We start from the raw sequence: 57671 nt of genomic DNA, 5'->3' as shown, positions 1-57671 counted from the left end.
TTGCAGAGGCTGCGGATGCGGCGTGGTCTTTAATCGGTGCAGCGTCTAATCCGTTCCAGCTTTCTGATAACTACGCCGGAATTTTCTTTGGTAGTCAAATGAATAACAAAGAGATCATGTTTTCCGTCCAGTTTAAAGCACCCGATGATTATCACTCGCTGGATCAGATTATTGGGGGGCGTATGTCTGTGTTTCCGACCGTTGAGCTAAAAAACGCCTATGAGCCGAATGACCCGCGCCGGAAATTGACCATTTTTGAAGCGGGAGATCCCTGGGCTTACAATCCGGCGGGCTTCAAACAAACCGGAAGCTTAGCCGAAGGACAAATCCCCTATACAGCCATGGTTTTTAAAAAATGGGTAAATACGGCCGTAAATAACGCCTCCGGCTCCACATTAAGTGAGCAGCATATGGTCAAAATTCGTTATGCGGACCTGCTGTTGATGTATGCTGAGGCTATGTTTGAAAATGGTTTGGGGGATGATCCCCGCGCGTTGAAAGCCCTGAATGATGTAAGAGCGAGGCAGGGTGTAGGTATGCCTCCGAAATCTGCACTAACGCGCGAAATTATCAGGAATGAACGAAGGGTTGAGCTGGCTTTTGAGGGGTTACGTTACAATGACCTGATCAGGTGGAAAATAGCAGACCAGATCATTCCCCAGGTAGCTTTTGATGCAAAAGGCACCAAAAGGAAATTCAAATCGTACCTTTTCCCTATCCCACTGGGGCAGATGGATATTATGAAGGGCATCTGGACACAAAACCTAAACTTTTAAGGATCAGTCATTATGTTCAATACAAAATTTTTAATTTCGCTGATGCTTCTGCTATCTGCGAGGGTATTCGCTATGGATCAAACCGTCGTTCAGAGCCCCGATAAAAAGATCTCTTTCGATATTTTTGTTAAAGACAAAAGCTTATTCTATACTGTATCTTATCAGGACAGGCCCATTATTGAAGCTTCGCCCATACGAATGTCCGTGGATGCAAAGGTTATTACTGACGGGATTAAGATTGGCAAGGCCGATTTATACCAGTTCGATGAAAAATACCCATGGAATGGTGTTCACTCGATCGTCAGGAATCACTATAACGGAGCGAAAATTAGCATTACTCATGGTGCCAGGCGTTACACTTTGGAGGTTCGGCTCTTTAATGAAGGCGCAGCTTTCAGGCTGATTGTACCGGGCAAACCCACTGAAAAGCGAATTGCCGACGAGTCGACCGTGTTCACCTTACCGGCGGGCAGCACCGCATGGTATCATGATTTGAACATGCACTATGAAGGGTTGTATGCCAGGAAAAATATGGATACGGTAAAGGCAGGCGAATGGGCTGCGCCCGCTGTTACATTTCAATTACCCGACAGGCAGCTTTATTTGTCTGTGACCGAAGCGGATCTTAAAAACTATGGAGGAATGGCCCTGCAGACCAATGGCAATAAGGGAATGGTGTTGCGACTGCCTCAAAACCAGCCGACTTCTTATCCGTATAAATTACGTTACAGCCCTGAGGATACGCTGAGACTTTCCAAACCGGCCACAATTAGCGGGACGATCACCACGCCATGGCGGGTCATTATTATAGCCGATGGTTTGAATGCGCTGGTCAATAACGATGTGGTACACAATCTTTGCCCGCCGCCGGATAAGAAGATATTTCCTCAGGGAATAAAAACAGATTGGATTAAACCGGGTTCCGCAGTCTGGAAATACCTCGATGATGGCGGCGAAGGTACATTGGAAACCATGAAGGAATATTCCAGACTGGCCTCAACCCTTGGGTTTAAACACAACATTCTGGAAGGGTTTTGGAAGAAATGGAGTGATGCCGACATTAAATCGTTGGTTGACTACTCCAGGGAAAAAGGTGTTGATATCTGGCTATGGGAACATTCAAAGAATTTAAGGGAGACCACTGCAAGGCAGACGTTCTTTAAACATTGTCATGAGCTGGGCATTGGCGGTTTGAAAATTGATTTTTTTGATCATGAGGCGAAAGAGGAAGTTGATTTGTATCAGTCGATACTTAAGGAGACAGCCGGGCTTCAAATAATGGTTGATTTTCACGGAGCCAATAAGCCTACCGGACAGGAACGTACCTGGCCCAATGAATTAACCCGGGAAGCTGTTAAGGGCATGGAAGCCAGTAAACTCGCCGACCGGGCCGGGCACAATGTCACATTGCCCTTTACCCGTTTTATAACGGGGCACGCCGAGTACACGCCGGTTCATTTTGGAGAGCGTCGTAAAAATACAACCTGGACACATCAGATTGCCAGCGCAGCAATTCTATCGGCTCCCTTGCTTATGTATTCGGCGAGTCCGCAGCACCTGCTGGCCAATCCCGCGGTTGAGATAATAAAAAGCATTCCATCCGTATGGGATGAAACCATCGTCCTGCCAGGATCTGCCATTGGAGAGGCCGCTGTGTATGCACGTAGAAAGGGAAGCACCTGGTTTTTGGCCGTGATGAATGGCGCAGGGCCCAAAACATTCGATATCTCATTGTCATTTCTTGGTCGGGGATCCTGCAAAACTCTGGAAGTCAGTGATGTGCAGGGGGATTCGGCCGCGTTAAAAGTGGTCGAAGGCAGCCATGGTGAAAATGACAGCATCCGGTTGAATCTTGCAGAAGGTGGGGGATACATTGCAAAATTTACGAAGTGATATGTTTTAAGCGGGTGTTTTTGTAAACGATTGCCTGTCATCGACTGATTTGAGGCAATCTAATATTTGCCTTGTCATTTAACACAAAATAATAATAAGAGGCTGTCCAGTGGTATGCGCTGCGCGTCATAATCAGGCGCGCAGCGACCAAATAGTAATTTACTGATAAATGAAATTGTCTGAATGAAAGATTTTAAAATGTATTTCCTGGTATTGTCAATCGTTTTTTGTTTTGCAAATAAAAACAAAGCGCAGTCGCTGTATGCCGGACGTTATAAAGCTGTTTTTACGACGGTGCCCAAAAAAGTTCCCACTGCAAAAACACCTGACGGGCCATTGGCCGGCAATGGAGATATTGGCCTGACGCTCGGTGGGAGTCCGGATAAGTTGGTGTTTTATTTGGGTAAAAATGATTTCTGGCGCGCGTACCCGGTTTATCCCGGAGGAGGTATCGTTTTGCCGGGACGACTCGAAGTGAGTATTGCCGCGCTTAAGGGAGCCAAATACTACGCGGAGCAGTTATTGGATAAAGCCATCATTGAAGCGAATTTTACAAAAGATAGTCTTGCTGTTGGGGTAAATAGCTGGGTATCTGCTACGGCAAACACGGTGGTTTCGGAGTTTACAGCCAACAAATCCTGTGTAATGAAACTTGCTCTGGCGGCCACGGAGGGAAATACATCCATAACCACGAAAGGTACCACCGGAGCGGTAATCTGGGTGACGCGTTCATTTGAAAATACGCCGCTACTCGCATATCCAACCCATGTGGCGATGGCTTTAAAAGTGCTGGGAGGAAAGCTTCAAAAAGATGGGACAATTAATTTAGAACCTAACCAGAAGCTCACGATAACGGTTACAATGTATACCAATCACGACGATAAAGATTGGAAACAAAAGACCATCAAGGTGGCGCAATCCACGACGCAGGGTACGGTAGCCAAACTGATAAAAGAACATGCAGGTTGGTGGAAGGAGTTTTGGGGCCAGTCAAACGTTCGCATGGGCGATCCTTTTATCGAAAAATATTACTACGCGTCGCAGTACCTTTTTGCATTGAGTTCAAGGGGTGGAAAATTTGCCCCGGGCATCTGGGGGCCGTTTATAACCCGCGACTCCTCGGCATGGGGTGGTGATTATCATTTAAACTATAACTATCAGGCACCATATTGGGCAGCCTATTCGTCCAACTACATTAATCAGACAGATAATTTTGATCAGCCCGTTCTGGATTATATGGAAAAGGGCAAACAACATGCCAAAGACCTGCTGGACATGAACGGGATTTATTACCCGGTGGGAATAGGTCCCAGGGGGCTGGTGACCACGCGCTGGCCGCTCACTGCGGATGAGATGGAAAAACGGTATGCAACAAGGGAAAATATGATCGATGGAGGGTATAAATTCTTAGGGCAAAAGATCAATGCCGTGTTTAGTGTGGGCAATATGCTGATGCGCTTTTACAGCACTTATGACAGGGCATATGCCCGCAGAATATATCCTTACATGCTGGAATGTGCCAACTTTTGGGAAGACTATTTGAAGTTTGAAAACGGGCGCTATGTGATTTACATGGATCATTACGGCGAAGTCATGCCAAACCTTAAAAATAAGGGGCAGTGGCGTGACCAACTGGGTGATTTTAATTCTACGCTTTCCATAGGTTTGGTTAAAATGCTGTTTAAAGGAATCATTGATGTCAGCAGCTTTTTGAAAGTTGATCAGGCGAGGGTCGAAAAATGGCGGCATATCGTCAAGCACATGAGCGATTTTACTGTTGGCGAAGTAGATGGAAAACTGAGTTTGAAGGGTGTCGAAACCAGTCCTTCCGCCTGGCATAGCGAGATTGCCGGGCTGGCCAGGGTTTCTATTCACGGATTAATATTGCCAGGCGGGGTATGCGGCCCCAAAACAGACTCGGCCTTTAACCAAATTCTGCTGAGTGATGTAAGCCGTTGGAAACAAAAGATGAAAGCACCGGGAGAATGGGCAAATACCCTGGGGAATGGAATTGAAACCTGTTTTCCGGCTGCGGTGAGGGTAGGATATGATTCTGATGAAATCCTTGTACAACTTAAAGATCGTATTAACCGCCAGTCGCTTCCTAACCTGTGGATCACAGCCGATGGCGGAGGGATAGAAACCCTTGCGGCAGTTCCCTTAACCGTTAATGAAATGATGATGCAGAGTTATGAGCAAATCATCAGGATATTCCCAAACTGGAATAAAGCCAAAGATGCAAGTTTTGAAAAGTTGCGGGCCTATGGCGCCTTTCTGGTAAGCAGTGATTTGAAAAATGGTGAAATCCGGTACGTTACATTGCTGAGTGAAGCGGGGAGAAAATGCATGATGGATAATCCCTGGCCGGGGAAAAACATTCAGCTAACCAGAAATGGACTGGCGGCTGAGACACTTTCCGGCAATTCACTGGTTTTCGATACCCGGATTGGTGAGCAGCTGGAAATCAAAGTGAAATAAATTTTATCAGATATAAATTTCCTGCACATGAAATTACTGCTAACGACCATTTTGTTAGGGATTACCTTTATGACCGGTTTTGCGCAAAAGAAGCCGCATATTCTAATCGTTACAGGCGGACATGGATTTAAACAAGTCCCATTTTATAACATGCTGGATTCGCTGGGTGATATCAGTTATGAGAAAATCGAGCAGCCAAGCGGTAATGCGTTAATTGCATCGCCCGCTGTTGAAAAGTTTGATGCGCTTGTTTTCTATGATATGTATGATTCCATTACGCCATCCCAAAAGCAGGCTTATGTACAATTGCTCCAAAAGGGAAAAGCAATGATATTTTTACATCATGCGCTTGTGTCTTATCAGGGGTGGGACGAATTTCAGCGTATCATCGGAGGCAAATATTATGAGAAGGCAACGTTGGTAAAAGGCGATACGGTAAAATCCAGCTATCAGCATGATGTGATTATTCCGGTGAAGATCGAGAATCACGAGCATCCGGTGACCAAAGGGCTGAGGGATTTTCAGATCTATGACGAAGTTTATGGAAATTTCGGCACGCAGTCAACCATCAAACCGCTGCTTAACACCACGCATCCGGGTAGCTCCCGCTACATTGCATGGATCAACCCTTATGGTCACAGCGATGTGTTGTTTATACAGCTGGGCCATGGACCGGAAGCCTTTGCGGATTCTAATTACAGAAAGTTACTGTTTCAGGGGATTCAATGGTCGGTATCACGGCATAGACAAAATGAATAAAATCACCCGATCTGTTTTTTAGCTGTTCAATTTTTTTATTCATTTGGCCGTATCACGAATTTTTTGGCAATGCTATCGCCGACCACTAAAAACCGATAGCAGCATTGTCTTATAATATTATTCGTGGTAGGGCTATTTTTAGGCTCTTGGAAATCTCCGGGCTTAACCCGCCGTTTAATCATAGGAATTTTATTCCCTCACCCCTTGGCCGTCCATCTGCCATTTTTTGTTGCATAGCGCATCCCGGATGCCTGTGCAACAACACGACCCACTGCATCATCTTGGTTTTGAAATGGACGCAACGCCAAAAGGAGGAATGGGCTATGCGTTAAAAACATCGATTTCGTTCACATGATTTTTTAATGTTTGGCGTCATGCAGAAGGCTATCCTGCGAAATGAGGTAAAAATCGGTATTAAATGCAGAAATAATCAATATGTAGACCAAATATAATTAAGTTTGTTTTTTGTTACCGAAAAGGCCAGTTTAAAGTTTCTTAATAATTGATGTTTATATGAAAAAACTAGTTATTGCCGCTTTGGCGCTATTTTCTTTAACCGCGCAGGCGCAGCAAAACGTCCTTTTGGAGCAGTCTTTCTGGAAATCGCCTCAGGATGTGAATGCTGTAAAAGCGGAAATTGAAAAAGGAAATAACCCTGCCCAGCTTAACAGCAATAGTTTTGACCCGGTTGTGCTGGCGATCAATGCCAAAGCGCCTGTGGAAACGATCAAATTTCTTCTCGCTCAGCCAGGAAATGGTATCGAAAAATTAACGCATGATTCGCGTACTTATTTGCATTGGGCAGCGAATGCGGGTAATATTGAAATCATGGAGCATCTTGTTGCCAAGGGCGCGAAAGCCAATGTGATTGACAGTCACGGAGCTACGGCGCTGAACTTTGCCGCTGGCAGCGGGCAGCAGAATACAAAGGTTTATGAAATCTGTCTGGCGCATGGCGCTGATATTAAAAAGGATCTGAATCATGATGGTGCCAACGCTTTGCTGATTGCGATTGCCAGCGATAAGGATCTGATCCTGACCAATTATTTTATTTCAAAAGGACTGGACCTGAAAAGTAAGGATGCAGCGGGCAACAATGCATTTAGCTATGCAGCCAGGGGTGGTAACATGGATATGTTAAAAACCCTTTTGCAGAAAGGCGTGCCGGCGCAGGATAATGCCATGCTAATGGCCGCTCAGGGATCACGTCGTGGCAGTAACGGCCTGGAAGTTTACCAATACCTGGAAAGTCTGAACATCAAGCCTGGTGTGATTGGCAAAAATGGCGAAAACGTTTTGCACGCGCTTGTACGCAAACCCAAGCAGGAGGAAATTATTACGTATTTTCTTTCAAAAGGTGTGGACGTTAATAAGGCGGACGAGGATGGAAATACACCTTTTATGAATGCGTCGGCTTTCAACCGCGACACGGAATTGCTGGGCTTGTTGGCTTCCCGTGTAAAAAACATTGATCAGGGTAACAAAAAAGGTATTACCGCATTGGCGATGGCTGTACGTGGCAATTCGCCGGAAGTTGTGAGTTATTTGATCGGTAAGGGAGCATCGTTAAACGTAACTGATGCCAATGGCGATAATCTTGCCAGTTATCTTGTTCAGTCGTACAGCAGCCAAAGAGCCGCTGAGTTTGAAGCGAAACTGAAAGTGCTTCAGGACAAAGGTTTTAAAATTTCGCAGCCACAGAAAAACGGCAATACTTTATACCATTTGGCCGTGGCTAAAAATGATCTTTCGCTGGTGAAGCGTCTGGAATCGTATCAGATTGATGTAAATGCTAAAAACAGTGAAGGCATTACGGCACTTCATCGGGCTGCGATGATTTCAAAGGATGATGTTTTGCTGAAATATCTGATCTCCATTGGGGCGAAAAAGGACATTGTGACCAATTTCCAGGAAACTGCATTTGATCTGGCTGGTGAAAATGAATCCCTTACTAAAAATAATATAACCGTTAACTTTTTGAAGTAATATTGATGTCTAACTTACTGAAAACAGCACTGTTTTTTATGGTGCTTACATTTGCCAGCCCGGTGGGCGCATCTGCGCAAAGTACGGGTACAAGCAAATATAAATGCATGATCCAGATGACCAACTACATGGGTGAAGGTGCCTATGTAGTGATTTCCCTCATTAACAGTAAAGGTGCGTACGACAAAACCTTGTACGTGCTCGGATCGGACAAAAAATGGTACAACAGTCTGAAAGAGTGGCATAAGTTTTACGCCAAAAAACCATCCGGCATCAGTGCAATTACCGGAGCGTCTGTAACGGGAGGCGACAGGAGCGTGAATGTTTTTGAAATTGAGACTGCAAAAATTAATGCCGGCTACAAACTACGGTTTGAAAGTGCGGTGGAAGACAAAAATTATAACGTAAAAGACCTGGAAATACCCCTGACAACAGAAACGCTTTCGGGAAAAAGCGAGGGTACAGGATATATCCGATATGTCCGGTTTAGCCCAAACTAGTGTCTTTTTATCCTGTTTTGAGTACTTATGACCATTTCGATATGGAGATACAGCCATTTAGCCCTGGCTGTATCTTCTTTTCTTTTGTTGACGCTGGCATCCCTCACCGGCGTTGTACTGTCTTTTCAGCCTTTATCCGAAAAGCTTTATTCTTATCGTGCAGACAAGTTTGACGAAATCACACTGGCGCAGTCGCTGCCTGTTTTAAAACAGACCTATCCGGAGATCAATGCGCTTTCGGTGGATGCCAACCAGTTTGTGCAGATCAAAGGCACAGACGCCAACGGGGAAAAATTAGTGGCCTACATTGACCCGGTAACCGGTAAAATTCTGGGTCATCCGGAAAAAAAGAGCGAATTTTTTGAATGGGTTACTGCCTTGCACCGCTCTCTTTTTTTACATGAAGCCGGTCGGTTTTTTGTTGGTCTGACGGCTTTTCTGCTGCTGCTGATCAGTATCTCAGGTACGATATTGATTGTTCAGCGTCAACGCGGCTGGAAACGGTTTTTTACCAGAATAGTCAGGGATAATTTTGCGCAGTATTACCATGTGGTCCTCGGGCGGCTTTCGCTGATTCCGATCTGTATACTGGCATTGACCGGCACTTATCTATCCTTAAACCGTTTCGGGCTGACTGAAACACCCCAGATTTCTGCCAAAATCGACTTTGATGCGATTCAGTCAAAACCTGAGAGGAAAACAGCAGATTTCGATATCTTTAAGGGAATAAAACTCTCGCAGGTACAAACCATTGAATTCCCTTTTTCGGAGGATGTTGAAGATTATTATACACTGAAACTGCGGGACAGGGAAGTAACTGTCAATCAAATAACCGGCGAGGTTCTCAGTGAAGTAAAATATCCAGCAACTGCTTTACTGACTGAATTCAGCCTGGACCTGCATACGGGCAGAGCAAGTGCATTGTGGGCGATTGTGTTGGCAGTGGCGTCTGGAAATATCCTTTTCTTTATCTACTCCGGTTTTATCATCATGTTCCGGCGCAGGCGGAACCGGGCTAAAAATAAATACACGGCACAGGAAAGTGAGTTTATCATTTTGGTGGGCTCGGAAAACGGCAGCACTTTTGGTTTTGCCAATGCCGTTTATCAGCAATTGATTACGGGTGGGAAGACAGCTTACATGACCGAGCTGAACGACTACGCGGTTTTTCCCAAGGCATCCCATATCATCATTATGACGGCCACCTATGGACTCGGCGATGCGCCAACCAATGCGGGGCGTTTTGCTTTATTGCTCGCTAAATATCCCCAGGAGCAATCCGTTCAGTTTTCAGTAATTGGTTTTGGATCACACAGTTATCCCGATTTTTGTAAGTTTGCTTTTGAGATAGACAATTTGCTTTCAAAGGAAAAATGGGCAGTTCCGATGCTCGAAATCCATACGGTTCATGATAAATCCCCTCATGAATTTGGGGAGTGGATTACTACGTGGTCGCAGCATGCGGATATTCCCCTGGTCGTTTCTTCGGAACTATTACCGGCGAGACAGGAAAAGGCACAGTCCCTGACGGTCATCGATAAGACAGCGGTTTTTCAGCCGGGAGAAGATTTTCTGATCCGTCTGCGGCCCAAAAACCGTGTGAAATTTACTTCGGGCGATTTACTGGCTATTTATCCGGCAAACGACCACCGGGAGCGGCTTTATTCGATTGGTAAGGTTGGAAAAGATATTCAGTTGAGCGTTAAGTTACATGATAAAGGCCTGGGTTCGGATTATCTGTACCGTCAGGATTCGGGAACCATTATCACCAATGCCCGAATTGTGGTCAATGCACATTTTCATTTCCCGGCGCAGACGGCCCCGGTGATTATGATTTCCAATGGAACCGGTATTGCGCCATTTTTGGGGATGATCGATCAGCGGCGTCCCGGGACGGATTGTTATTTATACTGTGGTTTCCGGGATCAGAAATCCTTTTCCGTTTATCGGCAGGCACTTGACAACAATCTGGAAGAAAATAAATTAGGCGGTTTGCAAGTCGCTTACTCACGCGAAGGCGAAAAGCAATATGTAAAAGACTTGCTTTTTCGGGATGAAGCTTTTGTCGCAGATGTGCTGGCAAAGGAAGGCGTGGTCATGCTTTGCGGATCGCTGTCTATGCAGAAGGACGTGGTCAATTTATTGGAAAATATTTGTCAAAATCATCTGAAAAGGAGTGTCAGTTACTATCAGTCGCGGAGCCAGGTGGTTATGGATTGTTATTGATCGGAGCGGAAAGCAATTTTTTAGGCGGATTCATTACAACTGCCCGGTTTTGTATTTGGAAATATCCATATTCCGGGAAGAAAATATTTTGCCATCGTCCGTTATCATAATGCAGCTATAATCGGGAAAAAGGTTGATTAATTTCAAACCGGCCTGTTTTCCAAGTACCATCAGAGCGGTGCTGAACCCGTTGGCTTTTTCCGCGCTGGGGCCAAAAACAGTCACGCTCGTAAGTCCCGTCGCCGGATATCCTGTGGCAGGATTAATGATATGCGCATAGCGTTTCCCATTGAAAATGACGAATTTCTCATAACTGCCCGAAGTAACGGCAGCTCCCTCGCGAAGTGGAATTACAGCAAAGACTTCGTCCTTTCGGGCAGGGTTTGTAATGCCAATTATCCAGTCGGAACCATCGGGTTGTTTACCCCAAACACGCATATCGCCTGACCCATTGACGATACCGGCCTTAATGCCTTTTCTGAGCATCAATTCGCGACATTGATCGGCGGCATAACCTTCGCCCAGGGCACCGAATCCGATTTTCATTCCTTTCATTTTCAGGAAAATCGTGGAATTGACTTTGTCCAGAAGAATGTTTTGATATCCCACCTTTGCAACGGATTTCTTAATCGCGGCGGGTGTGGGCATGGCGGTCATAGACCCGTCAAATTTCCAGATCCGGTCCATGGCGGCGAAACTGATATCGAAAGCACCGTTAGTCAATTTTGATAATTCCAGTGCTCTTTCTGTCATGGCAAAAACCTCCCGGTCAACCTGAACGGGACGAATTCCTGCATTCGAGTTAACCTGCGAAATCTGTGAAGCCGGCTTCCAGTCGGAGATCAGGTTTTCGATCCGGGTAATCTCCTGAATAACGGTATCAATGTTCATTTCCGCCGTCAGCGAATCCTGCGCCACAATCGTGATATCGAACCGCCCACCCATGAGCAGGGTTGTTCTTTTCCGGAGAACCTGCGCATGAGACATCAGACTGGACAAGACAAGGACAATGGTCAGAAATACTTTCATTGGTATTATTTTATTTCAGGTAGTTGCGATTTAGCGCGCAATTTAATCATATCCTTGCAAGATCACCCGGCAGGATTTGCACAAGGGGTGAAATGTAAATAACCGCTGCCGGAACAAACAGTCTTTGAGACTGATCCGACAGCGGTTATTATCTACGTTAAACAAGATCTGAATTACTTATCCCACCAGACTTTGTTGGTTGTTATTTCATCGGCGCCCTGTTTGTTTGCTTCCTCATTATTCGTCTGTCTTTCGGACTCAGGATACATGAAACGGTGCGGGAATGTCGTTCTGGTAGGTGCGTCCAGCGAGTTTGGGAGCGCCGGAATTCCCAATCTTCTGAAATCACTCCATGCTTCCAGACTGCTGATGCTGTTAAGCGACAGCCATTTTTGTTCAATAATCCTTTCAATTTTATCCGTCGCCTGATCGAAATTTACGATCGGTTGTGCGTTATAGGTAGTGAAAGTGCTCGCAGCGACTTCCATGTATTTGAAAGATTCCTGAATGGCCTGTTCATAAAATCCTTTGGCAGAACCGGTAATCCAGCCTCGTTGGGCAGCTTCCGCCTGCAAAAACAAGCTCTCAAAGGATCCCATCATGACGGACGGCTGTGTTGCACTTTTAAACAATGCCGCCGGTTTGTTCCCGTTTTCCGCGGGCCCTTTAAAAGCCGATGTATTGGCTCTTTCATATTCAGTTTCTGCATTTGGATTTCCAAATAAAACACCCTTGTAATCAGTGCCCACAGAAACAAACAAATTGGCGAGACGAGGGTCATTCCGTTCTTTGTATTTGTTGATTAAAAAAACGGTTGGGCGAATATCCTGGTGGTTGGCCGTGCTTACACCCTGGACCGTTTTGTAGTTGCTTTCCCAAAAAGGGTTCAGTTTTCCGGCGGTGCTCAGATAACCCGGTTGAATAAAGGCATTATCGCCAACACCCAGATAACCCGTTCCTTCACTTTGTATTTTTTGTATTTCGGACGTTATATATGCTTGGTTGCCGGCTTCGCTCTGGCGGATCAGTGCGCGCAGTTTGACCGTATTGCCAAACTTCACCCATAACGTTTTATCACCCTTAAACATGATGTCGTCAGCGCCCGCCGTTGTACCGGCCGGTGCATTTTTGATCTCATTGATCCCTTCGGTGATCATGTTAACGGATTTTTCATAAACTGTTTTTCCGTCTTCATAACGTGGCGTGGGGTGAACGGTTCCCTGCAACGCGTCATCAAAAGGCAAATTGTTGTAAACATCAACGAGGCGCATGAAATGCCAGCCCTGCATAATTTTAGCGACGCCGGAATAGAATAAAACACCTTCTGTGGTGGCCTGCTCCCTGATCAACTGATAGTAAAGCAAATTGGTATAACCATTTTCCCAAACAGGAATTCCATCTCGCTGATGGCGAATAGCCGGTCCATTGTAGGTTTTCAGGTCAACAAAGTTGTTAATCCCTTCGCTGGTCGTTCCCCAGTAGCCACCCCAAAAAGCGCCAATCTGGTTTAGCTGCCCTGTTTCCTGATTTACACTGCTGACCAAAGCTGCCGATAACTTGGCCGAAAGCGGTAGATTTTCGGAAATCGGCGCATTGGGATTGTTATTTACATCAAGGAAATCACTGCATGCCGTGAAGGTGAAAATTCCCAGCAGGCAAAAAGCCATTTTTATTAATTTTTTCATCTTTTAGATCATCAAAAGTCAAAGATTCCGGAAACGGGAAATGGATTTATTCCGTATTATGAAACCTGAATATTTTTAAAAACTTACGTTCACATTAAACCCATACGTACGGTAGGGAGGTACCTGGCGGAAACTCAGATAGCCGTCGGTGCTGTTGTAAAGCATTTCCGGGTCTCCGTATTTATTATCCTTGTGACGGATGATGAAGAGGTTGGTCCCAACGAGTCCGATGCTTGCGTCACGGATAAATTTCTGCTTTCTTAAAAGAGAGGAGGGTAACGAATAAGTGATGTTTAATTCCCGTAATTTGAAGAAATTGGATTTCGCCGCCGTATTGATCTGCACTTCTCCCTGCTTACTCCAGAATGCCTTTCCACCGCTTGACGTTTTCAGTTCTGTATTTTCTTCATAAACGCCCGGCGTTATTATTTTTCCTTCGGCATTTTTGATTGGCGCCGTTATTTCGACGACTGAATTTGGATAAACAAATGCTTCCCGGCCGAATTCAGCGGTGCGTGGTTCCGTGCCAGCGGTATACATGCGTGGGACAATTTCAGAGTATAACCAGCCTCCCATGCGCCAGTCGAACTGGGCGCCCAGGGTTAATCCTTTGTAGCGTACGGAGGTATTGATGCCCATCTGATAAGGCGGTACCATTGTACCCAGGTGTGTCGGCTCAGAAGCCACGCGGGGGTCACCATTTGCGTCAACGACAATCCGGCCCTGCGGATCCCTGTAATAGTCACTCACGAGCAGACTTGGATAGGCCTGTCCCTGATTGGCATAAGACTGACGGAAAACGTTAAAGGATTTCAGTCCTGCGTATAATTCCTTAACCTGATTATTGATATGCGTAAAGTTAAAACCGATATTCCATTTCAAATCGCTTGTTCTGATCACATCGCCGTTGATACCCAGTTCGATGATGCTGTTTGTCAGGCGGCCGGCATTTACCACCGCGCTGCTGTAACCGGTAGCCCGGGAAGTTGTCGCATTAAAAATCTGCCCTTTTGAATCTGAGTAAATGTAACTTCCTTCAAAATTCAGCCTGTTATTGAAAAAACTTAACTGTGTACCGATTTCATAAGAAGTAACAAATTCAGGCTCAATGTTGGGATTTGGATATTTCAGACCAGGGGAGAAACCGACCATATTCCCAAACGGAAATCCGTTCAGCTGTGCGTATGGATTGTTAAGGGAGTAGGGGTCAAGGGTAACGTTTCCGGTTTTGTTCCACGACGCAAACAGCTTACCGAACGAAAGGAAGCTATTGTCTTTCAGCGCCGGAATGGCTTCATTGAAAACATAAGAAGCACTCAGGCCCGGGTAGAAATAGGAGCGGTTTGCTTTGCTCAAAACAGAAACCCATTCGTTACGGCCGGTGAAAGTCAGGAAGAGATAATTGTTGTATCCCGCCGTGAATTCTCCGTAACCTGCCATGGAGCGGTATGCTGTAATGGTCGAACTTCCCGCCAGTTCTCCGATTCTTGTGCCCGGATTGAAAAGGTCCGGCAGCAGTAAATTGCTGGTGCTTATACTGGTTGCTTTCGTGTTGTCCGAACGGAAGTTTTGTCCTAGCAACAAACGTGTGGTAAACTTTCCAAAGTCCTTATGGAAATTCAGGATGAAGTCGCCATTTAACCTACGGAAATTGTTTGTTCCGTCGGCTACGCTGCCGTTGACATTGCGACGACCAGCGGCTTCAAATTTTCCTGTCGTGCTGCGGGTATCGACTACGTTGTTGTAAAGCCCTAAACGATACATCGCATTCAGCCAGGGTGTAACCTCGTAGTCCAGCTCAATTTTTCCATTCAAAGTCTGCTGCTGACTTTCATCACGAATGTTACCGATTTGCTGATAAGGGTTTTTCTGGGCGTCGGTAAAGAAATAATTAGGATTCGCGTTGGAGGTTGGATTTTTATAATCCTTCATGGCATTGAAATCAAAATTTGCCGGGAGTGAATATGCTGTAATCCAGGGGCCGTCTGGCGTGGTATTCTTTTTGAAATATACGTAATTGATGTTGTATGAGGTATTCAGCTTGCCAAATTTTCTTGAGCCGTTGAAACGTGCACCTGTTCTGCGGCTCTTGTCATCGGGGATAATTCCTTTGATAGAAGCATCCTGTACGGAAAAGAAGTAGGTCGTTTTTTGATCTCCACCCGAAAATGAAAGATCATTCTGCATGTTGACACCGGTAGTGAAAAGATCAAGACGATTGTCGTTTCCTGGTGCGGCATACCGTAGCTGCGGCTGCGTGCCGTCAGGAAGTTTTGGTCCGAAATCTTTCATCGTTCCATCAAATGCCGGTCCCCAGGATTCAGCCTGGCTGGCGTTGTAGACGCCATTAACACCTTGCCCGAACTGATTTTGCGCCGGAGGCAGCATAAAAACATTTGAAAAAGTGGTCGTATGTCCAAAAGTGACTTTTCCTTTATCACGTGCACCGTTTTTTGTCGTGATCATAAGGGCGCCATTGACGCCTTCCGAACCGTATAAGGCGGCAGCGTTTGCCCCTTTAAGCACCGTTACACTTTCAATATCATTGGGATTTATCCGGCTGATATCCGGCAATGGTACCCCGTCCACAACATAAATGGGCGCGTTCTTACTTCGGTTCAGCGAGCGGGTACCACGCATGGTTATCTGCATCTGCGGGTCCACTTTACTGTCGTACATATTGATACGTAAGCCGGAAACTTTACTGGTCAAACCACCAAGCGGGTTAATCGTCTTTCCCTGATTGAGATTTTCGGAGTCTACAACCTGTGCGCCGCCGCCGATTTCACGCGCGGCACGTTTGATGCCGAGTGCACCGGTCACCATTACTTCCGAAAGCTGATTTACATCCTCTTTCATGGAAATGGTGATTTCTGAAACATTTTTTTCGATAACAATTTCCTGGGATTCAAATCCTATGAACGAAATAACAAGGATGTCTTTTGCGTTGGCCTGCAATTTAAAACCGCCTTTTTCATTGGTAATGGTAGCATCGGAAGTTCCTTTGATAACAATGTTTGCACCGGGAAGGGCATTGCCGGAAGTTTGTTCTATTACCCGGCCACTGATTTCGGCCCGCTGTGCGTAGGATGCTGCTGCAATGATAAGCATCAACAGGGTCAGGCAGCATTTTTTGTACATGATCATCTCAAATGATGTTAGGGATTATGCTTTAAGAATTATCACAACGCCACTTTTTGCTTGAATCGGACACAAAAAAACAGGGCTCCGGCATGGAAAATTTTGCGCGGAGTCTCTTGTTTCTATGGCTTTATCAAAGTTTTTTCGTAGAATTGTTTGGATACAGTCTAAATACAGACTGTTTCGCAAAGGTATATTTGGAACAATTTAACGTGGTGACGGTAAAAGGAGAAAAGATGACGAATGAGGGAGAAATGCTTTTTAACGTAGCGGAATCAAAGCCTGAAGCAAAACAAAGCTGGCAATATCCTGATTTTGCTTCGCTGAAAAAGGATGAAGTGATCGAAAATTATATCGTGTATGACGACGACTATATCAAAGGAAAAGGGCAGGAGATCATGCTGGATGGTGTTTATTTCTGGTATGGAAATTTCAGGATAAGCTCCCGGCAGCCGATGCTGATCCACACTTCGGCATCGCATGTTCAGATGAATTTTTGTCTGCAAAACGTTACGACTTATTTCTGCGAATCGTTTGTGAAACCATTTGTGAGGTTCAAGCCGTATCAGCATAATCTGTTACTATTGCCGCAAAGAAAAATGGTTGTGCAGTGGCAGCCCGGTTTAGAAACAGAAGTCTTCTCAATTAATATTTCTCCTGAATTTTTCTTTCATAACCTGCCGGAAACACACCCGCTCTGCAAACATTTCAAGGAAGGGATTGCCGAAGTATTACCCGCATTTTTGAGTTTGAGAAATCTGCCGCTGACTTCAAAAATGATTTCGATCTTATTTGAAATATTACATTGTCAATATTCAGGATATCATAAAAATCTGTTTGTTAAAGCTAAGGTGATTGAGTTGCTGGCGTTGCAGTTTGCGCAGTACGAAGAACTGCCTCTGCCTGATATTACCTCTCCCTTAAAGCAGGAGGATATTACGAAAATGCATCTGGCAAGAGAAATACTGATTGAAAATATCGAATCACCGTTGTCGATAAAGGATCTTGCCCATCAGGTTGGTACCAATGAATTTAATCTTAAAAAGTATTTTAAGGAAGTTTTCGGTACGACGGTTTTTGGTTATCTGCACGATTTCAGAATGGAAAAATCTAAAGAACAGCTAAGCGTGGATGGTAGCAAGATTTCCGAAATCGCGCAGAGAATGGGCTATAAACATGCCACACACTTTACGGCGGCATTTAAAAAATATTTTGGGTTTTTACCCAATAAAATGCGGATTGGCATGCTGCATTTATTTCACTTTTCGGAGTATGTGGCTGAGCTGGTTACTGAATTTGGGTTGGCTGGTTCCGCTTTTGAATCGATTTAAATGGTTATTTGAAATGTTCCAGCTCTGATTCATTCTCCTGCGCTTCGGCTTCTTCCGCCGGTGTGTACAGCATGGCCGTGCAGAAGCAATTTTTTGTACCCTTTTCAAGCAGGGCATGGTAGTTGACACAGCTTTTACAGCCTTCCCAAAACTTCTTTTCCTGAGTAATTTCGGCGTAGGTGACCGGAGTAAATCCCAGTCGGGTATTCATTTTCATGACGGCAAATCTGGTGGAGCCGTCTAAAATTTGGCGAGGTCAAAATAGAATGTGCTGCCCATGCCGATCTCACTGTTCACGCCGATATGGCCACCCTGTGCTTCGATGAATTCCTTGCTGATCGCGAGTCCCAAACCCGTTCCGCTTTTAGCGCTTCCGGGCACCTGAAAGTAACGGTTGAAAATTTTGCTTCGGTAACGGCTGTCAATACCTTTGCCTTCGTCTTTGACCGAAAAGTGGACCAGATTGTCCAGGCGCTTGATCTGGACATGAATCTGGCCGGCCTGATTCGAGTAACGTATGGCGTTGGTTAAGAAATTGATCATCACCCAGGCCGTTTTTTCCGTATCCGCCTTGATGGTTGGCAGGTTTTCTTCCGTGTCAACAATAAGCTCAACCTGCTTTTGTTCGGCCTGCACCTTAACGGCCTCAAGGGCGTATTCCAGAATCCGGGCAGGGGTTGATTCCTGGATGCTCAGCTGGATATTGCCGGTTTCAACCTGAGACATATTCAGCAGCTCCCCCGTAATTTTCAAAAGCCGGTCGCTGTCTTCCTTGATGCTGTCAATGAGCTGCTGCTGCTCGGTATTGACAGTACCGGTCTGGGCATTTTCCAGGAGCTGAAGGCTCATCTTAATCGAAGAAATCGGTGTTTTCAGTTCGTGGGAAACCGTTGCAATAAAATTGGTTTTGGCAAAATCCAGCTCCTTGAAAGGGGTAATGTTTTTAAGGACGATTACCTGCCCAATAAGTTTTTTCTCTTTTTCACCGGTGGGCAGGATCGTGATATTGACCACTTCTTTCTCGAAGTAGCTTTCCTTATCATCCGCATAGATTTTTATCGATTCATTTTGCTGATTGCTGCCATCACCCTGCTCGGAAAGGTCGTAGATCAGGGACCGGACCAGATCATTGGATGCGGCAACTTCCTGGGCGGTTTTACCGACCACATCCTCGGACCTGAGTCCTGAAATTTTCAGGGCTTCGTTGTTGATGAATAAAATACTTTTGTTTTCATCCAGGCCGATCACGGGCTCATGCATATTGTTGATCAGCGTTTCAATCCGTTTTTTTTCAATCAGTAATTTGGAAAGATTGCTGTTGTTGTACTCTTCCAGTTTTTCAGCCATCGTATTGAATGAATCGGCCAGTTCGCCAAATTCATTTTTACTTTTGTAATAAACCCTCTGCGAATAGTTCTTGGCCGCAATTTCCCTGATGCTGTTGGTGAGCTCCTTTACGGGGTTGGCAATATTGCTGGGAAGGTTGACCAAAAGGGTCATGCCCAGTAAAAAACAAATGGTGCTGGAAACGACGATCCATAGATTTGCCGTGCGGGCGGTTTCTTTGGCAATGTCACTTTTGCGCTGAATGGCGATCATGTTCAGCCGCATGATCTCGGAAATGTCTTTTCTGATCAGCAGGTGCAGCGTTGCATCATGGGGATTTGCTTTCAGCAGCTGTAAATGATGTTCGATGTGACCGGTTGCCTTGCCTTCTCCCTGCTCGGTGACGTTTTGCTTCTGTTTGTCCAGATTTTTTTGAAAATCTTCAAATCCGCCAGCCTTAAGCTGTATTTCGTCCAACGCCAGCAACATATTTCTGGCATATTCAAGGGTATTGTAGTTGGCGATCAGGATGTTTTCAGAATCATTCTTTAAGGCGTTGATATTTCTGATCCCGACAGACGACAATAGTAAAATCATAAAAAACAGCAGGCCAATGCCCAGTGTCAGTTTTGCTTTAATTTTCATGATAGAATAACCAGATCAATTTCAGAAACAGATAACTTTTTCAATAGCTGATTAAAGATATTGGTGGCCAATATCACTTTAAACAGACTCATATGCGGCTTGCCGATGCAAATGGTTGTGATCTGCCTTTGCTCGGCGACCTCCATGATGGTTCTGGATACGTGCGCACTTTCAATCCGGATGATTTCGCCGCCCAGCTCGGTTGCCAGCTTAAAATTATTGATCAGATGCCTTTGCTTGTCAAGGGCAATTTTATCCATGCTTTCCTTGGGCGTCTGCACGTACAGCAGCACCCAGGGACTATTGTAATAACTGGCCAGCCGGGCCGTTTTGCGGATGACCGTTTTGGACGTCTGGGCGTTGCTGCTGATGCAGGCCATAAATTTATTGGGCTTCAAAGAGGTTGTCCCCCGCGAAGTAATTTCGGTTTCCACTTTTCGAACGACCTGGCTGGCCACTTCTTTCAGCGCCAGTTCGCGGAGCTGTAAAATGTTGTCCGAGGTGAAAAAGTTGCTGAGTGCCGTCGGGACTTTTTCAGCCGCATAAATCTTACCTTCCTTCAAACGGATGATGAGCTCATCGGCCGTCAAATCAATGTTGACCACTTCATCGGCCTGCTGCAAGACACTATCCGGAATTCTTTCTTTTACTTCCACCCGGGTGATCTGCTTAATTTCTTCGTTCAGGCTTTCGATATGCTGAATGTTGACGGCACTGATCACATTGATACCGGCATCCAGTATTTCCATAACATCCTGCCAGCGTTTATCGTTTTTACTGCCTTCGATATTGGTATGGGCCAGCTCATCGACAATCACGATTTCAGGACGCAAACTGATGACGGCCTGCAAATCAAACTCTTCCAGTTCTTTTCCCTTGTAAAACAGTTTGCGCCGGGGAATAATCGGGAGTCCTTCGAGCAGATCGTGGGTCTCTTTGCGGTTATGGGTTTCTATATAACCAATTTTCACATCAATGCCGTTACGCATCAATGTGTGGGCCTCTTGCAGCATCCGGAAGGTTTTACCTACACCGGCACTCATGCCGATGTAGATTTTGAACTTCCCTCTTCTGGATTTTTTGATCAGGTCCAGAAAATGTTTTACGTTGGTTTCTTTTTCAGTCATTAAAATGATAGTGCCACTGATGTTGTCACAAAGAAATTCTGGCTGTCGGCCTTTTCATGCTTTGTAAATATACCGTCTTTGCTCTTAAAAGTTCTCGCTTCCAGGCGGAACATGACGTTTTGGGCTGGCAGGTAGTCAAAGTTTGCCGAATACCCGAAAGTTTTGAACCCGTTTGGCGTTCCCGTGCTGATGATGACCCCGTTTTTGTCGGCATAATACTCGCCGCGTGCGGCAAGACGAATTTTATCATTGGGGGAATACCGGGTAATCAAAATGGGCGTATACCAGGTATTGTAGCGGCTGCTTCCCTTGCTTTTTTGCTGGGTACCAATATCGAAGCCCGCCGTCAGCCCAAAGCGGTCTGTGAATTGAAACACCCCGTAAACATTATTGAAATATCTCCATTGTCTGGTGCTGTCGGGCTGCTCGTTGCCCAGGTACGTACTCCAGTTCAGGGTCACTTTGGCCGATGGCTTAATGGTCAGCTGGGTTCCGAATGCCGGCGTTTGATTGCCGGGCACTTTCTGGATGCGCTGCCAGCCATTCAGATACATGACGGCTGCATATATTTTTTCGTTTTTAGTGGTATAACCAATCTTAACACCTGCCTCATAATAAGGTGAATTTTCGGCCAGTAAACTTCTGGTCAAGGTCCAGTTGTCCTTGCCAATCGCGCCTTCAAAGCCAATATGCGAAGGCATAACGCCGGCGTCAATCCATAAATTATTGTTTTTTGAAATTTTTACACCCACGTTGGCTTCATAAATATTTTTAAGCAATCCCTGCTCTGCTGCCAGATTGTATTGTGCATAGGTCCCGGCCATCACAGCCAGGTTGGCCCGTACATTTTCCGTATTGTAATTGACCTTAAATAGCCCCAGGTTTAAATTTACCTCGTTGTGTTTGTTGAAATTGTATAAAAAGCCGGGTCTTTCGTGACTGGCCGGTTTGTTAAAATCGTAACTGTAAAAGGCTTCGATGTAGCCAGAGAACGTCAAAGGATTTGCTTTTGGTTTTTCGGCCACAATACTATCCTGGGCAATAGCCTGAAATGAAATCATTCCGGCGGCAATCAATAATAATTTATTCATTTTCATACTGGTAAGTGTACTGGATTTTTGAAGTGATTAACCCGACGGGCATCTAACGTAATTTCAAATTATTGATATTTCTAACTGGTGAAAAATATTAACGCAGAGTAAAGGGAGTTGAGCGCTGAGTTTGGAGAGGTGTTTTAATTTCGGGAAAGGACTCATTAACAAGGTAGGTATTTAAGGTGATTTTAAATTGTTGATATTGGATACTTTAAGTCAATTTAAGGATCTCATGAAGTACTGCCGGGTTAATGATAAAAGGAGTTAAGCATCAGTTCTGGTTAAATAAACAATCACGAAACTCAGCGCTCAACTCCCTTTACTCTGCGTTTAAATACACATATTAATACAATTGAAAGATGCCATAAAGTGCCGTCGGGTTAATATTGTGTTGGTGCCTTCTCTTATAGTGGCGGGCACCGTATTATAAAAAACGTTGAGTAAATGACTTGGACTTATTTAGCCTGATCAAGGGCTATGTTCAATTTTAAAACATTGACTTTGGCGGGGCCTAAAAGTCCGAGCAAAGGTGCTTCCGTGTTTGCTTCGATCAGCGCCTGCACATTTTTTTCGGAAATATTTCGAGTTCTGGCAATCCTTTTCAACTGGACCAAAGCGGCTTTGGGAGAAATATCCGGATCCAGACCGCTACCGCTGGCCGTGACCAGTTCGACGGGAATGTCCGATTTTTTAACCTCCGGATTGTGCAGCAGAAAAGTATCGATGCGCGCCTGAACGGTTTGCAGGTATTCGGGGTTTGACGGGCCTTTGTTGCTGCCACCGCTCCCGGCCGCATTGTAATCGACGGCTGACGACCGTGAATTAAAGTATTTGTCTTCGGTAAAAGTCTGGCCCAGATTGGTGTAGTATTTTTTGCCATGCTGCACCACGACCTCGCCATTGCCATGGTTAGGGGCCAATTGGGCAACGGCCCAGATGATGGCTGTGTATACGCCCGAGAAGAAAATCAGGGTAACAACCGTTAGTTTTATTGCCGGAAATAAGTTCGTTTTCATTGCTTTATTTTTAGGCTGGCGGCGGCTTACCACCAGCCAGGTTTTGTATTTAATGGTTACTCTTTTTAGTCTGCTAAATCCAGATACTGACGACAAGGTCAATGATTTTTATACCGATAAAAGGGACAATGATCCCGCCCAGACCGTAGATAAACAGGTTTCTGCGCAGCAGCGCGCTTGCGCCGATGGGTTTATAGGCTACGCCTTTCAGTGCCAAAGGAATCAGGAACGGAATGATGATGGCGTTGAAAATCACGGCGGAGAGAATTGCGCTTTCCGGGCTATGCAGGTCCATGATGTTCAGGCCTTTCAGGGCTGGGATCGAGGCAATAAACAAGGCCGGGATGATGGCGAAATATTTGGCGACGTCATTGGCAATGGAGAAAGTCGTCAGCGTCCCGCGGGTCATCAGCAGTTGCTTCCCAATCTCGACAATTTCAATCAGTTTGGTCGGGTCATTGTCCAGATCCACCATGTTGCCTGCCTCCTTGGCCGCCTGTGTACCGCTGTTCATGGCCACCCCAACATCAGCCTGGGCCAGGGCTGGCGCATCGTTGGTACCGTCGCCCATCATGGCAACCAGTTTACCACTTTCCTGTTCCCTTTTGATGTAGTTCATTTTATCTTCCGGCTTGGCTTCGGCGATAAAATCATCGACACCCGCTTTTTCGGCAATAAATTTCGCAGTCAACGGGTTATCGCCGGTCACCATCACCGTTTTTACACCCATCTTGCGCAGACGCTCGAACCGCTCGCTGATGCCCGGTTTGATGATATCCTGTAATTCGATCACGCCAAGCACCTTTTCATTTTCGGAAACCACCAGCGGTGTGCCTCCATTGCTGGATATTACTCTTGTCCTATCCTCAATTTCGGTTGGGAATTTGTTGCCCGCTTTGGTGGTCAGATTTCTGATCGAGTCAAAAGCACCTTTGCGGATCCTGGTTTCGTCAAAGTCAATACCGGAGCTTCTGGTCTCGGCGGTGAATTTGATATAGGTTGGATTGGCCAGATGGTTGTAAGACGATGGATTCAAATTCGCCAGTTCCAGGATGGATTTTCCTTCCGGCGTTTCATCGGCGATCGAGCTCAGGACCGCGCATTTGATAAAATGGTTATCCGTCACGCCTTTGGCGGCATAGAAATTCGTCGCCTTTCTGTTTCCGATCGTGATCGTTCCGGTTTTGTCCAAAAGCAGCACGTCAATATCACCGGCTGTTTCAACGGCTTTCCCTGATTTGGTGATCACATTGGCACGAAGCGCACGGTCCATACCGGCAATACCGATGGCCGAAAGCAGCCCGCCGATCGTTGTCGGGATCAGACAGACGAAAAGGGAAATGAAGGCGGCAATGGTGATGGGCGTATTGGCCTGGTCGGCAAAAGGCTTCAGCGTCACGCAGACAATGATGAAGACCAGGGTAAATCCGGCCAGCAGAATCGTCAGGGCAATTTCATTGGGTGTTTTCTGGCGGCTGGCCCCTTCGACCAGCGCGATCATTTTGTCAAGAAAACTCTCGCCGGGTTCGGTCGTTACCATGACTTTGATCTTGTCGGACAAAACCTTGGTACCCCCTGTTACACTGCTTTTATCACCACCGGCCTCCCGGATAACGGGCGCACTTTCCCCGGTGATCGCGCTTTCATCGATCGTGGCGAGGCCTTCGATAATCTCGCCGTCGGTGGCAATGTTGTCACCGGCCTCGCAGATAAAAACATCCCCCTTTTTCATGGAAGCAGACATGACCTGTCTGGTCGAGACCGAGAATCCGGCCTTGTTTTCGATGACCAGTCTGGCTGGCGTTTCCTCCCTTGTTTTACGTAAACTATCGGCCTGGGCCTTGCCTCTTGCTTCGGCGATGCCTTCGGCAAAGTTGGCAAAGAGCAGGGTTAACAGTAAGACTAAAAACACCGTGAAGTTATAGGCAAAGCTGCCTTGGGATTTTTCTCCCATCAAAGTCCATATACTGACCACCAGCATAATGGCCGTTCCGATTTCCACGGTGAACATCACAGGGTTGCGGAACAGGATGCTGGGGTTTAATTTGACAAATGCCTGTTTGAGGGCTTCATTGACCAGGTCCTTTTGAAACAAGGACGTATCTTTATTTTTCATTTCCTGATGGCGTTTGGCCGTTATTGATTAAGTATGCGCTGCTTGCTGATTGCCGGATATTGGTTACAATCCGTTTTTGCAGCTTTTATTTAAATGAATCCCGTGTCTACCGTAACGTGAAATATTCGGCGATCGGGCCCAGGGTCAGCGCCGGGAAAAAGGATAATGCTGTGATGATCACGATCACGGCCAGCACCATCACACCAAAGGTGGCCGAGTCTGTTTTTAAGGTACCGGCGCTTTCAGGGATGTATTTTTTACTGGCCAGAAGGCCTGCAATAGCGACCGGGCCAATGATGGGGAGGTAGCGGGAAAGGATCAGAACAAAACCGGTTGTAATATTCCACCAGGGATTGTTATCGCCCAGCCCCTCGAAACCACTGCCGTTGTTGGCGGCCGACGAGGTGTATTCATAGAGCATTTCACTGAATCCGTGAAAGCCCGGGTTGGCCAGTGTGGCAGCGGTGATGGATGGAAAGGCTGCTGCGAGTGCCGTGCCCACCAAAATCAGGAAGGGATGCAGTAAGGCCACGATCATGGCGATTTTCATTTCCCTGGCTTCGATTTTTTTGCCCATGAATTCAGGGGTCCTTCCCACCATCAATCCACTGATAAAGACCGCCAGGATAATGAAGATGAAAAAGTTGAGTATCCCTGCCCCGACACCGCCGTAAAAAGCATTGGTCATCATCGACAGCAGCTGCATCATACCGGATAATGGCATGGCGCTGTCATGCATGGAGTTGACCGAACCCGTTGAAATTACGGTGGTGGCTATACTCCAAAAGCCGGATGCCGCACTGCCCAGCCGGGTTTCTTTGCCCTCCATCGCGCCTGCGGACATGTCCACACCCATATGGCCAATCGCAGGATTGCCATTGATTTCCCAGATTACCGTGGGAATGGCCAGCACCAAAAAGCCGATGGTCATCACCCCGAAGATCATCCAGCCCATTTTTCTTCTTTTTAGGAAAAATCCGAAAGCAAAAATCATCGCCATGGGAATGATCATTTGCGCGATCATTTCTGTCATATTGGTCAGGTAATTCGGGTTTTCGAGCGGGTGCGCCGAGTTGGCCCCGTAAAAACCCCCGCCATTGGTACCCAAATGCTTGATGGCCACAAAAGCGGCCACCGGTCCGCGGGAAACCTGAACGGTGTCGCCCTGCATGTTGACGATGGTATCTTTGCCCTCAAAAGTCATCGGTGTCCCGCTGAAAGCCAGTACGGAAGCGACAACAATGGAAAGGGGCAGCAGGATCCGGGTGCAGGATTTTACCATCAAATTGTAAAAGTTTCCGAGCTGATCCGTTGTACGTTCCCGTAAGGCCATAAATATCACGGCTGCTGCCGCCATACCGGTTCCGGCAGTCACAAACTGAAGAAACATCAAAAACAGCTGAGACAAATAACTGACGCCGGATTCGCCCGAGTAATGCTGTAAATTACAGTTGACGACAAAAGAAATGCTGGTGTTAAAGGCCAGATCGGCGCTTTGTCCGGGGTTGCCGTCGGGGTTCAGCGGCAGCCAGCCCTGGTTCATCAGCACAAACATGCCCAAAATAAACCAGACCATGTTGATGGTGATCAGCGAAAACATATGCTGTTTCCAGTTCATTTCAGCGTTTTGATCGATGCCGCTGATTTTGAAAAACTGTTTTTCAATGGGGTTAAAAACGGGATCCAGGGCGGTTTTCTCCCCTGCATAAACTTTTGCGATGTACTTGCCCAGCGGTAAGCCGAAAACCGCCGTCAGCACAAACATCGCAATGATTCCAAATATTTCAGTGTTCATTTTTTCTTAATTTAAATTCGATTTCACTTTCCAGAAAATGATGTAAACCATCGAGAGGGCAAGCAGCCAGATCAACAGGATGATGAGCACTTCCCATAAGCCTGTTTTGTTTTTGTGATCGCTGTCCCGGGTTGTCATGCCTTTCAGATTAGAATTTTTCGGGTTTGATTAAAACATAACAGATGTAACCAAACACGCCGATTGCTACGATGAATAGAGCTGCCATGGTTAGATATTTTCAAAGAAGTGAACGGTTTTGTAAAAGAGCGCGAAACATAAAATTCCGGCGGATACCAAGAGGATTGTGATCATGATTCTGGGATTTAAATTGTATTAATAAGCATTGCGTTGTTTGATGTATTCGGTGCGCAGTCCAGCCGGAAATATCTGCTGAACATCGATGTGATGAACTTCCAAAACCATCGACAGGTTGTAGACATAGACATTGGATATGGCATTTTTGGTTTGCGCGCTTCCGTTTGCATAGAGCCTTTCGACGGCATCCAGGCATTTTTTTGCCCGGCTCACATGGCCTTTCAATACCAGCGTGACGGTCAGGGAGGCAAACCGCTGCATCCGTTGGTAAACGCTGTATGTCATTTTGTTTTTCATCACCTTTTGTTTTAGTTATAAGAACCGATACCAAAGCTGTTCCATGATCCAGGACCTGGTTTTAACCTGTTGACTTGTTGCTGGTTAAATGAAATTCGGGTTTTTGCCAGGGGGTAAGAAGGCTATCAAAATGATAGGGTTTATCAAAATGGATGGGGGGTTGGGATTTATTTGATGGCGTATTTCTTTGCGATAGGCATCTACAACAAACGGGTTTAACGGAGCAGGGATATCCAGGCAAGGGTTCGATTTTCACCGCGGGTTCGATAAAATCAATTATTTGACGATCAAATCCAAGGTAGAAAAAAGTAGACCGTTGCAGGAATAACTTTGCAACGGCCCAAATCACGGTAACTAAAACTGATCTTAAATCTGTATCGCTATTCAGGACTAGTCTGTCCTTTGATTACAGTTTATAATATTTTCTTCTCATCACATGCTTAATCAGGCCTTCTGAGAAGTTTATATGTAAATGTTTTTTCGGTAGAAACAATTTTAAAAATTAGCAGCATTGGGTCATGTCGCAAATCGATCTTTGGTTTTAGCCGGTAACTGCCCGGAGCTCCCCAGGATTCCGTTTCAAAGGGAATTACTGCTCCCTGGTTGTTGTAGAGCCAAAATTCGGGCTGTGGAGCATTTGTTTTCACAATAAATTCATTGTGAACCGGTTGGATTTTACAATAAATATCGTCTGAATTTTTGATAGATATAACACGTGAATAAGAGAAGGTTTCATCCCGGTCGATCATTTTTAAACGATAGTAATGATGACCTTCAGACGGCGCTGCATCTGTAAAGGCATAATTTAATATGGTATTGCTTTGTCCGGCCGCTGTAACGGTGCCGATGCTTCTAAACGACCTGGAATCGCTGCTTTTTTCAATACTAAAACGTGAGCTTTCAGATTCGGAAGTCGTTTGCCAGTTCAACGTGTTTCCCTCCGCTGATTTTCGGCCTCCAAAAGAAACAAGGGTGACAGGCAAGACGGTGCCCCAGTTCATATTGCCAATGGAAACAAGCTGGTTGGTAGGGTTTAACCTGGCGTCTGAAGTTGAACGGTAGGTGATTGTTAAAGTTTTCACACAGTTGCCTGCTGCAAAAGACACACCAGTAGGTGCACCACCACCCGCGGTGGCATCACTGGAAATGCCTGTAATTGTATTGCCTGTTGCGGTAGCAAATAGAGAGGTTGTGATTACTGGATCTGCGAGCGTTGCTCCACTCTGATCGGTAGCCGTGATCACAACTTGATCTACATACTGAAATCCACCTCCCGCGCCGGTAAACAAATCACCTCTGTCAATTTCAAATAAATTAAAATTTAAACCACAGACCGGTTCAGAAAATAACAGTGTAACCGATACTAGGGACGTGGACGGATCATTGGAAGTATGGTTGACTCCCAATCCCAGCCTGCTGGGCGCTGTCGTAAAAACTCTTGGATAATTTGCCTGCCAGGCCAAAGTCCCGCCGCCAGCCAATGCAACCGAAACATTTACTGGTGGCGATGAACCAACATTCTGGTAGGTATGACCGTCCAGATCTCCATCGGGATAACCCGGCGTACTGTTACGCCAGTCGAGTTGCGCAGCTGCGTCAAATGAATGCAGCATCAATAGAATCATAAAAATAATTTTCATAACGTCGATGATGGATTATTTAAGACAATTATATTTCAAACGGCAATGATTGTATCAGAAAGTTACAACCAATTAGTCAATAAATTATAAAGAATTAATTAATCCTGCGCCAAAAATTATTTCAACGCAAACTGATGGACATTATCGTACGAGTCAAGACATCCCCTTCATTTACATAACGTTGCGTATCTCGATTATGAAAAATTAACTTTAAATCTGAGCAACCCTTTCTTAGAGAAGAGGAGTTTGTTTAAAAAAATCATTTGTTTAAACTCAATGCATTGTGCGTAAATTCGCTCGGTGTAACGCTGTATTGTTCTTTAAAACATTGTGAAAAATACGATGGGCTTTCAAAGCCAACCAGGTAGGATACCTGCGTTGCGGTTTCTCCCTGCGCGAGCAGAATGGCTGCTTTTTGCAGACGATATCTCCTGATGAGCTCTACGGGGGTTATATCCAGAAGCGTCTTGAGTTTTCTGGCCAGGGTACGGTGGCTCATATTGACTGCAGTGGCCAGAATTTGCACGTCCATATCAGATGTGCTGATCAGCTTATCCAATTGAGCATAAAGGTTGTTTATAAATTGATCTTTTGTACGCTCGGTTGTGCTTGGCGGAACCGCCGGGAATATTTCCAGCTGTAGGTGCCTCCTTATTCTGTCCCGCTGCAAAAGTCTCGTGCTGATCGTCTGTTCGAGTTCGTTCAAATGAAATGGTTTTGACAAATAGTCGTCGGCACCAGCAACGAGACCTTCCATACGGCTGTTTTGCGCCGCCTTGGCTGTCAGCAATAAAATAGGAATGTGGTTGGTACGCACATCCGATTTTACTTTTTGGCACAACGCATAACCATCCATGCCCGGCATCATCACATCGCTTACGATCAGGTCAGGTATTTCTTCAAAAATCACCTGCATTGCTTCGTTTCCGTTCGATGCGGTGAGCACGCGCCAGTTTTCCCGAAGGCTTTCCGTTAAAAACTGCCGGAGTTCTTCGTTGTCCTCCACCACCAGTAACAAGGGCATTTCAGGCCCCAAGGCGGAATCAGAGGTTTCTAACTTTGTTTCGGATAAATCTGGGGGTAAAGTGTCGGGATATATTTCGGATGCGTAGTGCACCGGGACTAACGGGATCGTAACAATAAACTCGGAGCCTTTACCCGCCTCGGTAACCACGTTAATGCGTCCGTTCATCAATTCCACGAGTTCTTTTACCAACGACAGCCCGATACCCGTGCCCGCCTGTTCCCGCGTTGCGCTGTCATTGGCCATGTAAAATCGTTCGAAAATGTGGGGCACGGCCTCCTGACCAATACCAACGCCGGTGTCCCGGACAACCAAAATGACCTCCTCCGTATTTTTATCAATATTTTCAGCGCTTAAAGACAGGTTAACTGTTCCTCCGTGCGGCGTAAACTTTATGGCATTGCTCAATAGATTGAAAATAATCTTGCCCCATTTGTCAGCATCGAAATGGTATAATTTTGCTTCGTTCTTTACGTCCTGCATTAAACTGATACCCTTTCGCTCTGCCTCCGGGATAAAAGCATGGATACATTGGACGACGTATTCTGCAAGGTTGCCCACGGCCAGGTTCGTTTGCATTTTTCCGGATTCAATTTTGGAAATGTCCAGCATCTGGTTGATGGTGCCCAGAAGTCTGTTTGCATTTTCCCGGATATAGCCGATGTTTTTCAGGCTTATCTGCGATAGTTCCGGTTGTCGGATCAGCCTTTCGAGCGGGGTGATGATGAGCGTCAGCGGTGTACGCAGCTCATGCGTAATGTTGTCGAAAAACCGGGTCCTTACTACATTCAGCTCCTGCAAATGATGCGCTTTGACTTGCCCGATGATGACCTCATTGTGCAGCCGTAATTGCTTTTCCCTGAATTTCCAGTAAGTCCTGACAGCCGCCAAAAGCAACAGGCCGTAGAGCGTATATGCCCACCAGGTAGCCCAAAAAGGAGGTGTAATCCGAATTTCGATCCTTTTGACGAACGTACTCCATTTTCCGGAAGTATTGGCTGTATTGACAGCGAACGTGTATTTTCCGGGCGGTAGACCGGTATAATTTGCGATGGTTGCATTGCCATTGAGATTCCATTCCTTGTCATAACCTTCCAGCATATAACGGTAGGTGAGCTTCCCCGGATTCCCAAAAGCAATACCGGCATAGGAGATCGACAGGTAGTTTTGATCATAAGGTAATGCGATGGTTTTTAGCGCATTGAGCGGCGCGTCCATCCAGGGAGACTTACCAAAAATCTGAGGTTTGTTTTTTATTGACAGTCCCGTCAAGGCCGTTTGAGGGCTGCTCGTATCGGGCGCAAACAGTTCGGGATTAATGACTACATATCCCTCCACGCCACCAAAAGCAAGCCGCCCGTCGGTAAAGCTGAATACGTGGTAACGGTTAAATTCATCTCCCGGTAAACCGTCCGGTTTTTGAAAAGTGTATACCTTTGAACGCTTGGAATCAATGAGTGAAAGCCCTTTGTTTGTCCCGACCCACATACGTTTGCCGAGATCCGTTGCCATGGTGTAAATAACTGCACTCGGCAAGCCGTCCTTTTCATTTAATACCTTTTGAAAGCCTTTTTCGGTATGCCAGTCGATCAGACCATCTCCCATCGTACCAATCCAGAATCGTTTCTGATCAGACGGGTTGGGAATCATTCCCGTAAAATAGCGGACCACAAAGGGAATTGTACTTTTTTGTGGCTCGTTCGCCTTATACCACTTGACCAGTGCATTGTCACGAAATTTAAAAATGCCATCCCGTTGTGTAAGCACCAGAAAAGCGTTGCCGTCTGTTGCCAAACCAATAACCGCAGACAGGGTGATCACTTTGTTTAAGTCCACAAATTTTGGTAGCTCGTCAGGTTTTTCCCAGGTCCACAAACCGCCCTGGTAGTCAATTGCATAAATGCTTTCTCCTATACTTGTAAGACCCGTAATATCCGCAAATTTACCTGCCGGCATGGGTAAGGCACGCCATTGCCCGTACTCGTATTTTAAGACGACGGGATGCATGTTGGCCCCCGGTCCCTTGCCCATGCTACAGATCAGTGCTCCGCTTTGGGTATAGTGGTATCTGAAGCCGTATGACCACTTTTCCTTTAACCACGCAGTTGGCACGACTTTGGAAAAACCAGGCAGCAGATTGAGCACGTCGCTATGGAAATTGTCTTGGTAGGCAGAAGCAAATAGGGGTAAGGCCCTGAGATTGATTTTGTACACCCCATTTGCGTTGGTTCCAACCCAGAGCACACTCGTGCTATCGATGAAAAAACTGATAACTTCCTTGGACTCTCCAAAGCTGTCAGGAACTTTCCAAACCAGCTCAAAATCACCGGATGGCAGCCAGCGATAAACACTGCTGCCTGCCACAAAATATAAGTTTCGGTCGGGCCCAACGCCCAGCATAGGACGTTCGGCGGATATTTGCTCAGACCCTGGAATGCTGACGGTTGAGAATTTCCCAGAACGCGGATCGAAGACGATCAACTTATTCCGATCCGTTGTAACCAGCCGCCCATCAGGAAGCGCACAAGTCTTGTAAGCATACAACCCGCCCAGCGAAAAGGGGATATTGAAGGGTTTCAGATCGAACCTGTTTTTGACCGAATCATACTTGCATATACCTTTGGAATGAAAGGCCCAAATGTCGCCTCTGATGTCTTCGGTCAAGGTAATGATAACACCTGGAGGGGAATTCTTTTGCGTACTGTCAAACCTGGTGACTTTATTTTTTTCAGGAAGGGCAAGAACAAAGGCTGAACGCTTGTCGCGCATCCACATGCGTCCATGCGAATCGACCAGTTCCGCGGTCAACAACTTTTGAGATTCCATCCATCTTATCAGACCTTTTGATACCACACGCTGTTTCAGCGGATCGAAAATTTCCTTGTCCCAGTTTTCATAACCTATAAAAAAACGATTCCCCGGCCCCTTTTTTACCGATACGATCACACTGGATAAAACGCTGTTGGAATCCTTGGCATTGGGCAGGAAGTAAAGGAAGTTCTTCCCGTCGTAGCGGGCAAGTCCGCCTAGTGTCCCAAACCAGACAAATCCGTCGGCATCCTGAACAATACTACTCACATAGCTTTGCGGCAAACCGTCATCTACTTTGTAATGAACCTGGCTATTGAACAAGGGCTTTTGTCCCCGGACCTGCACGCAAACCAGTAAAAGTAAAAGAAGCGGTATTTTCACAACGTTGGGGAATGGTTATTGATGCATAACGGCCGCCTAAGCTCCCGGTGGTGACTTTACCGAAAAAACTGCCATTAAGTTATCAAATATAGAGAAATGTCTAAAAAATGATAGCATTTGTCCAAAAAATGATAGTGTGTCTGCATGGCACAACACTACTTTTGCCTGACAAAAAAAGCGCTTCCGACCCATATCGCTTATGCTGTTTCGAAAGCATTGGCTATTGAAAGTATTCCGCGATAAAATACAATTCTAAACCAACCTCACCCAAATTATTATGATCACAAAACAGTTTCGCTTTCGTTCATTGCTTGTTATTTCCGGCCTTCTTTTTGGTACAATTGGCTGTATGCAGGACCACAGAATCGGCGGTCCGCAGGCGTTTGCACCGGTCGGTGCACCTTTTGCAACGGATCTTAAATCGCCTATTGGCTTAGCCGATGCCGCCCATGGCAACACATGGGTTACCGAGGCTGGCAGCGGTAAGGAGAATGATGGCCAGGTTACACTCATCACAGCTTCGGGGAAAAAATATCCCGTGATTACCGGATTCGTTTCGAAAATGAGCCCGGAAAACTCTCCTGAGGGACTAAATCACCTGCTTTACAGCGACGGAAAGTTGTACATTTTACACGGTGTCGACGATATGCTTTACATTGTTGATGTATCTCAATTTGTTCCCGGCGTTACCAAACCCATTCAAGCGAGCAGTTTGGCGGGGGAGGACATAGGCACTTTTGTAAAGAACGCATATCCTAACGCGCCCGATGCCAAAGATTCCAACCCGTACAACCTGACATTTGGTACAGACGGAGACCTTTTCATCGTAGATGCCGGAGCTAATGCTGTTGTCCGCCGTGCTAAAAACTCCAAAGCGCTGAGTATATATGCTGTGTTTCCTGATGTGGCGAATCCGACGAGCCCGATGGTAGGACCTCCAACCATCGATGCAGTACCTACCGGGATCGTTTACGATGGGTCGAGCTTCTACGTAACCACGCTGGTCGGCTTTCCGTTTCCGGGAGGATTATCCAAAATTTACCAGATTGACGCTTCAAAGACTCCTGCCGAACCCAAAGTTTACAAATCAGGATTTTCAGCCCTTACGGATATTGTTTTTGCGCCAAGCGGCAAGCTGGTCGTTACCGAGTTTGGGTTTTCGGCGGCGGGTGGACGCATTGCAAGTGGGGAAGATGCCGGTCAAAGCTTACTGGCTCCGGCCATCACACCCGTCGACATCATGTTAAGCTCTGCTTTGGCCGATACCTATTACGTCTTGTATTATGGACCTGGCCTCATCATGAAATTGGCTGCTCAGTGATTTGGAATCGCAGGATCCTGACGCGATCGTGCATTTGAATAAGGTTGAACCATATGACCTGATCCGTTTCTAATTGGAAATTCGGTCATCCGGTATCTGCGTTTATGGATGAGGGCGCCCGGAAATTTTCGGGTGTTTTCGTTTGTAATAATCAGTATTGCTTTCATTTAAACAACGTTTTTTTTACGAAAAAACGACATGTAGGCTGGTTCAAAAGTGCGCCAAAAAGTGGAGGGGAAATCATGATGCTGTAAGCATTGATTGGCCCAAAACGGCTCCCAAAACACGAAAAAAATGACCATTTCAGTCCACGTGACCTGAATTTGATAGCATTTGTCTTAAAATTTACAGTCTGTACTTCTGCAACACACTAATTTGCGCTACGCAAAAAAGAATTCCTCAACTATCATTTCACAACCGGAAAACATGAAAAATTTCTTTACAAATAAACGAATCCCCAGCGGCGGGCTATTGCCCGTTTGGTGCATGGCTTTGATGCTGATTAGCCAGCTTGCGATGGCGCAGCGGTCGGTGACGTATACCACGGAACCGCTGAGCGCGGCCGGCGTGCCCGTTGGCACCTCCAAGCACCTGATCTATAAAGTTAAAGTAGTGGTGGGTAACCAGGGAGGAGTAACGGTGGGCCCTGTCGCTATCAAGACGACAGGAACCTATAAGTCGGCAGATATTAGCGGATTCACACTCTGGTACAATACCACCAACGCCAATCTGGCAGATGCCCAGCTCTTCCAATCGACTGCATCCCTAGGTGGTGCCGGAGAGACGCTCGAATTTCGCGGAAGATCAATTGGATTGGCTTCCCCTTCCACTGTTTATTTCTTTTTAACGGCGGATGTACCCCTGACGGCAACGGGAGGGCGCACGTTTGGTATCAATGGAGCCACCGACCCCCTGAACATTGGATACTATTACAATTTACCCGTCGTCGATAACCAACAAACTAATGCAGCCGGATTACAAACGATTGTTGTTCCCAAAGTGACCTACTCAACCGAAATTGTGCCGGCTGGCAAGGCAACGAGGGACGAGATCGCTCACTTGCTGCATACCTTTAAAGTAGAAGTAGGGCCGTTGGACATAGAAATAACCGACATTAACATCAAGACAACCGGAACCTATACTGACGCCGATATCAGCAGCTTTTCTCTTAAACGAGGCAATTCATATTACGGGCCTAGTAGTGGAACTGTCAGTGGTAACGGCGAGACGCTCTCCTGGCGATTTCCACGGAGTGTGCTCCCTGCCAATTCGGTCCACTATTTCGAAGTGAAGGCAAATATAACAGGCACGGCCACCGAGGGAAGGACATTCGGTATCGATGGGAGCGCCAAGACCCTCCAGATTTCTTACAGAAATCGTACGCCCACCGTCACCGATAACCAGACAAATGTGTCTGGTTTGCAGACCATTGTGATTCCCAAGGTTACCTACACAACCCAGGCTGTGCCAGCAGCCAGTGTATTGCAGGGCACCAGCGATAAATTGCTGTATATTCTCAAAGTAGTGGTAGGTTCTGAGTCACCTGTGAAGTTAAAATCCATCGCGCTGCCGACGAAAGGAAACTATACAACCTCCGAGATCAGCGAATTCAAAATATGGCAGAACAGCAGCCCTAGTCTGACAAACGCTACCTCTTCAGGTACGGTAGGAGCCGTAACCGGTGCCGGAGAAACACTCTCAATGTTTTTTTTGCGAGGTGACCTTGCTGCCAATTCCACTACCTATTTGCTTGTAAGCGCGAATGTAAAGTCCGATGCCACAGCGGGCAAGACGGTCGGTATCAACGGAACTGGCGCTGCGTTCGATATCAACTACTACACGCCCATACCTATTCCCACTAACAATTCCCAGTCTGATGCGGGTGGGCTGCAAACGATTGTTGCTCCCACGGTAACCTACACTACTGAGGCTGTGCCCGCAGCCAATGTTTTGCAGGGCACTGTTGATCGGTCGGTTTACATTCTCAAAGTGGTGGTTGGTCCTGCGGCACCGGTGACTTTAAGTTCAGTGTCTATCAAAACGAGTGGAACTTATGCACCCTCCGATATTAGTCAATTCGTAATCTGGCGGAATACTGCTCCCAGCAAGACCGGGGCCAGCTATTGGGCTGCGGATGCCTCTCTAACCGGGGCCGGGGAGACGCTCACTTTGGGAGGAGCGGCACAGACCCTTGGTGCTGGTTCCACCACCTATTTTCTTGTAAATGCGGATGTAAAGCCGGGAGCCACGGCTGGCAAGACTTTTGGCATCAACGGAGCCAGCAACGTCCTCAATATTACGTACACCAGCCCACCACCCACCATCACCAACAACCAGAACGATGTGGCAGGATTACAAACGATTACTGCTCCCACGGTAACTTACACTACTGAAGTTGTGTCGGCAGCCAATATTTTGCAGGGCACCGTTGATCGGTCGGCTTACATCCTCAAAGTGGTGGTTGGTCCTGCGGCACCGGTGACTTTAAGTTCAGTGTCCATCAAAACCAGCGGAACTTATGCAACCTCCGATATTAGTCAATTCGCAATCTGGCGGAATACTGCTCCCAGCAAGACCGGGGCCAGCTATTGGGGTGCGGATGCCTCTCTAACCGGGGCCGGGGAGACGCTCACTTTGGGAGGAGCGGCACAGACCCTTGGTGCCGGTTCCACCACCTATTTTCTTGTAAATGCGGATGTAAAGCCGGGAGCCACGGCTGGCAAGACTTTTGGCATCAACGGAGCCAGCAACGTCCTCAATATTACGTACACCAGCCCACCACCCACCATCACCAACAACCAGAGCGATGTGGCAGGATTACAAACGATTACTGCTCCCACGGTAACCTACTCCATGGAATCGGTACCGGCAGCAAACGCGTTGCAGGGCACGGTGAATCACCTGTTGTATATACTCAAAGTAGAGGTAGGTTCCGTCGCTCCGGTAACTTTAAGCTCAGTTGCGATCAATACGAGTGGGAACTATACTGCCGCCGATATCAGCCAGTTCAGACTCTGGAAGAATAGCACCGCCAGCCTGGCAACGGCTAGCCCTATCGGTACACGGGGTACGGTATCGGCCACCGGAACGGGGGAAGTACTCTCCTTCGGTTTGACGGAACAGGCGCTTGCAGCCAATTCCACAACGTATTTCTTTTTAAGTGCAGATATACAATCCAATGCCACAGCAGGCAAGAGGATCGGTATCAACGGAGGGGCCAGCAGCACCCTGAACATTACTTACAAGAACACAACACCCACCATCATCAACCAAAATGCAGATGTGGCAAAATGGCAGACGATTGTTGCACCCACGGTGACCTATTCAACCGAAAAAACGGCCGCATCCAATGCTCCCCCGGCTGCTACAAACCATCCTTTTTATGTACTCAAAGTAGTCATGGGTAACGGTCAGGGAGCAACTTTGACAAATTTTAACGTTACCACCAATGGCAATTATGCTGCCGGTGACATCAGTTCTTTTAGTTTGTGTCAGAGCGACATGCCCACGGTGAACGCTGGGGCTGTTAATGGCAGGGTTCTTGGCTCGGTGATTGGCAGCGATAATACTTCAACCGGGGCAGGGGAGACGCTTACCTTCAATACTGGAAATGTTTCCCTGGCTGGGGGAAGCACAATTTACCTGATTGTGATGGCCAATATAGCGCCTACCGGTACGCTCAACAAAACGTTTCATATTAACGGTGCTTCCAATCCTGCTACCCTAACTTTTAGTGGCTCGTCACCCTCCATTACCAATAACCAAACCAATGAAGCCGGCATGCAGACCATCAGCACTGTACCGCTTCCGGTTACGTTGGTATCCTTCCATGCAAAGGCTGAGGAAAATGTGAGGCAATTAAGTTGGGCAACTACAGTGGAAAAAGACAACGACTATTTTGCGGTGCAAAGAAGTCTGGATGCTAAAAATTTCACAGAAATAGCGCGGGTAAAAGGTACCGCGGTCGGCGTTCAGACGCATCGGTACAACTACACGGATGCCGAAATAGTCCCGGCAGGCGCTATGCTGTACTACCGTCTAAAGATGGTGGATCTTGACGGCAGCTACGCTTACAGCTCCATAGCCAGCTGTCGCGACGGAAACCTGCAAACGCTGCAGGCTACGGTATTCCCCAATCCCTTTTCTGAGTATGTAAAAGTCAAATTTATACCGGGAGAAACCGTAACCTTTCACTGGGTTTCAATGGACGGCCAGTCTGTGGGAACCGTGGAAAAACGGGTGATCCCGTCTTCTGGCGAAAGCCTGATCACGGGTCTGGATAAGATGCTGCCGGGCATCTATCTTTTGACCATCCGTTCCGCTGCCGGGGAGGTTACGAAAAAGGTTGTGAAGGAGTAAGGAATTGACAGGTCATTATCCTGGTTCCACATTGTTTTGCCAAGTAAAAACCTCTTTTGACAATAAAACACATGAAAACTTTCACCAGAGATCAGCGAATCCCGGCAGGCGGGTTTACATCCACCTGTTTCCAAAAATTGCTCTTTACTCTACTATGCTGTTTTTTATATTCAATATCAGTAAAAGCGCAGGATCATGCCGGTGCATTTATTACCATTTGGGATACTGATAAAATGAGTGCCGACACGCATTTAGAAGTGCCTTCTACAGGCACCAACTACGCATACTATTGGGAAAATGTCGGCGATCCAGGTATTAATGCCGGAGCAAATTATATCACGCAATCCGGCAACCTGAGTATACCTTCAATCCCCAATAACACGGGCAAATACCGGCTATATATTAAAGGCAACTATACCGCGATCAGTATGTTGGGAAACGCCAATTCAGCACCGGCGTTGACCGCCGTAGAAAGTTGGGGCAATATCGTATGGAGTACGATGGCGAATGCATTTAGGGGATGTGCGAACCTTGCAAATATACCAATAGCCGCACCTGATCTGAGCCAGGTGACCAGCCTTAGGTATATGTTTGGTGGCGCCAGCATCTTTAACAATCTGGTCGACCATTGGAATACCTCTAACGTAACGGATATGAGTTATATGTTTTCTGGAGCCATTGCATTCAATCAACCTATTGCGAGCTGGAATGTCGAAAAGGTAACCAATATGACCGGGATGTTTAATGGGGCAACTGCATTTAACCAGAATATTGGTAACTGGCAATTGAAAGCAGGTGTAAGCCTGGTCTTTTTTTTTAATCGCTGTGGATTGGATTGCAAAAACTATGGATTAACGCTTAAGGGGTGGGCTCAAAATAGCAGTACGCCCCAAAATATTGCTTTAGATGCAGTTGACATTCGATATGCGAGCGATGCGCTGGTCTTTAGGAACTCCCTCGCATCTGATAAAGGCTGGACTTTCTCAGATGCCGGTGAATCATTTGGTTGCTCGATCTAACCAATTATCGATCATACCAACGCTTTTATTACAGTTTGGGATACCGAAAAACTGGCTATCGATACGCATTTAGAAATTCCATCAACTGGCGCTAATTACGGATATTATTGGGAAAAAGTAGATAATGTTGCGATTAACTCAGGCAGCTACCAGGCAAAAGGGGGCACACTGACTTTAAATACATTGATGCCTAAATCAGGTACCTACCGGCTCTATATCAGAGGGGAATATACAGCCATTAAGATGAATGAGAATAGCAATGCTGCAAAAGCCTTAACGGCGGAGGAAAGCTGGGGGAACATGGTGTGGTCAAATATGAATGGTGCCTTCCAAGGTTGTAGCAACCTTCTCAGCCTACCAGCCGCTGCACCCAACCTCACCCTGGTAACCAGCATGGCGAATATGTTTAATGGCGCCAGTTCTTTTAATTCTCCGATTAACAACTGGAATACGTCAAACGTAACCAGCATGAGTTATATGTTTAGCGGCGCTAGCACTTTTAACAATCCTGTCGATAACTGGAATACGTCTAACGTAACTCGTATGGATTTCCTGTTTTCTGGAGCCGCTGCCTTCAATCAGCCTGTTTTGAATTGGAATTTCGAAAAGTTAACCGATATGTCCGGGATGCTTAATGCGGCCACTGCCTTTAATCAGAATATCGGCAGCTGGCAATTGAAAGAAGGTATTAACCTGGTCAATTTTTTTAACAGCTCTGGGATAGATTGCGAAAATTACGGTTTGACACTGAGGGGATGGGCTCAAAACGCTTCTACCCCAAGTAACCTCACATTGGGAGCGGTTACGAGGCAGTATGCCAGTGATGCTTTGCCGTACAGAAATATTCTTATAGCGAAAGGATGGTTAATCAGTGATGCAGGAGTTGCCAGTGGATGTAACTTGCCATTACCTGTAACGTTAACCAAATATGCGGTGAAGCTACAAGCTGGTACGGTGCTGATCAGCTGGCAAACGGTTGCCGAAGTGAACAACAGTCATTTTGTATTAGAAAGAAGTACGGATGGAATACGTTTTAGTTTTCTGAAACAGATAGTTGCCGGGTTTGGAGGAAACGCTGCGTCAAATTATAGTTATACGGATGCATACCCCGATAACGGCAACAATTATTACCGACTGACTCAGGTAGATTTAGATGATGCAGCACACAATCATGGGATAAAGACCGTCTATGTTCCGTTCAATAAAGAGCCCTCGATTGTTTACCCTAACCCTGTCAGCCAACTGCCGGTCACCGTAAAGTTTAAACCCAATTTATACAACAAAGCCAACCTTTTCAACGTCAACGGCCTGTTGATCGACTATAAAAACATTACAGGAAGTGATCAGCCCGTTCGTTTTGATGTACAACAATTGCTTCCCGGGACCTATGTTATTCAGCTTTCCGGGAAAGAAACTTCGGTACATCAATTCGTAAAACAGTAGACCTTCTCACAAATAATATTGCAAGATCGTTTTACGTTGGCAGTCGGCTATCAGCAATCGGCTAAAATGTCGTTTCTTGGATTGGCGTGACCTCCGAAGGCCGATAGCACTACAAATGAAACCGTGAAAAGGGCTTGTAGTTTAATAAATAAACATCCCGGAGCGAATGCGGTTGTCCGTCGTGCCAGGCGCTCCGGGTATTCATGTTGTATTTCCTGATGTGACTAATCCGGCTACGTTCCGGGATAAATTGAGCGGAACAATGCAGTTGGACGCAGAAGCGCTCAAATATTTTGCAGATAGCAAATACAACCGAACGTTTAGCTGATAACGTAAGGAAAAAGCGGAAGCTTCTCGCGCTTCCTCTGATTAAAAGCGGCATATTATACGCCCGTCTCAGATCCAGTCTGTGTGAATTTACCTTCTTATAGCGGCGCGGAAATTGACAAATAAGTTCTTCAAATCACAGATCAATCTCTGAAAAGATCGGAGTATTGCCTTCTGCATCAATTTTGATTCTCTCAAATCTTAATCCACTGATTAAATCTACGTAATACCGGGATAATACTGAATGATCAATTTTGCAGCTTTATTCATCCTAAACCCAACCTGATTTGATTGAAAAATAATTGCTAAATCCTTTTAATAATCGTTTGGATAGTACAAAATCCGGTAACGGGTCAACATTACCGGATTATACGCAAACGTCAGTTTAAATCCTTTACAAGAGGCGATGTACTTGTTTAAAGTTGCATTTTAAACCTTAGACCTTATCAATTTATGAACAAAAAATTACAAATTCCGACCCTTGTCTGGAGCGGAATGAAAGTGTCATTTTATCAAATGATCATCATTTTATTTTTTTGCGGATTTTCCAATGCCCGTGAAGCGGAGGGGCGGCGGATGCTACTTAAAAATGAAAAAAAGTCACCAGTGAGTTCGGTCGGAGCTATTGAAAGCCTTGTGGAACAAAGTCTTACCGGGACTGTTACTGACGAAACGGGCGCTGCTTTGCCAGGCGTCAGTGTTTTGATCAAGGGAACCCAGCAGGGCACAACAACGGATGTTAACGGGAAATTTCAAATTGCAACACCAACGGCTTCCGATATTCTGGTGTTTTCGTTTGTGGGTTATTTATCCCAGGAGGTCGTTGTTGGCAACAAAACTGGCCTGAATATAACGCTGAAACCGGACAACAAAACACTGGACGAACTGGTGGTGGTTGGTTATGGAACACAGAAGAAAATGAACCTGACTGGGGCGTTGTCGACGCTCGATATGAAGACCAAAGAAAATACGCCAGTCACCAACGCCAGCCAGGCCATGCATGGGGTATCCGGGTTATGGGTCAACCAGTCCGGTTCACGGCCAGGGGCTGACAATGCCACGATACGGATCAGAGGGGTTGGAACGACCAATAACAGTAACCCATTGGTACTGGTAAATGGTATGGAGTACGATATGAATGAAGTCAATCCCAATGATATCGAGACCATCACGGTACTTAAAGATGCTTCTGCTGCCATTTACGGGTCACGTGCTGCGAATGGTGTTGTTTTGATCACAACCAAGACAGGCAAAGCCGGGAAAAACAAAATCAGTTACAACTTTTCCCATGGTATTCAGAGCCCTACGATGATGCCTGATGTGATCTGGGATCCGATTCAGTATATGCAGCTTAAAAACCAGGCGCTACGCAATGAAGGCAAAACGGTGGTAGATTATTCGGATGCTCAGATTGAACAGTACAGAACCGGCATGGCCACCAATCCTTATGCTTATCCGAATATCAACTGGTTTGACAAGGTGATGAAAAACGGTACGTTGAACCAGCACCATCTTCAGTTCTCCGGCGGATCCGACAAAATGCTGTACAACTTGTCCCTTGGGTACATGAACCAAAAAGGTGTGCTCATAGCCAATGACAACGCCCAACGCTATTCGGTGGATCTGAATCTGTCCTCACAGGTGAGCAAACGCCTGCGGGTAGGAGCTAATATCATTGCCAATTACAGAAAATCCACTGAACCAGCAGACGGGACTGCGGGATATTTCGGTTCGCTGATGCGGGTGTTGCCAATTTTTACACCGTATCTTGAGGATGGGCGATATGGCAACGTTGCCTTCAGAACGCCCGGACGTAACCTGATCGAAAATCCAATGAAACTGGTCAGGGAAGGGTATCGTAAACCTACGGTGCAGCGGATTTTCACAAAACTGTTTGCTGATTATCAGCTCCCATTTGATATCAAGTACAGTATCAATCTTGGACTTGACAAGCTTGATACTGTAGAAAGACGTTTTAATTCCAGGGTGAACACGTATGATCCGCTCACTTTTGCCGTCATGAACTACGGTCAGACCGTGTCTTACAATGGTAATATAAGCAACTTAAACCTCAATTTCTTTCAGACCGTTTCATGGGATAAAACGTTTGCAACGCATCACCACTGGTCTGCGCTGGCGGGAACAAGCTACAATGATTTTGACAATAGTAATTTCGGTGCCAGCATAGAAAATCTTTCGGGCAATACGCTGACCGATTTGAATGCGAGCTCTTTAAATCCCGTCGTGTCGGGTGTGACAACCCGTGACAGACTTACCTCTTTTTTCGGAAGGGTGAATTATGATTTCAAGGAAAGATACCTTCTTGAAGCAGTGGTACGATACGATGGTTCTTCACGTTTCGGTCAGGACAATCGCTGGGGGCTTTTCCCGGGGTTATCTGCGGGCTGGCGCATCGATCAGGAAAAATTCTTTGATCTCCGTTTTATCAATCTGTTGAAACTACGGGCCTCCTTAGGAAAGCTGGGCAACCAGGCTGTGCCGCTTTACAGTTATCTCAATGTTGTAGATCTGGGTAGTGATTATTCGTTTGGGAATGTGCTTCAGCCGGGTGCAGCCACGAGGTCATACAACGATCCGGGGATTTCCTGGGAAACTACTACCACTTACAACGCCGGTTTGGATGTAGAGGCGTGGTCGGGCAAGCTTTCCGGGGAGTTTGAAGTTTTCAAAAAACGTACATCCGGCATTTTACGTCAGGTCGCTATCCCTTCGCAGGTTGGGGCGCTGAACGGACCGCAAAGAAATATTGGAGTCGTGGATAACAAAGGGTTTGAGGTTACGCTGAGTCACAGAAACCGGCTTGGTGATTTCAAGTACGACGTCCGTACGGCAATTAGTTACGTTAAAAACGAAATCGTCGATCTGAACGGCGAAACGGTTATTAATGGCCGGAGAATATTAAAAGAAGGACACGCACTGGATTCTTACTATTTACTGCAAAGCGAGGGGATTTACCAGACCCAGGAAGAGATCAATAATAGTGCAAAAGTGAGCAGCGCCGTGAAACCGGGTTACCTTAAATACAAGGATGTCAACAACAGTGGTACCATCAATGGCGATGACCGGGTTATTACCGGTTCGTCGATCCCGAAGTGGAATTACAGTTTCGCAATTAATCTGACTTACAGACAGTTCAGCCTGAACACTTATTTGCAGGGCGTACAGGGTATAAATATTTATCCTACTGCCAATCTTGCTTATCCTGTCAACAACGGAGCCGGTCTAACCAAAGAATGGGCAACCGATTCCTGGACACCGGAAAATACAGGTGCGAGATTGCCCATACTCACCACGCCACAGGGCGGCTCGGAGAATTATCAGAATTCGACCGCCTGGCTCAGGAGCGGATCCTACCTACGGGTTCAGAATATTCAGCTGAATTATGCTTTTCCGGAAAAATGGCTTTCCCGAGCCTCTATCAGCAAGTTAAACCTGTTCGCCAATGCTCAGAACTTTTTCACTTTTTCGAAGTATAAAGATTCTGACCCTGAACGGAATATCACTGCGGACACACTGTACGACTATCCGATGTTAAAGACGCTGAGCTTTGGCCTGAACGTTACTTTCTAATCCTATTTTTAAAAGACATTATGAAAAAGATAATTTGCGTTTTTACACTCAGCTTATTCATAGCCGGTTGCGGGAACGATACATTAAATGTTGAGCCGAACGACCGCTATACCGAGGATTCCTTCTGGACTTCTGAATCCAATGCTATGATGGGCCTCACGGGTAGTTATGCTGTCTTGCGAAATGAGGGACTATTTGGAGGCACGGCGACACCGCTCTGGGAAGAAACTGCAACACCGAATGCTTATAATTATGACAATTCGGGAGGCTGGAATGTGATTGGTGCGGGTACACAAACCGGAACCAATTCATCGATCATCATAACCCGGTGGGACGACAGCTACCGGGGTATTGGTCGCTGCAACACGCTTTTGGCAAAAATTGATGGAGTTTCAATGGATGCCGCGTTAAAAAACAGGATGAAAGGAGAGGCCGCCTTCCTGAGGGGATTGTATTATTCGATACTGGCAACCTATTATGGCGGGGTGCCTTTGATTCTTGCTCAGCCAGATCCGGTTACTCAGTCGGCGCTGCCACGCAATACGCGGGCGGAAGTGGTGGAGCAGGTGTTGAAGGATCTGGATCAGGCAGCGGCTGTCCTGCCTGTAAAATACACGGCAGGTACAGACATTGGCAGAGCTACCAAAGGTGCGGCATTGGCTTTGAAAGCGAAAGTGCTGCTTTTTGAGGCGAGTCCACTCAACAATCCCTCGGGCGATGTGGCCAAGTGGAAACTGGCTGCCGATGCTGCCAAGGCGGTTATCGATTTGGCTGGAACTGGCTACGCGCTGTTTGCGGACTATCGCCGCCTGTTTCTTCCTGCAAATGATAACAGCGTCGAGTCCATATTTGATGTACAGTTTATGGCGCCACAGCTGGGAAGTTCATTTGACCTGGTCGGTCGCCAATATAACACGAACGCGCCCGTGCGGGATCTGGTGAACGCATACCTGATGAAAGATGGGCTACCGCAATCCCAGTCACCTTTGTACGACGCTGCCAATCCGCACAACAATCGTGATCCACGTATGTATCAGACGATTGTATACCCGGGCGATACTTTTCAGGGAGAAGTGGTAACGCCGTCCCGATTTGTGGTGACCGGATATGGGACTAAAAAATATACCATATACGACAAGGAAGCCAACAGTAACAATCTTCAGGGCGGCCGGTCGGAAATCAACTATATGGTCATGCGCTTTGCTGATGTACTGCTTACGTATGCAGAAGCACAAAATGAGGCCGTTGCCGCACCCGACGCGTCGATTTTGGAGGCTGTTAATAAAGTGCGTGTAAGAGCAGGAATGCCAAAAGTGACAGAAGGAAAGACAAAAGCTGAAATGAGGGAGATAATACGCCTGGAACGCAGAGTGGAATTTGCGGGCGAAGGCATGTACTACACGGATATCCGCAGGTGGAAAACTGCCGAGACTGTACTCAACGGGCCAATTTTTACCTATGCTGCCAAACCAATCATGACCCGTACATTCAATGCGCAAAGGGATTACTGGTGGCCAATACCCGATGTACAACGTGACAGAAACCCTAAGCTCGAACAAAATAACGGATACTAACATTGCCGTGGCAGGGCACATTGACAATGCATTTTTTATGCTGAGCCTTGTGTTTGCAGCCGACTATACTTTTGACCTCGTTTTTTGTTCAGGACTAAAACAAAATTCCGGAGCGCTGGAAGCTGGGAACGGCTTCCGGCCTTTTTTTCGGATTATACGACTAAAACTTTAAGGGAGGTTTTAGAAAATGGGTAAATCAATTGTAATAACTGCTTCTATCTTCCTTGTTACCATCATTATATCATGAAAAATACAAACCTTCATTACGTCAAAAAATTAACCTGCTCACTCGGAATCGTAGTATTGATTGCCTGTGCAGCGTTCTCACAAGCCATTACGCCGAAATCATTTCTGGTATGCGGCGACAGTAAAATTCTAATCGTGGATTACAGTAAGTCCCGTGACAGCATTCCTGAAATCGTATGGAGCTGGGACGCGCATCTGGCAAAAGATCTTCCAGAAGATTTTAGAACTAAAAAATTTAATTCCACCGATGATTGCAAAGCCATAAACAATGGAAAGCAAATATTAATATCGTCGTCGTCCGGCGCGATTGCGATCCTTAATGTACACGATAAAAAAGTGGTTTTTTATGCAGATGTGCCAAACGCTCATTCAATTGCTTTACTGCCCGGAAACAAACTGGTAGCTGCCGCTTCGACGCATGCGAATGGAAATAAGATCATGCTTTTTGATATCAGTAAACCCAACAAGCCGTTGTTTACTGACAGCCTGTATTCAGCACATGGTCTGGTTTGGAATGCCAAAAGGAAAAGCCTGTTTGCGTTGGGTTATGATGTTTTACGGGAATACAAGATAACAGATGGAAAAAGTCTTAATTTAACGGCGCATTGGAAGATTCCGGGTATAGGCGGGCATGAACTGGGCCTGACTTCGGATGACGACAACCTTTTTGTAACGGAACACCATGGCGCCTGGATTTTCAGTATGGATGACCATCAGTTCACAAAGGTCAAGGATTTTCCGGACAGTGAAAATATAAAGAGCCTGGGCCGGGATGGTTCCGGTCAGTACATTTTCACAATTCCCGAAAAAAGTTGGTGGACTTATCACGTACGTTTTCTTGCGCCAGCGCGTAGTTTTGTTTTCCCGGATTTAAAGGTTTACAAAGCCCGCTGGTTTTACCAGTAAAGTTGTTTAAACTTAAAGGTATTAACCCGACGAGACCTTGTTGAAATTTTGAAAATTATAAATTGCTCAAAATCAATATCTTGTAAATGTATGAAATTGGGTTAAATATTCTTCGGATTAATAATCCCGAAGGGATGATATTATTGTAGGAAATTGGATCAAACATTAAGGTCATAACCCTGAAAGGGTGGCATAACCATTTCAGAAATCGAATTTTTTGTTTAGTAAAATGCTCTCAATCGTCGAAATTCTAATTTCGGCTTTTGAGAGCATTTTTTGGTAAGCAATACCGCAGCAAAGTTGAACAAAACTACGCTACCTGAATATTTTTTTCATTTCTACTTAATTGGTCCTATCAATATCACGAAACGTTCCTACGGAACGAAAACCAGATCGATTTATCCCGCCGCGCGGTAGCAATGATATTGAAATTGCAAAATATCGTTCCTTTGGAACGGCTGGTGGTGTTGGCTGCAGTTAGTCGTAATATCCAGACCGCCCGGAGTTGGTTTTGGATACATTTTTGCTTCAAATTTGCGCCTTTTTTTAATGCTATAAAAATTATCTTCGGATAGCGTAGAACAAAACATCATTGCTCATTTTTCCAGGGCTCCCGGATCACCATTTGTCTGCGTTTGTGGTCAGGTACTCCTTCCGGTATTTCAGTGGAGACTGCTGCATCAGCGTGTTAAAATGCTGGCTGAAATTGGACCAGTTGTGAAACCCGCTCTCATAGCAGATTTCGGTAATGGATTTTTCCGTGGTGATGAGCAATTTGCATGCGTGGGAAATCCGTATTTCGGTCAGGAATTGAATATAATTTTTTTTGGTGTTTTTCTTGAAATAATGACTGAATGCAGACACACTTTGATTCGTAAGTGCTGCGACATCTTTCAGAAAAATTTTTCTTTGAAAATGCTGCATGGTGTATTCAAAGACTTTGTGAATCCTGTCCTGGTCTTGTTTAGAGAAGCTGACGATGGGTGACTGGGTCAGGTAGGTGATTTGATCCGAAATACTGATCTGGTGCAGGCAGTCGAGCAGGGCGGCCAGTTGCGCAAAGCCCGAAAGCGATTCGATCATACGAAGCGTTTTTCCGATTCTTTCCCTTAATGCTCCTTTCAAAGCGATGCCTTGGGAAGCATTATGAAGGGTGTTTCTGATCAGTTGCATTTCGGGCAGGCTCAAAAAACGCTCGCCAAAAATGTCTTCAGTGAACTGAACGACCACGGAACTGCCGATCATATCAAAATCTTTTTTTCTAAACCAATGCGGCAGGTTTTTGCCCAGGAGAAATACGTCACCCATCTGATACGCGCCAATGTAGTCACCAATAAAAGCGGAACCGTATCCTTTTGCCGCGATCAGCAACTCATATTCTTCGTGCTGGTGCCAGGGCGTTTCGAAGTGGGGTGTGGTATAAGTGCGTGCCACAAACGATGAGCTGCTATCGAGGGGTAGTTTCTGTATGAGCGGTTTCATCTGGTATGCTTGATATTTTTAGGATTATTTTATTCCATTTATTCAAAATAACATATAAAACTACGAAAATACCGATGGTCTGCTGCTGAAAATTACCGTTATTTTGTCTTATTACTATTTAAAGAAAATTTTAGCTATTATTCAGTATTAAGACATTTTGAAGTATGGAAACAAAACTTAGCATTACCGAAAAATCGGATTTCGAAAGAGATGGGTTCTTAATTAAGCGTAATTTTTTTAATCAGGATGAGATTGGTCTGCTTTATAACCTGGCCACTGATGACAGTGTGACGAGCCATGCATTTGACCTGAAAGATACCAACGGAAACCGGACAAAGCTGACACTCTGGTTTACGCCCGGTGATGATTCGTTCGGACTTATGTCCCGGTCGGAACGCATGGTAAAGGCCGTGGAAATGCTGCTTGGAAATGTTGGAGAAGTTTGTCATTTCCATTCAAAGGTCATGCAGAAGGAGCCTAAAAAAGGAGGAGCCTGGGAGTGGCACCAGGACTATGGTTACTGGTATAAAAATGGCTTTTTGTACCCTGAGGCCATGATTTCGGTGATGGTTGCACTTACAGATGCCACGATTGAAAACGGGTGTTTACAGGTATTGAAGGGAACCCATAAAATGCAGCGGTTTGAGCATTCATTTGTTGGCGAGCAGCAGGGAGCAGATCCGGATTTTGTGGCGGAAGCCGAAAAAAACAGCGAGCTCGTTTATGTGGAGCTGAAGGCAGGGGATACGCTTTTCTTTCACAGCAATATTCTCCACCGATCGGACGCTAATCTGTCTGATAATCCCCGATGGTCGGTTATTTCAGCGTATAATCTGTCTTTTAACAAACCTTTCAGAGAAAAAAATATGTCATGCATCGAGCCGGTAAAAATGGTTTCGGACAGTGCTTTACTGGAAAGCGGGGGCCGGTCGGTTACCCAGGCAGATTTTCTCAGTAAAGAAGCGGAAATCACTTTGCAGGATTTGAACCGCTCATAACCGATGTTTTATGCATACGAATCTTGAATATCTCCCTGTTTTTCCTGAAAATAAATCTGTCGGTATTGGTTGTGTAGGGGCTGGTTTTATCATGGCCGACTGCCAGCTGGTAGCGTATAGGAATGCAGGATTTAATCCGGTAGCCATCACGTCACGGACCTTGGCCAACAGCCAGAAAGTTGCCGAAAGGCATAAAATTGCGAAAGTATACGCGTCGTACCAGCAAATGTTTACCGACCCGGAAGTGGAGGTGGCAGACATCGCGGTACCGCCCGACGCGCAACTCACGGTCGTTAAGGAGGCCGTCAAAAACAAAAATATCAAAGCCATACTGGCCCAGAAACCCATGGGGATGAACTACCAGGAGGCTTTGGAAATTGTCCGGATCTGCGAAGATGCCGGTGTGGTATTGGGTGTAAATCAGAATATGCGCTATGACCAATCGGTACGGGCATGCAAAGACCTTATCAACAAAGGACTGCTTGGGAAACCTGTATTTGGCTCGATCGACATGCGGGCCATCCCGCATTGGACTGGCTGGCAAGCCGGTATGAACTGGCTTACTTTGCGGGTGATGAGCATTCACCACCTGGATACTTTCCGTTACTGGTTTGGCGATCCGAAAAGTGTTTATTGCAGCGTAACCCAGGACCCGCGTACGATTTCAAAATTTGCGCACGAAGACGGTATCGCCCTGTATATTCTCGAATATGAAAATGGCATGCGGGCCTCTTCCTGGGACGATGTGTGGACAGGCCCGGCACGGGAGGGCGCTGAGGAAGATATTTACATTAAATACCGTGTAGAGGGCCTTGACGGTATGGCCAAAGGAACGATCGGCTGGCCGTCTTATCCTGCGCATAGCCCTAGCACGCTGGATTTTACCTGCAAAAACATTGCCGGCTGGCAACGTCCGCGTTGGGAGGAAGTATGGTTTCCGGATGCTTTTGCCGGGCCGATGGCCCAGTTGCTGGTTGCGCTGGAACAAAATAGAGAGCCGGAGATCAGTGGCAGGGACAATCTAAAAACAATGGCCCTGGTAGACGCCTGCTACGTATCAGCAAGAGAACGCCGGGCTGTCGACATTGCAGAAATATATTCGTAAAAAAATAAACGCATTGATCTTATGGTTCAGGTTGGAATTTTTACAGGTTATTTTCCTTATGATCTCGCACAGACAGCAGCCCGGATCAGGGCGCTTCATTTCAATACCGTGCAGCTGGATGTATCTTTCAAAGACATGGATTTGTCGACCAATGCGCTGGATTCGGCAAAGGCCAGGAAAATCAGGGACACTTTCAGAAATCACAATTTGCCAATTTGCTGTATTTCAGGTTATACAAATCTCGTGCACCCCATCGCTGCAACGCGCAAGGCAAACCTGGACCATCTCAGGCAGATCATACGTCATGCCAATGAACTGGGGTCGCCCTATGTGATCAGTGAAACAGGGACTTATCATTTAGAAAGTGACTGGGTTTCAGATCCTAAAAACAAAACGGAGGAAGGTTATGCCGAATGCCTTGACGTCATTGGTGGCATTGTTGATTTTGCCCGCCAGCATGGCGTCACATTCTGTGTGGAAACGTATGTGAATAATGTGATCGGCTCTGTTGAAGAAACGCTCCGGTTATTTGCGGACATTAACCATCCGAATCTGGGTCTGTTGATGGATCCCACCAATTATTTTGAAGAACACAACATCGGGGCTATGGATTTGACGTTGAACCGGATATTTGATGCTTTGTCTGATAAAATCAGGATTGCACACGCCAAAGATGTAAAGCTGGCCGAAACCTTTGCTGGCGTGTCTATGGCTGATATCGATGGTGATGAGGCGCATGCACTTCGTGGGGTAGGCATGATCGAGTTACCGGCACCCGGACTGGGCGCTTTGAATTACGATTTATATCTTAAACGGCTGGCCAGGCAACATCCGAATATCCCGATGATCATCGAGCACCTGGAAGAAGCGGATGTGCCCAGAGCCAAGCAGTTTATTGATGAAAGATTGCTGGCCAATGGATTGTAGGTCCGGGTTGAGCCATATTAATTGTTAGGATATCCATTTGTTATGAAAAAAATAAATTCCCGTTCGCTCGCTGGTTTTGGGGCCGGAGCTATTTTGTTGGCGTTGCTCATTGGATTTGTGCCAAAAATACGACAGGGATCACCCGGGGAAGAGGAATGGGGGCATTATGGTCATGATGCTTCCAATAACAAATTTTCTCCCTTGTCGATCATCAACACAAAAAATGTCAGCCAACTAAAGCAGGTCTGGAATTACCAGGACAGCAAGGACGGGTCCAGCATTTTGTTCAATCCGCTGATCGTAAAAGGTAAAATGTTTGCCTTTATGCCAAGCGATAAGCTGGTGGCCCTTGATCCTGCAACTGGAATGCTTATTTGGGAATTTTCTCCCGACAGTACCGACGTGAGTACCTGGACAAGAGGGGTTACTTTCCATGCAGGGAAAAAGGGCAGGCCGGATGCGCTGCTTTTTGTTTTCGGTTCAACGCTTTACTCGATAAATGCCTCTACCGGTAAACTGATTAAAGATTTCGGCGATCGGGGCAGGGTCGATTTTTACACAGGGTTGGCGGTTGAGGAATCCATGAAAAAACGGGTCCATGTCACCGCCAATGCGCCGGGTGTTATTTTTGGAGATTTGTTTATCGTGGGCTGCAAGGTTCCCGACGAACTTCCGTCTACGTCTGGTGACGTACGGGCGTTTAATGTGTATACAGGAAAACTGGAATGGGTTTTTCACACCATTCCCAAGGAAGGAGAATTCGGATATACGACCTGGCCCAAACATGCAAGACAGAAAAATGGGGGTGCTAATTGCTGGGGCGGAATGGCCCTGGACGAAAAGTTAGGGATTGTTTATGTCCCAACTGCCTCGCCGTCCTTTGATTTTTACGGAGCGGACCGCGAAGGAGAAAATTTGTTTGCCAATTGTTTGCTGGCACTCGACGCAAAAACGGGCAAAAGACTCTGGCATTTTCAGACTACCCACCATGATCTGTGGGACCGTGACAATGGGTCGCCGCCGAATCTGGTGCAGGTAAAACACGACGGCAAGCTGATCGACGGTGTTGCCTTAGCGACCAAAATGGGCTATGTATTCCTGTTCGACCGGAAAACAGGCAAACCATTATTTCCAATAGACGAAGTGCCGGTGCCGACCAAAAGTGAAATGCCGGGTGAAAAACCATGGCCTACGCAGCCCATACCGACCAAGCCCGACCCATTTTCGCGCCAGGGTTTTAGACCGGAATATTTCAGCACAATAACCCCCGAGGTTACACAATTTATCAAAGACCAGATCGCCGGGAACAAATACAATACGGGTATTTACGAACCACCAGGCTTAAATGGCTCGCTGATCCTGCCTGCTGCACATGGCGGCGCCAATTGGGGAGGTGCATCCTATAATCCCAATTCCGGGGTGATGTTCGTCAATGCGGTGGATATGCCCTGGTTTCTTCAGTTGAAGGACATCAAGTCGCTGAAAAAAGATAATGAGGAAAGCGGTGAAAACCTGTTTAAAATGTATTGCAGCAGTTGCCACGGCGCGGATCAAAAGGGAACCAATTTTGGGCCGGATATTTCTTTGAAAGTGAAGGGTTATGTCAGAGAAAACCTTGCAAAATTCATCCAAAAGGGTGCGGAGCCAATGCCTTCCTTTCAGCATTTGCCGCAGCAGCAGATCGATGCGATCACGGCTTATCTGAAAGGTATTAAGGTTACAGATGCAAAAAAGACGATTGAAAGCGGAGAATCCGGCACAAAGGAACCTTACGGTTTTTCGGGCTATGAATTTTTCAAAGATCCAAACGGTGTGCCGGCCATCAAGCCTCCATTCGGTACCTTAAACGCCATTGATCTCAATTCCGGTGAAATTTTATGGCAGGTTCCGCTCGGCGTGGATAAAAAATTGGCCGCGTTAGGCATCAGAAATTCCGGACTATTCAATCGGGGCGGGGGAATTGCCACCGGAGGCGGACTTATTTTTATCGGGGCAACGGTGGATCAGATGTTTCGTGCCTTCGACCAGAAAACGGGTAAGTTACTCTGGGAAAAAGAACTGCCCGGAAATGCCACTTCCGTGCCTTCTACCTTTTCAATTGGTAAAAAACAATACATTACAGTGGCTGTGAGTCCTGATCCGGGCAAGGGCTACAAGGGCGGCTACATTACGTTTAGTTTGGACTAAAACAGATGGGTTCTTTTATGCATGTTTGAGCAATTGTCGTTCTCTTGTTTTAATATATTTATCATTTAAAATAGTAGTATTTGTGGATATATTAAAAAAGAAATAGATATTTGTTTACTTGTAAATTAAGCTTAGAAAAGTCAGTCTGATGGAGGAAGTTTTGACAAATGATGCCGAATTGCTTAAACTTTTGCGGAAAGGGGATAAGGCAGCATTTGAAGAGATCTATGACCGTTATCGAACCCGTCTTTACAGAGCCGCCCTGAGCAAAGTCAGAACCGATGAAAATGCCAAGGAAATTGTCCAGGATATTTTTCTTGATTTATGGCTCAGACGTGACCAGGTACAGATTATTGAACTGGAGCGATATTTGTACTCGGCGATTAAATATCGGGTGCTGGATTTTTTTAAAAAAGAATTCCAGCGTCAGCGCTACGTTCAATCTGTCCATTATACCCAACTGGACGAATCTTCCGACACGGAGGAGATGCTGGCTTACAACGAACTTTCCGAGTCAATAGCCTATTGTATCGCGCAGCTTCCGGAGAAAACAAAAGTGATATTTGAGTTAAACAGAATCCAGTATAAAAGTGCTGATGAGATTGCCTCGGCACTTGATATCCCGCTAAGGACCGTCGAATATCATATCACACAGGGATTGAAATCGATGCGGTATCATCTCAGAGACTATATATTAGTTTTGCTGATTCTTTTCGGTTAGAGGCAGCATCTACCCCTCATGACAATTCCAACATAATTCAAGCAAAATGCAGGTAGTTTTATAAATTTACTAAGAATTTGTAAAATCATTTGCGGTAGTTTCCCAGTTGTTCTACTTACAACTAAGGCGCCGTTATTTTTCTTTGCCATGACAAGGAGAGGCCAGGTGCGTTTCCATTGGTATAGCTTTTGAGCGTTTATCTTTGAAATATATGGATAACATAACAGGCAGTTGAAATCCTTAACATTATGATGAAACATTTACAAGGTTTCTTAAAGCTGCTGGACCGCTATCAAAAGAGCGCGGTTACGCCCGATGAGAAACGGGCGATGGATACATGGTATGGTTCAATCGATCATGCCGGCCAACAGGAAAATACGCTTGCCGAAGAGGAAGCTGGTAAGGCCATGTGGTCAGTGATAAGCAACGGGATGTCGGAAGAGCCTGAACAGGTAGATCGCAGACATATTCTCTCGGGATCTGGCAGGTTTTATTTTAATAAGTTTTATTTCCGATTGGCTGCTGCCTGTTTCCTGTTCGTGGCGGGGTTTATGTTGTATCGCTCTGCTTTTAGAGATGTGGAGATTATTTCCGGTGTCAGGAATGAAGTGATTGAAAAAATGCTTCGCGTCAACAACCCGGAATCGGTGCAAAAACAGTTTACATTATCCGATGGCAGCAGGATTACCCTTGAACCCGGTGCTGTTTTGTACTATCCTGCGCACTTTGCTTCAAATGAGCGCAGTGTTTTTTTAAAGGGGAATGTTTTCTTTGAGATTGCACATGACCGTTCAAGGCCCTTTTATGTTCACGCGGATAACATTGTTACGAGGGTTTTAGGTACAAGTTTCACGGTCAGAGAAGACCCTAAAACGAAGAGCATAGAAGTAGCCGTGATGACTGGTGTCGTGGAAGTGCAGCAAGCGGGTGATTCCGACAATTTGCAGCCTAAAAAGAACAAGGTTGTACTAACTCAGAATAAAAAAGTGACTTTTTTTGAGCAGGATGAAAAGCTGATCACAGGTCTCGTGGACGAGCCGCAAATGATCAGAAACAGGCCGGAAAAATCCGGAGAAGAACGTTTTGACTACGCAGAAATGCCTTTTCCGGCAATAATATCCATACTTGAAGACGCCTATGGTGTCAAAATTAATATAGATGAGAGACTAAGGAACTGTATCATTACGGCAGATTTATCTCAGGAAAATACACTTTTCGCGCAGCTTGAAATTCTCTGTGAGAGTATCGATGCAAGGTATGAGATCAGTAAAGATACCATCGTTATGTCGGGAAAAGGATGTGAACCAAGAAAATAATTTTTTAACCCTAAACCAATCTCAGCAGCCCATGTTGTAGAATACACTATCAGAAAATAAAAAAAAGCCGAAGATGCTGGAAACATACTTCGACTTTCTCCCTGAACGATTTACGATGTAGATCGGTAATTCATCTGGAAAATGAATAACGGGAGTTGTAAATCATCGTGTTAAGAGATCTAACAATTACAAAGCAATGAAAAAAAGACTTAAGATCATATATCCGTTACGGACAATTATGAAAGTGTCAAGTTTACAATTATTTTTAATGTTTATCACGACCGCATACGGCTATGCTTTCAATTCGGAGGCACAGGAATTGCTGACGCAAAAAGTATCGATCAAGGTTGAACAAAAGGAAATTCGGGAGGTTCTGAACCAGCTTGAATTAAACACCAATGTAAAGTTCGTATACAGTTTACAGTTATTGCCGGTCGAGCGTAAGATAACGCTCAATATTGAGAATAAGCGGCTGAGCGAAGTACTGGAAACGATGTTTTCACCTGATAATATTTCATATAAAATTATCAGAAACAAAATTGTACTTAAAAAAGTAGTTCCCGGTGTTTCTGAAATCAAGTCCATTGAGCCGGTTAACAACTTTTGGGCCAGTGAGAAAACAATCGACAGGACGGTAACCGGAACCGTGAACGATGATAGCGGAGCACCTCTCCCAGGGGTCAATATTGCGATCAAAGGCACCACAACGGGTACGTCCACGGATGGGGAAGGACGCTTTTCTTTATCAATCCCTGACG

Annotated in this window: 39 protein-coding genes (2 of these 39 cut by a window edge); 23 read left to right on the top strand and 16 right to left on the bottom strand. The window is 46.0% G+C overall.

The window, feature by feature from the left end; translation table 11 throughout:
- From RB622_RS13565 to RB622_RS13535, 7 genes are all read left to right on the top strand, one after another.
- Positions 1-776, top strand: partial view of a RagB/SusD family nutrient uptake outer membrane protein gene (locus RB622_RS13565; protein WP_308047102.1) — the 3' portion only. 691 nt of this gene lie to the left of the window's left edge; the window shows 776 of its 1467 coding nt (coding positions 692-1467); the start codon falls outside the window, past its left edge; the stop codon is at positions 774-776.
- Positions 777-788: 12 nt separating this feature from the next.
- Positions 789-2669, top strand: a complete 1881-nt coding sequence (locus RB622_RS13560) for a glycoside hydrolase family 97 N-terminal domain-containing protein (RefSeq protein WP_308047101.1) — start codon at positions 789-791, stop codon at positions 2667-2669.
- A 183-nt stretch (positions 2670-2852) separates the two neighbouring features.
- The gene (locus tag RB622_RS13555) at positions 2853-5147 is read left to right on the top strand and encodes a glycosyl hydrolase family 95 catalytic domain-containing protein (RefSeq protein WP_308047100.1); all 2295 of its coding nucleotides are present in this window, start codon (positions 2853-2855) and stop codon (positions 5145-5147) included.
- Between the two features lie 27 nt (positions 5148-5174).
- Positions 5175-5906: a ThuA domain-containing protein gene (locus tag RB622_RS13550; protein WP_308047099.1), complete on the top strand. Its 732-nt coding sequence runs from the start codon at positions 5175-5177 to the stop codon at positions 5904-5906.
- Between the two features lie 513 nt (positions 5907-6419).
- The gene (locus RB622_RS13545) at positions 6420-7892 is read left to right on the top strand and encodes an ankyrin repeat domain-containing protein (protein ID WP_308047098.1); all 1473 of its coding nucleotides are present in this window, start codon (positions 6420-6422) and stop codon (positions 7890-7892) included.
- A gap of 5 nt (positions 7893-7897) precedes the next feature.
- Positions 7898-8392 carry a DUF2271 domain-containing protein gene (locus tag RB622_RS13540; protein ID WP_308047097.1) on the top strand — a complete coding sequence of 165 codons (495 nt, stop codon included), beginning with the start codon at positions 7898-7900 and terminating at the stop codon, positions 8390-8392.
- A gap of 27 nt (positions 8393-8419) precedes the next feature.
- Complete coding sequence (locus tag RB622_RS13535; RefSeq protein WP_308047096.1) at positions 8420-10618, top strand: PepSY domain-containing protein; 2199 nt, start codon at positions 8420-8422, stop codon at positions 10616-10618.
- Between the two features lie 33 nt (positions 10619-10651).
- Here RB622_RS13535 and RB622_RS13530 read toward each other — a convergent pair whose 3' ends face one another.
- The 3 genes from RB622_RS13530 to RB622_RS13520 all read right to left on the bottom strand — a co-directional run bounded on the left by RB622_RS13530 (position 10652) and on the right by RB622_RS13520 (position 16479).
- The gene (locus RB622_RS13530) at positions 10652-11647 is read right to left on the bottom strand and encodes an FAD:protein FMN transferase (RefSeq protein ID WP_308047095.1); all 996 of its coding nucleotides are present in this window, start codon (positions 11645-11647) and stop codon (positions 10652-10654) included.
- Between the two features lie 173 nt (positions 11648-11820).
- A complete protein-coding gene (locus RB622_RS13525; protein ID WP_308047094.1) occupies positions 11821-13332 on the bottom strand; it encodes a SusD/RagB family nutrient-binding outer membrane lipoprotein in 1512 nt (503 codons plus the stop codon).
- Between the two features lie 75 nt (positions 13333-13407).
- Positions 13408-16479: a SusC/RagA family TonB-linked outer membrane protein gene (locus RB622_RS13520; RefSeq protein WP_308047093.1), complete on the bottom strand. Its 3072-nt coding sequence runs from the start codon at positions 16477-16479 to the stop codon at positions 13408-13410.
- A gap of 86 nt (positions 16480-16565) precedes the next feature.
- Between RB622_RS13520 and RB622_RS13515 the strand changes: the two genes are divergently transcribed.
- Positions 16566-17804 (top strand): AraC family transcriptional regulator, encoded by a 1239-nt coding sequence (locus RB622_RS13515; RefSeq protein ID WP_308047092.1) that lies wholly within the window; start codon positions 16566-16568, stop codon positions 17802-17804.
- Between the two features lie 4 nt (positions 17805-17808).
- On the opposite strand, the gene RB622_RS13510 is transcribed toward RB622_RS13515, so the two are convergent.
- The 12 genes from RB622_RS13510 to RB622_RS13460 form a co-directional block, all read right to left on the bottom strand.
- Positions 17809-18021: a hypothetical protein gene (locus tag RB622_RS13510; RefSeq protein ID WP_308047091.1), complete on the bottom strand. Its 213-nt coding sequence runs from the start codon at positions 18019-18021 to the stop codon at positions 17809-17811.
- Between the two features lie 23 nt (positions 18022-18044).
- Complete coding sequence (locus tag RB622_RS13505; RefSeq protein ID WP_308047090.1) at positions 18045-19775, bottom strand: ATP-binding protein; 1731 nt, start codon at positions 19773-19775, stop codon at positions 18045-18047.
- On the bottom strand, positions 19772-20902 hold the full coding sequence (locus tag RB622_RS13500; protein WP_308047089.1) for a sensor protein KdpD: 1131 nt from the start codon (positions 20900-20902) through the stop codon (positions 19772-19774). The genes RB622_RS13505 and RB622_RS13500 overlap by 4 nt, the downstream gene beginning before the upstream one ends.
- The gene (locus tag RB622_RS13495; protein ID WP_308047088.1) at positions 20902-21993 is read right to left on the bottom strand and encodes a porin; all 1092 of its coding nucleotides are present in this window, start codon (positions 21991-21993) and stop codon (positions 20902-20904) included. The genes RB622_RS13500 and RB622_RS13495 overlap by 1 nt, the downstream gene beginning before the upstream one ends.
- A gap of 458 nt (positions 21994-22451) precedes the next feature.
- Positions 22452-23012, bottom strand: a complete 561-nt coding sequence (locus RB622_RS13490) for a K(+)-transporting ATPase subunit C (protein ID WP_308047087.1) — start codon at positions 23010-23012, stop codon at positions 22452-22454.
- 73 nt (positions 23013-23085) lie between these two features.
- On the bottom strand, positions 23086-25128 hold the full coding sequence (kdpB, locus tag RB622_RS13485; protein ID WP_308047086.1) for a potassium-transporting ATPase subunit KdpB: 2043 nt from the start codon (positions 25126-25128) through the stop codon (positions 23086-23088).
- A gap of 106 nt (positions 25129-25234) precedes the next feature.
- The gene (kdpA, locus tag RB622_RS13480; protein WP_308047085.1) at positions 25235-26923 is read right to left on the bottom strand and encodes a potassium-transporting ATPase subunit KdpA; all 1689 of its coding nucleotides are present in this window, start codon (positions 26921-26923) and stop codon (positions 25235-25237) included.
- Positions 26924-26929: 6 nt separating this feature from the next.
- Entirely contained in the window at positions 26930-27061 is a 132-nt protein-coding gene (locus RB622_RS13475; protein WP_308047084.1) for a hypothetical protein, read from the bottom strand.
- A 10-nt stretch (positions 27062-27071) separates the two neighbouring features.
- A complete protein-coding gene (locus RB622_RS30320; protein ID WP_409021436.1) occupies positions 27072-27149 on the bottom strand; it encodes a potassium-transporting ATPase subunit F in 78 nt (25 codons plus the stop codon).
- A gap of 107 nt (positions 27150-27256) precedes the next feature.
- Positions 27257-27535 (bottom strand): hypothetical protein, encoded by a 279-nt coding sequence (locus tag RB622_RS13470; protein WP_308047083.1) that lies wholly within the window; start codon positions 27533-27535, stop codon positions 27257-27259.
- Between the two features lie 440 nt (positions 27536-27975).
- Positions 27976-29175 carry a hypothetical protein gene (locus tag RB622_RS13465; protein WP_308047082.1) on the bottom strand — a complete coding sequence of 400 codons (1200 nt, stop codon included), beginning with the start codon at positions 29173-29175 and terminating at the stop codon, positions 27976-27978.
- 259 nt (positions 29176-29434) lie between these two features.
- Positions 29435-33391, bottom strand: coding sequence for an ATP-binding protein (locus RB622_RS13460; protein ID WP_308047081.1), 3957 nt, complete (start codon positions 33389-33391; stop codon positions 29435-29437).
- A gap of 277 nt (positions 33392-33668) precedes the next feature.
- Here RB622_RS13460 and RB622_RS13455 point away from each other — a divergent pair, with 277 nt between their 5' ends.
- From RB622_RS13455 to RB622_RS13420, 8 genes are all read left to right on the top strand, one after another.
- Positions 33669-34712 carry a ScyD/ScyE family protein gene (locus RB622_RS13455; protein WP_308047080.1) on the top strand — a complete coding sequence of 348 codons (1044 nt, stop codon included), beginning with the start codon at positions 33669-33671 and terminating at the stop codon, positions 34710-34712.
- A 426-nt stretch (positions 34713-35138) separates the two neighbouring features.
- Entirely contained in the window at positions 35139-39071 is a 3933-nt protein-coding gene (locus tag RB622_RS13450) for a T9SS type A sorting domain-containing protein (RefSeq protein ID WP_308047079.1), read from the top strand.
- 71 nt (positions 39072-39142) lie between these two features.
- Positions 39143-40090: a BspA family leucine-rich repeat surface protein gene (locus RB622_RS13445; protein ID WP_308047078.1), complete on the top strand. Its 948-nt coding sequence runs from the start codon at positions 39143-39145 to the stop codon at positions 40088-40090.
- Positions 40091-40276: 186 nt separating this feature from the next.
- Positions 40277-41533, top strand: coding sequence for a BspA family leucine-rich repeat surface protein (locus RB622_RS13440; protein ID WP_308047077.1), 1257 nt, complete (start codon positions 40277-40279; stop codon positions 41531-41533).
- Positions 41534-41699: 166 nt separating this feature from the next.
- The gene (locus RB622_RS13435) at positions 41700-41861 is read left to right on the top strand and encodes a hypothetical protein (RefSeq protein ID WP_308047076.1); all 162 of its coding nucleotides are present in this window, start codon (positions 41700-41702) and stop codon (positions 41859-41861) included.
- A 452-nt stretch (positions 41862-42313) separates the two neighbouring features.
- Positions 42314-45451: a TonB-dependent receptor gene (locus RB622_RS13430; RefSeq protein WP_308047075.1), complete on the top strand. Its 3138-nt coding sequence runs from the start codon at positions 42314-42316 to the stop codon at positions 45449-45451.
- A 20-nt stretch (positions 45452-45471) separates the two neighbouring features.
- Entirely contained in the window at positions 45472-47025 is a 1554-nt protein-coding gene (locus tag RB622_RS13425) for a RagB/SusD family nutrient uptake outer membrane protein (RefSeq protein WP_308047074.1), read from the top strand.
- A 243-nt stretch (positions 47026-47268) separates the two neighbouring features.
- Positions 47269-48177, top strand: a complete 909-nt coding sequence (locus RB622_RS13420; protein ID WP_308047073.1) for a DUF6528 family protein — start codon at positions 47269-47271, stop codon at positions 48175-48177.
- Positions 48178-48795: 618 nt separating this feature from the next.
- Here the strand turns inward: RB622_RS13420 and RB622_RS13415 are convergent.
- Complete coding sequence (locus tag RB622_RS13415) at positions 48796-49659, bottom strand: AraC family transcriptional regulator (RefSeq protein WP_308047072.1); 864 nt, start codon at positions 49657-49659, stop codon at positions 48796-48798.
- 164 nt (positions 49660-49823) lie between these two features.
- Between RB622_RS13415 and RB622_RS13410 the strand changes: the two genes are divergently transcribed.
- The 7 genes from RB622_RS13410 to RB622_RS13380 all read left to right on the top strand — a co-directional run.
- Entirely contained in the window at positions 49824-50657 is an 834-nt protein-coding gene (locus RB622_RS13410) for a phytanoyl-CoA dioxygenase family protein (protein ID WP_308047071.1), read from the top strand.
- A 10-nt stretch (positions 50658-50667) separates the two neighbouring features.
- The gene (locus RB622_RS13405; RefSeq protein ID WP_308047070.1) at positions 50668-51762 is read left to right on the top strand and encodes a Gfo/Idh/MocA family oxidoreductase; all 1095 of its coding nucleotides are present in this window, start codon (positions 50668-50670) and stop codon (positions 51760-51762) included.
- A 21-nt stretch (positions 51763-51783) separates the two neighbouring features.
- On the top strand, positions 51784-52689 hold the full coding sequence (locus RB622_RS13400; protein ID WP_308047069.1) for a sugar phosphate isomerase/epimerase: 906 nt from the start codon (positions 51784-51786) through the stop codon (positions 52687-52689).
- 42 nt (positions 52690-52731) lie between these two features.
- A complete protein-coding gene (locus RB622_RS13395; protein WP_308047068.1) occupies positions 52732-54876 on the top strand; it encodes a PQQ-binding-like beta-propeller repeat protein in 2145 nt (714 codons plus the stop codon).
- Positions 54877-55024: 148 nt separating this feature from the next.
- On the top strand, positions 55025-55597 hold the full coding sequence (locus RB622_RS13390; RefSeq protein ID WP_308047067.1) for an RNA polymerase sigma-70 factor: 573 nt from the start codon (positions 55025-55027) through the stop codon (positions 55595-55597).
- Between the two features lie 248 nt (positions 55598-55845).
- Entirely contained in the window at positions 55846-56913 is a 1068-nt protein-coding gene (locus RB622_RS13385) for a FecR family protein (RefSeq protein ID WP_308047066.1), read from the top strand.
- A 196-nt stretch (positions 56914-57109) separates the two neighbouring features.
- Positions 57110-57671 carry the beginning of a TonB-dependent receptor gene (locus RB622_RS13380; protein WP_308047065.1) on the top strand. Its footprint extends 2909 nt past the window's final position, so 562 of the gene's 3471 nt are visible here — the first part of the coding sequence; its start codon is at positions 57110-57112; its stop codon lies beyond the right edge, outside the window.

This window comes from Dyadobacter sp. LHD-138 (assembly GCF_030929615.1).
Taxonomy (GTDB): Bacteria; Bacteroidota; Bacteroidia; order Cytophagales; family Spirosomataceae; genus Dyadobacter.
Note: the sequence above shows the minus strand (reverse complement) of the source record. Positions and strands in the feature narration are given on the sequence as shown.

Excerpts from the sequence above, each read along its gene's own strand:
- RB622_RS13490 (WP_308047087.1), bottom strand. The coding sequence starts at position 23,012 with ATGAAAACGAACTTATTTCCGGCAATAAAACTAACGGTTGTTACCCTG.
- RB622_RS13440 (WP_308047077.1), top strand. The coding sequence starts at position 40,277 with ATGCCTAAATCAGGTACCTACCGGCTCTATATCAGAGGGGAATATACA.
- RB622_RS13395 (WP_308047068.1), top strand. The coding sequence starts at position 52,732 with ATGAAAAAAATAAATTCCCGTTCGCTCGCTGGTTTTGGGGCCGGAGCT.
- RB622_RS13505 (WP_308047090.1), bottom strand. The coding sequence starts at position 19,775 with ATGAAAATTAAAGCAAAACTGACACTGGGCATTGGCCTGCTGTTTTTT.
- kdpA (WP_308047085.1), bottom strand. The coding sequence starts at position 26,923 with ATGAACACTGAAATATTTGGAATCATTGCGATGTTTGTGCTGACGGCG.
- RB622_RS13555 (WP_308047100.1), top strand. The coding sequence starts at position 2,853 with ATGAAAGATTTTAAAATGTATTTCCTGGTATTGTCAATCGTTTTTTGT.
- RB622_RS13410 (WP_308047071.1), top strand. The coding sequence starts at position 49,824 with ATGGAAACAAAACTTAGCATTACCGAAAAATCGGATTTCGAAAGAGAT.
- RB622_RS13550 (WP_308047099.1), top strand. The coding sequence starts at position 5,175 with ATGAAATTACTGCTAACGACCATTTTGTTAGGGATTACCTTTATGACC.
- RB622_RS13450 (WP_308047079.1), top strand. The coding sequence starts at position 35,139 with ATGAAAAATTTCTTTACAAATAAACGAATCCCCAGCGGCGGGCTATTG.
- RB622_RS13530 (WP_308047095.1), bottom strand. The coding sequence starts at position 11,647 with ATGAAAGTATTTCTGACCATTGTCCTTGTCTTGTCCAGTCTGATGTCT.
- RB622_RS13390 (WP_308047067.1), top strand. The coding sequence starts at position 55,025 with ATGGAGGAAGTTTTGACAAATGATGCCGAATTGCTTAAACTTTTGCGG.
- RB622_RS13520 (WP_308047093.1), bottom strand. The coding sequence starts at position 16,479 with ATGATCATGTACAAAAAATGCTGCCTGACCCTGTTGATGCTTATCATT.
- RB622_RS13500 (WP_308047089.1), bottom strand. The coding sequence starts at position 20,902 with ATGACTGAAAAAGAAACCAACGTAAAACATTTTCTGGACCTGATCAAA.
- RB622_RS13425 (WP_308047074.1), top strand. The coding sequence starts at position 45,472 with ATGAAAAAGATAATTTGCGTTTTTACACTCAGCTTATTCATAGCCGGT.
- RB622_RS13455 (WP_308047080.1), top strand. The coding sequence starts at position 33,669 with ATGATCACAAAACAGTTTCGCTTTCGTTCATTGCTTGTTATTTCCGGC.
- RB622_RS13435 (WP_308047076.1), top strand. The coding sequence starts at position 41,700 with ATGCGGTTGTCCGTCGTGCCAGGCGCTCCGGGTATTCATGTTGTATTT.
- RB622_RS13540 (WP_308047097.1), top strand. The coding sequence starts at position 7,898 with ATGTCTAACTTACTGAAAACAGCACTGTTTTTTATGGTGCTTACATTT.
- RB622_RS13465 (WP_308047082.1), bottom strand. The coding sequence starts at position 29,175 with ATGAAAATTATTTTTATGATTCTATTGATGCTGCATTCATTTGACGCA.
- RB622_RS13475 (WP_308047084.1), bottom strand. The coding sequence starts at position 27,061 with ATGACAACCCGGGACAGCGATCACAAAAACAAAACAGGCTTATGGGAA.
- RB622_RS13385 (WP_308047066.1), top strand. The coding sequence starts at position 55,846 with ATGATGAAACATTTACAAGGTTTCTTAAAGCTGCTGGACCGCTATCAA.
- RB622_RS13405 (WP_308047070.1), top strand. The coding sequence starts at position 50,668 with ATGCATACGAATCTTGAATATCTCCCTGTTTTTCCTGAAAATAAATCT.
- RB622_RS13400 (WP_308047069.1), top strand. The coding sequence starts at position 51,784 with ATGGTTCAGGTTGGAATTTTTACAGGTTATTTTCCTTATGATCTCGCA.
- kdpB (WP_308047086.1), bottom strand. The coding sequence starts at position 25,128 with ATGAAAAATAAAGATACGTCCTTGTTTCAAAAGGACCTGGTCAATGAA.
- RB622_RS13495 (WP_308047088.1), bottom strand. The coding sequence starts at position 21,993 with ATGAATAAATTATTATTGATTGCCGCCGGAATGATTTCATTTCAGGCT.
- RB622_RS13470 (WP_308047083.1), bottom strand. The coding sequence starts at position 27,535 with ATGAAAAACAAAATGACATACAGCGTTTACCAACGGATGCAGCGGTTT.
- RB622_RS13415 (WP_308047072.1), bottom strand. The coding sequence starts at position 49,659 with ATGAAACCGCTCATACAGAAACTACCCCTCGATAGCAGCTCATCGTTT.
- RB622_RS13445 (WP_308047078.1), top strand. The coding sequence starts at position 39,143 with ATGAAAACTTTCACCAGAGATCAGCGAATCCCGGCAGGCGGGTTTACA.
- RB622_RS13545 (WP_308047098.1), top strand. The coding sequence starts at position 6,420 with ATGAAAAAACTAGTTATTGCCGCTTTGGCGCTATTTTCTTTAACCGCG.
- RB622_RS13525 (WP_308047094.1), bottom strand. The coding sequence starts at position 13,332 with ATGAAAAAATTAATAAAAATGGCTTTTTGCCTGCTGGGAATTTTCACC.
- RB622_RS30320 (WP_409021436.1), bottom strand. The coding sequence starts at position 27,149 with ATGGCAGCTCTATTCATCGTAGCAATCGGCGTGTTTGGTTACATCTGT.
- RB622_RS13420 (WP_308047073.1), top strand. The coding sequence starts at position 47,269 with ATGAAAAATACAAACCTTCATTACGTCAAAAAATTAACCTGCTCACTC.
- RB622_RS13535 (WP_308047096.1), top strand. The coding sequence starts at position 8,420 with ATGACCATTTCGATATGGAGATACAGCCATTTAGCCCTGGCTGTATCT.
- RB622_RS13515 (WP_308047092.1), top strand. The coding sequence starts at position 16,566 with ATGGAAAATTTTGCGCGGAGTCTCTTGTTTCTATGGCTTTATCAAAGT.
- RB622_RS13430 (WP_308047075.1), top strand. The coding sequence starts at position 42,314 with ATGAACAAAAAATTACAAATTCCGACCCTTGTCTGGAGCGGAATGAAA.
- RB622_RS13560 (WP_308047101.1), top strand. The coding sequence starts at position 789 with ATGTTCAATACAAAATTTTTAATTTCGCTGATGCTTCTGCTATCTGCG.
- RB622_RS13510 (WP_308047091.1), bottom strand. The coding sequence starts at position 18,021 with ATGAAAATGAATACCCGACTGGGATTTACTCCGGTCACCTACGCCGAA.